Here is a 57,671-nt window from a genome sequence, read left to right as displayed (position 1 = left end):
AGCGATGTGTGCTGGTTGGTATGACACTGCGTTCGTTCGAACTCCTTTTTGGATTGCAGGTTTGTTTAGTGTGTCGAAGCTATGGCTTTTTCATCGGTACCCCTTCCATGATATTGGTGTTTTTTATTGCCGGCCCCCAAAGGAGGAATTGGATGAGTAGTTTAGGAGAAATAAACAAAATATTAGTAGCAAACCGCGGGGAAATCGCTATAAGAATTTTCCGTGCGTGCACAGAGTTACATATTCGAACAGTGGCTGTGTACTCGAAAGAGGATACAGGTGCTTTCCACCGCTATAAGGCGGATGAAGCATATTTAATTGGGGAAGGAAAAAAGCCTATAGATGCATATCTTGATATTGAGAGCATCATTGACACAGCAAAAGCAAATGATGTAGATGCTATCCATCCTGGGTATGGCTTTTTGTCAGAAAATCTCGAATTTGCGAAACGCTGTGAAGAAGAAGGCATTATCTTTATAGGTCCTAGAACAGAGCATTTGCACATGTTTGGAGATAAAGTGCGAGCAAGAGAAACGGCAATTCAAGCAGGTCTTCCAGTTATACCGGGAAGCGATGGTCCCGTATCAGAACTTGCTGAGATTCAAGAATTTGCTGATGAAAATGGTTTCCCTTTTATTATAAAAGCATCTCTTGGCGGGGGCGGACGCGGCATGCGGATTGTCCGCAGCCAGGAAGCATTGGAAGAAGCTTACAACCGCGCTCGTTCTGAGGCAAAGTCTTCTTTCGGAAGTGATGAAGTATATGTAGAAAAATTTATTGAAAATCCAAAACATATAGAAGTACAGATACTTGGTGATATGGAAGGTAACATTGTTCATCTTTATGATAGGGATTGTTCCGTACAGCGCCGTCACCAAAAAGTAGTGGAAATTGCACCAAGTGTAGCTTTGAGCAAAGAATTGCGCGAAGATATGTGTGCAGCTGCGCTTAAGCTGGCGGAGAATATTAAATATTTAAATGCTGGTACTGTTGAATTTCTTGTTAACCCAGACGGTGAGTTTTACTTTATTGAAGTGAACCCACGTGTTCAAGTTGAACATACAATCACTGAAATGGTAACTGGGGTGGATATTGTCCAAACTCAGCTCTATATCGCATCAGGAAAGTCCCTTCACGGTAATGAAATAGGCATTCCATCTCAAGAAGAAATCACAACAAGCGGTTTTGCTATTCAATCCCGTATTACAACAGAAGACCCGGCAAATAATTTCTTGCCTGATACCGGTAAGATTATGGCTTATCGCTCCAGTGGTGGATTTGGAGTTCGCCTAGATGCAGGAAACGGTTTCCAAGGGGCAGTTATTACACCTCACTATGATTCCTTGCTTGTAAAAGTGTCTACCTGGTCCCTTACGTTTGAAGGAGCATCGGCAAAAATGCTTCGTAATTTACGAGAATTCCGTATCCGTGGTATTAAAACAAATATTAGCTTCCTAGAGAACGTTGTGCAGCATGAGGAGTTCCTTTCCGGCGAATACGACACCTCCTTTATAGAAAGTACACCTGAGTTGTTTGTGTTTGCGAAGCGGAAAGACCGTGGCACGAAGATGCTTAACTTTATTGGAGAGACGATTGTCAACGGATATCCTGAATTGGAAAACAAGAGAAAGCCGATTTTTGAGCAGCCAGAACTTCCATCCATTAAACAAAGTGAAGCTTTTCCAAGTAGTTCCAAGCAAATTCTGGATGAAAAAGGACCAGAAGGACTCGCAGATTGGGTGAAAAAGCAACAAGAAGTATTGTTAACAGATACGACGTTCCGCGATGCCCATCAGTCACTTCTTGCGACACGTGTACGTACCCATGACTTGAAGAAAATTGCTGAGCCGACAGCACGTCTTTTGCCGAATCTATTCTCTTCTGAAATGTGGGGAGGAGCAACATTTGATGTGACAATGCGTTTCTTGCATGAAGATCCTTGGGAGCGTCTCTTAACATTGCGTGAAAAAATGCCAAATACTCTCTTCCAAATGCTTCTGCGAGCTTCTAATGCTGTAGGTTACAAAAGTTATCCGGACAACGTTATAAAAGAGTTTGTTGAAAAGTCTGCAAACGCCGGTATTGATGTGTTCCGTATTTTCGACTCTCTTAACTGGATTGAAAGCATGAAACTTACAATTGATGAAGTTAGAACTCAGGAGAAAATTGCGGAAGCTGCGATTTGTTATACAGGAGATATCCTTGACTCAACACGTGATAAGTATGATTTAACGTACTATAAGAACATAGCTAAAGAGTTAGAAAACGCTGGAGCCCATATATTGGGTATTAAAGACATGGCAGGTCTATTAAAGCCGGAAGCTGCTTATCAATTAATTTCTGAATTGAAGTCAACGATTGATATCCCTATTCATCTTCATACACATGACACAAGCGGAAATGGAATTTTGTCCTATGCCCGTGCAGTGGAAGCGGGAGTAGATATCGTAGATGTAGCCTCGGCTTCAATGGCAGGACTCACTTCTCAGCCAAGCGCAAATAGCCTATACTACGCATTAGATGGAAACGAAAGACAGCCGAACATTGATATTAAGGCGCTTGAAAAGCTTAACGAATACTGGGATTATACGAGAAAGTATTATCAAGGGTTTGAAAGCGGTATGAACGCTCCACATACTGAAGTGTACGAGCATGAAATGCCTGGCGGTCAATATAGTAACCTCCAACAGCAGGCAAAAGCAGTAGGCCTTAAAGGTCGCTGGAATGACGTGAAGAAAATGTACCGTCGTGTTAATGACATGTTTGGTGATGTCGTGAAAGTAACGCCTTCATCTAAGGTGGTTGGGGATATGGCTTTATATATGGTACAAAACGACTTAACCGAAGATGATTTATATGAAAATGGAGAAAATCTTGATTTCCCTGACTCTGTCGTTGAGTTCTTCCAAGGTTATTTAGGGCAACCATATCAAGGATTTCCTAAAGAGCTGCAAAACATTATTCTTAAGGGCAGAGAAGCCATTACGAACCGTCCAGGAGAAAATCTGGAGCCTATACGCTTTCAAGAATTAAAAGAAGATCTATATAACATACTAGACCGTCAAGTAACAGACCATGACATTCTTTCCTATGCATTATATCCAAAAGTATTCATGGAATTCGAGAAGTTCCGTGAGCAATTTGGAGACGTCTCTGTTCTTGATACACCTACTTTCTTCTATGGACTTCGACTAGGTGAAGAGATTGAAGTGGAGATTGAACAAGGGAAAACTCTTATCGTCAAGCTTGTCTCTGTATCAAAACCACAGGATGACGGTAATAGAATTGTATACTTTGAATTGAATGGCCAGCCACGTGAAGTAATGATCAAAGATCAAAACGTAAAAACGAATGTTACAAGCCGTCCAAAAGTTGATAAAAGTAACCCGAATCAAATCGGAGCTTCTATGCCAGGAACAGTCATCAAAAAACTGGTGGAAAAAGGAGAATCTGTGAAAAAAGGTGATCACTTAATGATCACTGAAGCCATGAAAATGGAAACAACCGTACAGGCCCCTTTCGATGGAAAAGTAAAAGATATCCATGCTTCAGATGGAGATACAGTTGAATCTGGTGATTTATTGATTGAATTGGAAAAATAATAAATAAACAGTTTGTCTTTCTTTAGTGATATGCTCACCGAAAGGTAGACAGATAAAAATAAATGGCCAAATGAAATTTTTCCCATCACACCGAGGAATGGAGAAGTAGAAAAATGCAGACTCAAAGATGGGTAGGTTCGAAATCGTATAATTCTTACAGGTCAAACAAGCTCTCTTGTCGGAAATAAATAGATAAAGGGAGTTCCCACAATCTCGTGAATTTTGTGTGGTAACAATTTTTTCGAGGTTTGGGGAGGTACTCCCTTTTTTATGCTTTAAAATCCTTCAGTCCGTCGGGCTTATAAATAATGAAATTTATTCTCATAAGAATTGCTTAAGGGTATTGGATTAAGATCGTCAGAAAATGTATGTATTAGTGAAGAATATGGGAATTTCTGATTCAAACGTGTTACAAGTTAGTCAGAAAATAAACAAGAAAACTTTTAAACTTCAAAAGTTGAGGGAATCATCTTAAGATATATAGCAATTGGAAGAAGATGTTTCACAATTGATGGGCAAGCAAAAACCCGGTGAAGTAGGGAAGAAGTTTCTTAGGCGAAAAAGAAAATATTGTAAGAATTAGAAAAAATTATTTGGAAGCTATCAGACAAGAGAGTATGACAGAGCTCGCAGAATTTTTTGGATTTAGTAAGACAACATTATGGAAAAATTTAGATACCAAGCTTAAGTAAAATATGTCTTTACTCATACATCACTATTATTTATCTAACATGAAGGTGGAGTTCTAAATGAACAGCATATTGAGAGGAAATGGATGGGAACGTTTTATAGAAAAAGGAATAGGAACGATTATACATTCCCTTATATCAGGCCAAAAGGTGTGCCTGGTAGAGGCAGATACTGATCTAGGGGAAAGAATACTAGAAAAGATACGGGATGAGTTATTAATAGACTTACGTAACGGTACGATTACTGATGCAGAATTTGAAGATTGTCTATCCCTATTATACTTGCATCAAGGAAGTAAGGTTCCTCATTCCTTTTCCAATCATTTGATTATTAATCTATCATTCACCTGGACTGTTGAAAAAGAATAAGGAAGATGTGAAGTGATCTGATTTTTCAAAAAGCCCTGCCCCATGGACCGTTGGCGTGGACTGCGGGAAGATGCCACTATTCCTACTGTGAAGGAATTGAAAAAACAAGTGGTTGGGTTCTAGCTTTTACCTTGTCTCCAAACATATCTAAATGTGCCGATTTAAAATAATGTCCTCTTCCTCACATTTTATGGAAAATTCAATATTTTATGATAAAAATCCGTATCCTGTATGGATAGCGTCTACCTCCGCTTGCTTCTCGATTCGAATAATATCTTGAATATCTAAATAAGCATCAATCGGCTTCTTTCATGCACAAAATACATGAATGGCAAATTCTCCTCGGTTTGCCACCAATACCTTGTTAATTTTTCTCAACCTTCTCCCTCCAATTGATAAAAAAATAGAACTGGCTGGCCCGAAGCGAAGCAACCGATCAAACCGTTCAATTAACGAAAGCGCTTACTAACCTGTTCCGTATCAGCATAAGCAAAGGGCGTGACATTATAACGATTGAGGAGGAGCTCCGTCATGTCGAAAGCTATTTTGTGATTCAAAAAATCCGTTACCAGGATCAATTTGACTATTCGATCCACTGCAGTCCTGGTTTATTCCAATACCAAACGATAAAGCTCTTATTGCAGCCTTTAGTTAAAAATGCAATCTGCCACGGCTTCAACCTAAAAAAAGAGCCCGGATTTATTTCCGTTGACATTTCTGAAACGGAGGACACGCTATTCTTTCCGTACATGATACCGGTCGGCATGACGCAGCAATTGCCGGAGCATTTCACTCAATGCTGAACAATAAAAAGGTATCCGCCAATCCCTCGAGGGGCTATGTATTGATAATATCCGCGACCGGATTCAAATTTTCTTCGGTCCCTCTTATGGGTTGGATTTTATAAGTGAATATAACATTGGATCCACTTGTTGGATTACGATTCTAAAAATACAAGGAGAAGATGGCTATGTTAAAAGTAATTTTAGTAGATGACGAAACCACGATCCTTGAAGGATTAACCAATTCCATCGATTGGGCGGCATTCGATATGCAAGTGGTTGGCAGAGCAAAGGATGGCGTTTTAGCGCTTGAACTTATAAAAAATCTAAAACCTGACGTTTTTTATTAACAGATATCCAGATGTCGTTTATGGACGGTTTAGAGCTCATCCTGAAAGCGAAGGAGTTCCATCCCCAGCTTTATACCATTGTGATTAGCGGTTATGACGATTTTAAATATGCCAATCCCGTCTTGCTCCCCATGTTCACGGGTGTTCTTGAGAAAATTAAAATGGACTTTATTCAAACGAAAAGGGACCGGATGTATGTATTGCAATTGGAAGAAGCACACCAAATTTATCAGTCCATGACTTTTAAGGCTTTTATCCGCGACATTATGTATAAATACATTACAGAAGACACAGTGAATCTGGAAAAATCAAAGTTTCAATATCAGGACGATTCGTTGAACTATGTGGTAATGGTCGCACAATTGGCGGATGTTGAAAATGAAATGACCGATTTACAAAAATTGAAGATAAAAGTATTCCATGAGACCTTAAATCAAGTGATACACGATCAGAATCTTATCGGGTTCCCCAACGACAATTGTGAATATGTGATCTGCCTACCGGACAAAAACCCTCAACGGTTAGAAAGAAAAGTTACCGATTTCATAAACGAGTATCACGCCAGGAGCAAAGGAAAAAGTCCCATAACGTTCTCGGTTGGGCGAATGTATTCCGATTTTGTATTTGGCAAGAGTAAAATGGCTCTCCCTCCGTTTTGGTGAAAAATCACGCTCTATCTCATGGAAGTTATTTAGGGCTTAAACAAGTCACTTACAGAGCTTGATATAAAACTTGTTTCTTAATCAAATCAAAATTAACCCTGCCATACATCAACCGTTTAATGGTTTTCAAACGGTTGATTTGGCCTTCCAGCACACCATTGTTCCATTCATAACTTAAAGCATTCTGGACCGCCTTATAATCGGTCCAGATTCCTTTTACAAAGCGTTTCATCTCTACGAAGGGGCTTTGTTCTGCTTTAGACAACCAGACAAGAAGATAATCAGACATCCGATGTTGAATCATCGCTTGAAACGTTTGAATGTGTTCATATAGCTGGGAGAGGTCGGGATGTCTATGACATCAATCATCCAGAAAAAGCCATTTGGTTCGTTTCTTGATTTCCTGAGAGGGTTTCCACAGCCATTGATGCAGTTTCTTTCTAGAGAGATAAAGTTTATTTGAATGACCTTTTCTTTTTTGTTTTCGAATGTCTGCTATATAGTGAGAGACAAGTGAAAAAGATCCTCTGTAGCCTTTAGAAACAAGGTCATCATAGATTTCTTTTGCTGTTACACCTGGCTGGACAGCCTCATGAATTCTATCTCTATAAGAATCCAACATGCTTTGACGTTGATTTTCCCCCTGCATTGGTGGCTCTGTTGTATGGATATACTTTTTAGCTGTGCGCTGGTCCATGGTCCATTTTCAATAATTTAGCGATCGATGCGTAGGAATAGCCCTGACTGCCTCATTCTTTTACTTGATCCATTAACTGTTCCTTTTGCTTCCCTTTGTCCGTCTGGGAGGAGTGAGGTTGATGCTCTTCGCTGGGTTGGGAATCATCTCTGGGTATCGGGATTCGAGAACCAACAACTTGCGGAAGAATGCGTTCAGTTCGTTCGTTAAAATTGTGGACCAGATGCCAGCGATCCGTCACTTGTGTAATGTTTTGATCTGATTCCTGGATGGCTTGTTTGAATTTGAGCGAACCATCCCGACTTACAACCCTGACGTTTTTATGTTCCGACATCCACTGCCTCACGGCATCCGCGCTAAATTCTTCTAACAAGGCAATGGGGCGTCGGGTGTAAAGATCACATATAAGCACGCCATATCGGTGACGCTTAAGATAGGCCCATTCATCTATTCCCACCGCATCGGATGGAGAAGGAGAATGCAACGAAGTTTTCCGTATCAATCTAAGAAGTGCAGCCGCACTGACAGGGACGTCTAACTGTTTAGATAACCTGCTCCCTTGTTCGGCACTTGTAGAAAAAGCTATAGACCGCAAGGTCTTATCCATACGGGCAGTTCTACGTCCATAAGATTCTAAAAGATTTAAACCACGTTCCGTAAAAATCTGCTGCTTACAGGAGGTTGCATTACAGAAGAATTTCCGCACAATGATTTGGAGTTCTACCTTATAGTCGATAAAAGGCAGGTCTTTAACATGACGACAGTAACGGCTATGTTTGCGGGAGAACAGTTGACCGCAATTGGGGCACTGAGAGCTGGCCTTTTTGGACTGTAGAATACAATGTAACTTTCTCTCCTCTTTATCCTGGTTTACATCAAGTAATTCCAATGTGTCTTCTTCGTAGAAAGGTTGGAGTGGCAACATAAAATCTCTCCCTTAAAACTTGATGGAATGTTATAAAGGAAAATTCCCTATTATGCATTCACCAAAACGGAGGGAGAGCCATTTTTAGTCTGCCATAAACATGTGAAGAGCTGTACTCTGAAGTGGTTTATTGCACGAGTGAGCGGAGTTTGAAATGATTGATGCACAGGTAATAACGGTCTCTCAATTGTAAGCTGTCTGGCTTCCATTAATGATATACAAATGATTTTTTGTAATAAAAACTATGTTTTTGGAAAAAAATCAAGATTGCGAAGAGGTTTTAAGACAAGCATTGAACTATTATTTTATAAAGGTTATAATTCATTACGTTGATATAATTGAACTGAATTTACTGAATTTTGAGAATTGCACCTATTGACATTAGACTTATGTAAGGGAGTTTTATTTGTACAAAAGTGAAAATCTTTTGAAGTGCGCTGTATTCATGAACGTTATTGCAATGTAAACGGCTGCCTGACACCTCTCGATTTTGGGCTCTTTTAAGATATTGTAGTAGTGGTAATAGAGGGCATTTTCTTAGAAAAGAGGTTATAAAATATGATCGCAAAGGGGCGTTCGTATGGCAATAAATCGGGAAGTAATTTTAAGTGATCTATTACACATTACCCAAGATGATGGTTTTCTCTATACCAACAATGAACGAGCTGTGATAACATCGACAAGTGCATTCAGCACATTACAGCATGACTTAATTGAGAATATCGGAATCGAACGGCTCCAAACCTTTTTCTTCAAATTCGGCTATCATTTAGGAGAAGAAGATGCAAAAAAAGTGGCTGCAAATGAAGCGCTTTCTATGGTAGAAAAGATAGCACGAGGTCCTGTCATTCATTCACTAAAAGGGTATGCGAAATCCGAGATTACTGAAACGGATTTGGAAACACAAGGTAATAAAACGATTTCGCTTTGCTGTAAAGGCATGTGGCAGCATTCATTTGAAGCGGAACAATATGTTAAAAAGTTTGGTTTTAGTGAAAGGCCGGTTTGTCATAGTCTGTCGGGCTATGCTAGTGGTTTTGTTTCCTTTTTGCTAGGTGAAAAAGTGTTCTTTAAAGAGCTGCAATGTGAAGGTCAAGGAGCACCTTGTTGTAAATGGGAGGGGCGCCTGGTCTCAGATTGGCAGGAAGAATCGAAAGAATATTTTTCATACAGCAAAGAGCTGCCGGTGCTGAAAGAATTAGAACAAACGAATGAGCAGCTTTTGCACGAAAAGAACAATTTATCAATCGTAACGAGAATTCACCAAGACTTAACCGATGAGCTCATCAAAGGCAGTACATTGGCGACGATTGTAAAGAAGGTAAATGAACAAATACATTTGCCAATTATCGTAGAAGATAAGCGCCGGCAACTATTAGCAAGCAGCGGGATCGCACTAGAAGACTACCATCTGATCAAAAGTCACTTTGATGAGTTTTTGAAGAGCGGTCAAACGATTATGAAAACGCGGCTTCTGCATTGTGGAAACGGGACAAGATTAGTTGCACCAATCTTTCTTTTAGGGAAAATTGTCGGCTACTGTTCCTTTTTATATGACGGGGAAGAAGCAATGAATCAAGATATCGATTCCATGCTTATTGGAAAATTGGCTTCCGTTTGTTCACTCACATTTTTAAAGGAAAAAATCGAACTGGATTCTATGGAAAGAGCCAAAAGTTATTTCTTTGAAGAAATTATCAGCGGAAAGTACGCTTCGAAACAAGAGATCATAAGGAAAGCTGATTATTTTCAGTTGGATCTTGCAGATAGATATTATGTTATAAATATGAAATATAAGTTCGCAAAGAAGTGCGAAGAAAAGGAATTGACGATTCATAAAAATATTTATGAAAGCGTTTCCGATTTTTTTAATCGAAAAAGTATTAATATTTTGATTGACCAGGAAACGGATAGTTTGTTCCTGCTTATTACTGAAAAACAACTGAACAACCAAAATATTGTGAAGCTGGCGAGGTCACTTGTTTCCTGTGTAAAAAAGGAAATCAAACATGCGTTATTTTTAGTCGGAATCAGTTCTTTAAATAGCGATATTATGGAAGCAAATGTTGCCCTTAATGAGGCACGTGCAGCAGTACGGCTTTCTTCAAGGGATAAATGCATAACAAACTTCAGCGAGCTCGGAATGATTGGTGTTTTGATTAATGAAAAAAATGAAAAAGCGATTCGGAAAATTATTAAGGATACCCTCGGCATACTGTATGAGGATTTAGATAGCAATAAAATTACTTTAATGGAAACCTTGTATCATTTTCTTGTCAATGGCGGCAACTTGGAACAAACAGCGGATGATCTCGCTTTGTCGGTCAGTGGTCTCCGCTATCGTTTAAATAAAATTACGGAACTCCTTGGTCACGACCTCCGCGATCCACAATTACAGTTTCAGTTACTTCTCGCTTTAAAAGCAGTAAGAATTATTGATTATGAATTGATCGTTAATCAAGTGGAAAGGTGAAGCACAGATTTGTCTGTGTCTTCACCTTTTTTGGTATTTAAGGGAGAATGTCACGATTACTTGCGATTGTGTAGGAGCGGAGGTGGTGTAATGCCGGCCGGGAAATAGCTGCTTTTTGCGGGAAATCTTTAAATAGGCTTCAGTTGAAAATAGAATGTAATTATTTTCTAACGAAATCACACTAACAGCCGCTGTTAGTTTTTCGTCAGCTTTCTAGCAAGTGCTGCCATTGTATTGAATATTCAGATAATTTAACGTTAAAGTAAGCTAATGAAATGAATAACTATCACAGGAAATGGAGCTGATAAACATGTACACAGGAAAAGAATATTTAGAAAGTCTAAACGACGGCAGAGTTGTTTACCTAAATGGCGAGAAAATCGATGATGTTACAAAGCACCCTGCTTATCGAAATTCAGCACGTTCATATGCAAGAATGTATGATGCTCTTCATGAACCAGAAACTCGTGATATTTTAACGGCTACGAATGAATATGGAGACAGAACCCATAAATTCTTTATCACACCGAAAAGTTCAGAAGATTTGCTGGGGGCGCGAAATGCGATTGCAGAATGGTCAAAATTAAGCTTCGGCTTTATGGGACGCACTCCTGATTACAAAGCATCGTTTATTGGTCATTTAGAGGGACTTGCAAGTTATTATGAAGGATTTGAAGATAACGCGAAAGCATGGTACAAGAAAGCAGCGAAAGAAGTGCCTTTTGTGAACCATACGATTATTAATCCACAAGTCGATCGCTCGAAACCGCTCCATGAAAATAAAGACGTCTATGTTCGTGCCGTTGCTGAAAAAGACGATGGAATAATTGTAAGCGGTGCCAAAATGGTCGGGACAGCTGCAGCTTTAACACATTATAACTTTGTCGCTAATTATGGCCCCATGGATTTAGGAGACGGAGACCACAGCCATGCCCTTATCTTCTTTGTCCCAATGAATGCTCCAGGGGTAAAAATGATTAGCCGCCAGTCTTTCGAACTGCAGGCAGCGACCAATGGAACACCATTTGATTATCCGCTTTCCAGTCGTTTTGATGAAAATGACGCGGTCATCGTATTGGATAACGTTCTTATCCCTTGGGAAGATGTTATTTGCTATAAAAATGTTAGAATCGCAAACAACTTCGTACCAGAAAGTGGATTTGTGAACCGCTTTACATTCCACGGCTGTACTCGCCTGGCGGTGAAGTTGGATTTTATGACAGGGCTGTTGCTTAAAGCGACAGAATCTGCTGGAACAAATAAATTCAGAGGTGTTCAAGCTCAGATAGGGGAAGTTGTGGCTCTTCGTAATATGTTCTGGGGACTTTCAACAGCGATGGCAGCGGATCCTGATCAAGGACCAAATGGTTTAGCTATTCCAAACGGAGCTTCCAGTGCAGCTTACCGGGCACTAGCACCGCAAAGCTGGGTAAAAGTGAAAAACATCTTTGAACAAGTGGTTGCAGGAGGATTAATTCAGCTGCCATCAAGTGCAAATGACTTCCTTAACTCCGAACTAAAACCTTATTTAGACCAATATTACCGCGGTACAGGCATCGGAGCTGAAGAAAAAGTGAAATTGTTAAAAATGGTGTGGGATACAATTGGCACTGAATTTGGCGGCCGCCATGAACTATATGAAGTGAATTATGCAGGAAACCATGAAAACATCCGCATGGAAGCATTGTTCCAAGCTGAAGCTGCTGGTGCAGCAGACCGCTATAAAGGATTTGTTGAAACGGCTATGCAAGACTATGACTTAAACGGCTGGACGAATGATACATGGGTTAATGCAGACCAAAAAGTATTAACAAAACAATAATGAAAAGAGAGGAGAGCAGCAATAGATAATCGTACATTTTGAAACGCAATGAGGAAGTTTTTGCTGCTGCTGGCGGTAGCATTATAGTTTTCTAGTTTAGGAGGGAGTTTTTTGGAAACCATTCAGATTTCAAACAGCAGCCGCCACGTGAAGCTTGCTCAGGCAAAGCCTTGTGTGATGGCGCTAGGGTTTTTCGATGGGGTTCATATAGGGCATCAACAGGTCATCGAAGAAGCAAAAAGAGTAGCGGATGAAAAAAAGCTCCCTTTATGTATTATGAGTTTTTTTCCACACCCGAAGGAAGTTCTTTCAAATGGAAGAAAAACTGTTCCTTACCTCATGCCTTTATCAGATAAACAGAGGATATTTACTCAGATGGGGGCTGATACTTTTTACATCATTCAGTTTGATTCTAAATTTGCATCGCTGTCACCCAAGGAGTTTGTCCAACATTATCTGCTTGATTTTAAAGTGGAACTGGCGGTTGCAGGTTTTGACTTTACGTATGGCTGCCGAGGAGAAGGCAATATGGACCGAATGAAGGATGACTCCGGTGGAAAAATTACTGGAATCAAAGTTACTAAAATGGAGTGCAATGGTGAAAAAATCAGCTCCACTCTCATTAGAAGTTTACTATTTTCTGGAGAGGTAGAGAGAATTTCCGATTATCTGGGGGGAAGTTATCAAATCGAAGGGAAGGTGACTGTCAATCAAGCCTGTGGAGATTTTTATGTACATCCCTATTACTTGTTGCCACAATCAGGTGTTTACGATGTAACAGTGTCTGGCAAACAAATGAATACAAATCTGGCAGCAATAGTGGACGATGGGGATGTCAAACTGATTGATACCAAGGGAAAGAAGCTTCCATTTAACAATGACGAAGTGGTGAGAATTCATTGGAATAAGCGGCTGCCGGACAGCTTATACAGCCAATCAGATCGTGCTTTTCATTATCAAAATCATTCTGTATCAAATAGAGTCGTCGTTTAATGGTTCTCGTATTGGTGTTAGATGATGCTGCAGCAGATGAATGCGACCGTTGTCCCAAGACAGTTAGTAAGAGTTAGTTGTTATTTGTATAAAAGGGAAGCTGTTATGAAGAAAGGTTTATAGAGGCCGAGCAGGTGCAGAAGAGTGAGAGTGGCAGCATCGGGGCTGGGGCCTGTCTAATCAGGGGGGTGCACATAGGGTAAAGCTTTAACTATTAATATAAAAAGATAGAATATTTTAAATTTATTAAATATAAGTACTGGGAGGTATTTCGTTTATGACATATGGTAAAGAACCAATTATGGATATTGCTCAACTTGCGCATGTTGAATTATTTTCTCCAAAACCAGAAAAAACTGTAGACTTCTTTAAAAAGTTTCTAGGGATGACGGAAACGGCGCGCTCCGGTCAATCAGTTTATTTACGAGCTTATGAAGAGATGTATCATAACTCATTAAAAATTACCGAATCAAAAGAGGCAGGTCTTGGCCATGCGGGTTGGCGCACTACTTCACCGCAAGCACTCCAGCGCCGTGTCGAAGAAGTAAAGGCAGCAGGTCTGGGAAAAGGCTGGATTGACGGTGATATCGGGCATGGTGAAGCATTCCAGTTTACAACGCCTGACGGTCATAATATGGAATTATTCTTTGATGTAGATTACTACAAACCACAAGATCATGAAAAAACAAAATTATTAAATCGAGCAACGAAACGCCCAAGCCAAGGTGTTCCCGTTCGTCGGTTAGATCACTTAAATCTAATGTCATCTAATCCTGGCAAAGACAATCAATTTATGACAGATGCTTTAGGGTTTAGAGTAAGAGAGCAAATTCAGGATAACGGAAACGTGGTTGCAAGTTGGATCAGTGTTTCGAACCTCGTTCATGAAGTCGCTTTCATGCAAGAGCCTCAACAAGAAAAAGGCAAGCTCCACCACTTATGCTACTGGTATGGCATTCCGCAAAACTTATACGAACTTGCTGATCTGTTAAAAGATCATGATCATTTTATTGAAGTCCCGCCAAATAAACACGGAATCAGCCAAGCGTTTTGTATGTATGTGCATGAGCCAGGCGGAAACCGTATCGAGCTGTTTGGAGACAGCGGTTACCTTATTTTAGACCCAACGTTTGAGCCTGTTATTTGGGAAATGGAAGATGTACCAGGAAACGGAGATACATGGATTGGAAGTGAGTTCCCTGAATCATGGTGGACGCAAGGAACTCCAATCACTTCTCCGAAAATTGTCAACAGGTAAATAAAAATGGTTGAGAGGGAAGGTGCAGCGAATATGTCCAAGATTAAAGTTGCGATCTTAGGAACAGGAAATATCGGAACGGATTTAATGTACAAAATTTTAAAACATGAGGAAAACATGGAGCTTGCGATGATGGCAGGGATTGATCCGGAGTCTGAAGGATTAATTCGCGCGCGGGAACTAGGAATTCATGCAAGTGATGAAGGGGCAAAGGCGATTTTAGAAGATCCAGACATTAAGATTGTTTTTGATGCAACAAGTGCTAAAGCACATATTGCGATTGCAGAAGAGTTCCGCAGTGCAGGGAAAATGATGATTGATTTAACGCCGGCTGCAGTTGGCCCTTACGTAGTGCCTCCAGTCAATCTCGAAGAACATATTGAAGCGATGAACGTTAATATGGTTTCATGCGGCGGTCAAGCAACAACACCACTTGTTCATGCGGTTAAACGAATTGTCCCTGTTCACTATGCGGAAGTCATTGCGACAGTGGCAAGTAAAGCGATTGGACCAGGGACAAGACAAAATGTCGATGAATTCACACGCACAACTGCGAATGCGATAAAAGAAGTTGGCGGGGCTCACATGGCTCGTGCTATTCCAGTTTTCAACTCAGCTGTACCAGAAATCAAAATGACAAATACTGTTTATGCAGTCATTAAAGAAAATGATTTTGATGAAGAGGCGGTAAAAACATCGGTGAAAAATATCGTCGAAGAGGTGTCCAGCTATGTACCTGGATATCGTTTAAAAGGTGAACCGTTTGTTGATTATCGTGATACACCTTGGGGACGCTGCCCAGTCTTCGTTATTATGAACGAAGTTGAAAGCACTGGTGACTTTTTCCCGACGTACGCTGGTAATTTAGATATCATGACAGCTTCTGCACGCAAGGTTGGAGAATTATACGCTCAACATTTCCTAGGAAATAAGGAGGTATCTCGATGAAACCAAGAATAACGGATACGACATTAAGAGATGGATCACATGCAGTTAGTCACAGCTTCTCTCCTGAACAAGTTAGAGAGATTGTTGGCCGCTTAGATGAAGCAGGCGTACCAGTGATTGAAGTGAGTCATGGAGCTGGTTTATTCGGATCAACTATTCAACAAGGGTTTTCTGTTCACCCGGAGCTTGACTTAATCAAGGCTGCGGTTGAAACCGCGAAAAATTCAAAGATTGCTTCACTCTTCGTTCCTGGGATTGGAACTAGTGAAGAACTTCGCAAAGCAGCAGAAATAGGGATCAGTGCCATTCGTATCGCTGTCCATTGTACAGAAGCGGACTTAACGGAGCAGTATTTCCGCTTAGCGAAAGAACTAGGCCTTGAAGCAGTTGGTTTCTTGATGATGTCTCATATGCAGCCGGCAAGTGTTCTTGCTGAACAGGCGAAATTAATGGAATCGTATGGTGCGGACTGTGTATATGTTGTTGACTCGGCTGGTGCACTTGTGCCTACAGGAGTTCGAGAAAGAGTTTCAGCATTAAAAGAGGCAGTTTCAATCGAAATCGGCTTTCATGCACATAACAATCTTGGGTTAGCAATCGGAAATTCCATCACTGCTCTTGAAGCAGGAGCTGATCAGATCGATGGAACGTTACGCGGTCTGGGGGCTGGCGCAGGGAATGCACCAACTGAAACGTTGGTTGCTGCATTAAATAAAATGGAAGTCGATACGGGAATTAATTTAGCCGTGTTGATGGATGTGGCAGAAGATGTTGTGGCGCCAATCATGCCTGGTCCAATCGTTATCGACCGCGATAACTTATTAAGTGGATATGCTGGTGTTTACAACAGTTTCCTGTTACATGTCCGCCATGGAGCAGAGAAGTTTGGCGTAAGTCCGGCAGAAATTATGGAGGAATTAGGAAAACGTCAAGCGACCGCTGGACAGGAAGACTGGATTTTAGATGTGGCTGTTGAACTAGCAGAGAAAAAAGGATTAAAAGTGTAGAAAATCGATAGATAAAAGGATCAATAAAAATAAAGGAGTGACAAGCTTGGTCATTCAAGAGTCGGCAAGCCGCTTATTAGAAGCCGAAAAAACGAAAAGTGTCATTGAACCGTTAACAACAAAATTTCCTGCAATTACTGTAGATGAAGCGTATCACACTCAACTAGAGATTATCCGTCAAAAAGTTGAAAATGGTTCAGTTATTGTCGGCAAGAAAATCGGAGCAACGAGTAAGGCGATCCAAAACATGTTTGGCGTGAAAGTACCTGATTATGGTCATCTTCTAGATGACATGATGTTTGTAGACGGAGAAACGATTTCGCTTTCTCAATATATTCAGCCAAAAGTCGAGTTTGAAATTGCATTTATTTTAAAAAAGGATGTAAAAGGTCCTGCAGTGACAACATTAGATGTCATGGAAGCAACGGATTATATTGTCCCTGCGATTGAAATTATCGATAGTCGTATTGCAGATTGGAAGATTAAATTTGAGGATACCGTAGCAGACAATGGTTCTTCGGCAAGTGCGATTATTGGTGGAAAGCCGACAAACATCGATGGAATTGATCTTACGAATATTGGCATGGTCGCTTATAAAAACGGTGAAATGCTTGATTGTGCTGCAGGTGCAGCTGTATTAGGGAACCCACTGCGTTCGGTAGCGTGGCTGGCAAACTCATTAGCAAAGTATGATGTTTCGTTAAAAGCTGGTGAGATCGTTTTATCTGGTGCGCTCACCAGTGCGGTCTTAATCGAAGCAAATGATACGTTTACAGCGGAATTTGGCCATATCGGTTCAGTATCTGTTTCATTTAATGAATAAGAAGAAACTAGGTGATAAAAAATGGCAAGTACAAATGTCGTTAACGTAATTGATCAAATCGCAAGTGAATTGTTTGAAGCTGAAAAAAATAAAACGTCGGTCAATAAGTTTGTCGATCGCTTCCCTGAGTTAAATGAAGCTTTAGCTTATCAGGTTCAAGAAAAATTAGTTGAGCTGAAATGTGAGGCAGAAAACACAGTGAAAATCGGACGAAAGCTCGGTTTAACAAGTAAAAGCAAACAAGAAATGATGGGTGTTCACGAGCCATCTTACGGAGTTCTATTAGAAAGCATGCAGTTATATGAAAGCGAGAAAATCTCCACTGCTCCATTTATCCATGCCAAATTAGAACCGGAAATTGCTTTTGTACTTAATAAAGAGGTGAAAGGGCCTCATGCAACAGTTGCTGATGTGTTAGCGGCCACAGAGTATATTGCACCAGCTGTTGAAGTTATTGACAGCCGTTTCCAAGGCTTTCGTTTTACATTACCTGACGTTGTCGCTGATAACTCTTCATCTTCTAAGTTTATTATTGGTGACCGTTTTTACTCACCAGAGAAATTTGATTTGAAATTAATGGGAATGGTCTTTAAAAAGAACGGTGAAATTATTTCAACAAGTGCAGGGGCTGCAGTTATGGGACATCCAGCAAGAGCGATTGCTTGGCTTGCGAATAAACTTTATAAAGTTGGTCAAAGTGTTCAACCTGGTGAAGTGGTATTAAGCGGTTCACTATCAGGTGCTGAGAAGATTGAACCTGGTGACCATTTCTCAGCAAGCTTTGACGGAATCGGGACGGTAGAAGCGGTTTTTTCGGAATAGAACAAACTGGACTCATTGATGGAAAGAACAGAATGAATAGAAAGGGGAAAGTCATGCCTTTTATCCAAGTAAATATTTTAAAAGGGAGATCGCCTGAACAAAAGGAAAAGTTAATCCGTGAGATGACCAATGTAGCAATGGACGTACTTGATGCTCCAGAACAGTCGGTCCGTGTCATGATCCAGGAGATGGAACCCGAACATTGGGGCATTGCCGGGGAGTCAATTAAAAAAAGAAAAGAGGGATCGAAATGACTAAACTGCAGACTGGAGTTAAAGAAGTAGATTTATATATTAATGGTGAATACGTTAAATCTAGTAATCAAGCAACTTTTGAAGTCAAAAACCCAGCCACACAAGAGGTTATTGCCTATGCGAGTGAAGCAACGAAAGAAGATGTTGACAAAGCTTGTCAAGCAGCTCGTGAGGCATTTGAACATGGACCGTGGAGGACAATGACAGTCGCAGAGCGTTGCAATAAGCTGCGGCGCATGGCAGAAATTATGTTAGAAAGAAAAAAAGAACTTGCAAGCTTAGATGCAGCAGACGTCGGTAAACCATATGAAATGGCACTTGGGATGATCCCTCGTGCAGCGAAAAATATTAGCTTTTTCGCCGATTTCTTTGAACAACAAGGTGGAGAAGCTTACCCGATGGATGATGAGTATCTCAACTATACAAGATATGAACCTGTAGGGGTAGCGTCTTTAATTACTCCATGGAATGTACCTTTTATGTTGACGAATTGGAAGTTAGGACCGTGTTTAGCAGCGGGAAATACAGCGGTGATTAAACCAGCAGAAACGACACCGCTGTCGGTAGCACTACTTGGTGAAATCGCTAAAGAAGCTGGAATTCCAGATGGCGTCGTCAATGTTGTACATGGCTTAGGAAACGTAGTGGGGACAGCACTTACGGAACATCCTGAAGTGGATTTGGTTTCTTTCACAGGCTCAACAGCTACAGCAAAAAAAATCATGGAAAATGGAGCAGCCTCATTAAAGAAAGTATCATTCGAGCTTGGTGGAAAAGCAGCTAATATCGTATTTGAAGACGCCAGCCTTGAAAAAGCGATTCCAGAATCGATTCGTGCTGCATTTATGAATTCGGGGCAAGTTTGTCTGGCAGGATCGAGAATTTTAGTTCAACGTTCAATTTTGGATGAGTTTATTGAGAAGTTCAAGGAAGCTGCGATGGACCTAAAAGTTGGCGATCCACAAGAAGAAGGTACGAAAATGGGGCCTGTTGTAAGTGAGGAACATTACAAAAAGGTCACTAGCTATCTTGACATTGCGAAAGAAGAAAATGCAACCTTGATTTGCGGCGGGAAACGACCAGAGCTTCCCGAACACCTGCAAACGGGTTTTTATCTAGAGCCAACAGTCTATGTTCAAGAAGATCATACGACTCGTTTATGCCAAGAAGAGATTTTTGGTCCAGTTGTAACGATCATTCCATTTGATACTGAGGAAGAAGCGCTTCATATCGCAAATGATACGGATTATGGGTTAAATGGTGTTGTTTGGACAGAAAACCTGCAGCGTGCACATCGTATTTCCCATAACGTACGAGCGGGAACGATTTGGGTTAACTGCTGGTTTGTCCGTGATCTGCGTGCACCATTTGGCGGATTTAAGAAAAGCGGAATTGGTCGCGAAGGCGGACACCACAGCATTGAGTTCTTTACAGAAGCAAAGAATATTTGTATTGCTTTAAAATAAATCCGTTTTTCATCAACGAAATGGATAGAGGAAAAAGCCGCCTTGTTCTATGTAAAAAGGCGTACATCTCATCCGGCAGTTACGGCCAAAAAGCGATGCATGTATATCATTTTTGATGAAATGCATTACTTGCTCACACCTGACGATAGCAGACGTAAAGCTGGCAGATATTTTTCCATCATCAGGCGCAGTCACGAAGTAATAAAAGCCTAATTTCTCCTTTAACATGATGAGAAGTTAGGCTTTGTCGTATTTAGTGACGCTTAAATTTTCCATTCGCCTGATGCTGCCACTTAGAGCAAAAGAATTACTTGTTCCTGCACTCCATCATTTTCTCTCGGTAACAGTTTAGCTGTAGACAGATAAATAATGCGTCATTTATGTCTGAAATTCACAGATTCAGCGCATTGTCCGATGTTTCAGTAACGTCTAGCGGAGAAATGTCTCTGTCATTAGCTTTTCTTGTTAGCCAAAAAATAAGCATATTCGATGGGACGTTGATAAACAAGATCATTTTCTTGAAAAGCTTCTCTTACTTTATGGTAAAGGTTTTTTTGCAGTTTGCCATTCACCTCTATAATCTTCAGCTTTTTATTTTTATCAAGAACCATATCCACTCCGATTTCTCCTAATAACCCTACGTGTTTTTCTATTATTTTTGCAGTTTTTATACTCGTTTTGATCATTTCTTCATAAACAGCGGAGCTTTCGCTGGTATCACTAACGATGAACGGCAGTACTTCTTCTGCTTTACAAATGCGATTACTGCAATTGGTGACATAGTAGTCTTTTTGAGCAATCCGGCTAATACCATTTGTGACCGTCCATTTCCCACTGCTGTTTTTTTGGACCAGCATTCTAATATCTGCTATTCTGCCTGCTGCTCTGGATGTATTGATGTGTTCTTGAATGATCAATTTTTTTCTGTTCATTAATTCATCTATTTTTGTATAAAAGGAAGCAGCGTCTTCAAAGCTGTATTTGGGTCGTTTTAATGTGTCCTGATAGATGTTATAGACTTGGTCTTCTGATTTTGCTTCAACCAAATACACACGTCTTCCTAAATATCCATAACAAGGTTTTAAAATCAATTGGTTGCGGCCTTCTAGCAACGTTTTAAAACGTTTCTGCTGATATAACCATGTTTTTGGCAGATATACGTGCAATTCAGTTTGGGATAAAATCTTGTAGACTTTCCATTTGTTAAAAAAAGTAATTGTATTAAAGCATTTATTTTTTCCAATATATTTCTCTAAACGTTTAAGAGTCTTTCCCTTTTTTTGATAGCAGCGGTTATACACAGCATAGGGGAAAGGAGATATGGCGGTTTCCCACTTTTGATTGCGGAAACAGCACCCTTTTATGCGTTTTGTTTTCCAATTTATATCCTTTGGGGTAAAAGAAAAAAGTTTTACCGGCATATTTTCGTTGTATTTTTGATACCGTCTTAGCATGCTCTTTCGCTGGCTTCGTTTATTTACCATGATCCCAATTACCAGTTTGCGACTCATTTATCCTCACTTCATATGAAAAATTGATTTTAATTTCTCTATAAGTTCTTCTTTGCTAATGTCTCCATTGTTCCTTTGCTTTAAGGCTTCAATGACTTTTTTATTGTCACTCTCATTAATCTTGTTCACAGCAAAATGTTCCTCCCTCTTTGTAATTAAATTGTCTTTCCTTTGCTGAAGATGAGGTATTTAAAGCTATGGTCATCAAAGGTCCAAGCTGTTTGTTTGTTTTTGGCGATATCAACGACAATGCTAAGCGTATCAGAGATCATTTACGTGCGTTTTTCATTCACTCATGGTGAGTCTTTCTTGGTTTTCCTCATGAAGTGTCCAATCATTGATCATCGGACACGTTGTGCCTGTATGAAGAAGCTCTTTTTTAAAAGATTACTGTTGGTTGGTTTGAAAAGCTATTGCATTCAGACCTCGTGCATTAACAGTAATAAAATTTTCTGGCGCTAAGGCCATAATTGTGAAAGTATACGTTTTCGTTCCAGGTGTTGTAGGTTCTACAATCCAGCTGATATTAAGAGAAGCATCCCATGTACTTAATTGGGCTGCTGGAGGAATAAACACTCTTTCCACTACCAACGGAGGTGTACCTATATCAGGACCAAACAGCATCCCCAAAAAAATAGCGTTGCTTACTACTTGAGTAAACGCCCTAATTTCTGTACTGGCAAACATATCAAGCTTCACTGCTTCTCCTTCTTCTACATCCAGCTCAACCTCTAAATCTTGAGAAAATAAACTAATACCTGTGTCAAAGGTTGTTCTTTGGTCATAATCCGTTTTAATAAAGCTTCGTCTTGTTCCCATATATGCCACCCTATTTTATTGTTTTCTTCTTAACAGTTAATGAAAAAATATAGAGGCAGACACGGCATCCGTCATTCACGAGGAGAGCTTTGGACACGTCCCTAAAATAAAAAAAGAGTTCGAAAAACGGGGCTGGACTGTTTTTATCCCCCGTATTGGACGCATCATGAAAGGGCAAGGGTGCGTCTCTAAATATACTGTGGGACACTATAAACCATCTAAAACGACCTGTAACGAATCCAACATTGGAAATACATTAAGAAGAGCAAGTGTTCAACTGTTTATGTGGTGATGTTCGTGCACGTGGTGAGTATCCTGCTTTCATTAATCGATTCTTTAAAGTTAACATCACCTTGGAGGCCCAGAAGGGGATCTCGAGTTATTGAAGGAACGTACAGTAGACTACATCGCTTTAAACTGATATTTGTCAAATACTCAGAAAAAAGATAAAACCGATCCAGAAATTACGCCGGGGAGCCTGTTTGAAGGAGTGAAAAATCTATTTTTAAAACCAATAATAATTGTAAAAATGCTGCTTTTGGATGTTAGCTCTGTTTATAGGAACGTTGACGAATACTAAAGCAAATGCGAAAAAATGAATACTCTATCCAATATGTCTGCATAATATTTAGGAAATAATATTCCATAATGGAGGCTAGAAAGTAATGGGAACCGAAAAGGACGCAAGACTAACCTCAGCCGAACTTTCCCAACTTTGGGCTACTTATCAAAATGATAGTGGTTCTTTATGCATACTAAAGTATTTTTTAAAGACTGTTGAAGATGCTGAAATTCGTCCAATTTTAGAACACGCTTTGCAGCTCTCTCAAGCTCATATCCAAATACTGACGGATATTTTTACTAAAGAAAATTACCCATTGCCAAAAGGGTTTTCAGAGGATCAAGACTTGAACATAAACGCTCCACGTTTGTTTACCGATAATTATATGCTGCAATTCTTAAGTCAAATGAGCAATATATCTCTCAGTGCGTATAGTGTCTCCAAGTCTTTAGCTGTTCGCTCAGATATTGATCAATTTTTTGGACAATGTCTGACAGAAGTAAATCAAATGAATACAATGGTGAAAGAAATTCTTTTAGAGAAAGGACTTTATATAAGATCCCCGTATATCCCCTATCCTCAGAATATAGACTTTGTTAAGAAACAAAATTTTCTTACAGGATGGTTTGGGCGAAGAAGGCCATTACTATCAATGGAGATAACTAACCTTTATGCCAATTTCCAGCGTAATGATTTAGGGGTTGCTACGTTGATTGGTTTCAGTCAAGTAGCGAAATCACAAAAGATTGGACAATTCTTTGTGCGGGGAAAGGAAATTGCTTCAAAGCATAACGAGATATTCGATTCAATATTACGGGAAAATGATCTTCCTGTTCCAATGGCTTCAGACACTTATGTGACAGAATCCAAAGTCTCGCCGTTTTCTGACAGGTTGATGACGTTTGTCGTTACTAGTTTGATTGCGTTGGGAATGGGATATTACGGTACAAGTATATCTACTAGTTTAAGGCGTGATTTAACGGTACACTATGATCGTCTTATACATGAAATTCTGAAATACTCAGAAGATGGTGCGAACATTCTTATTGATAATGGTTGGATGGAAGAACCTCCACGTGCAAGTGATCGTGATGAATTAGCGAAGAAAAAATGAATGGAAAAATGAAAATGAATGACACAAAAATGAATGATGTTTGTTTTATCATGATTTATCTAAGGAAGCACGGATTGTTTACAGTTCAACGCCGATAAAATTTGTTGAATCGTAATGGATTTAAATATGAATATGAGAAAATAAGAGGGGAGATTCCCTCTTATTTTTATTTGAAAAAATCAAAAAAACAAGCCAGTTGTTTTTGCAGCATACAACTGACTTTGTTCTCATTCATTATTTTTTTAGACATGGGAGTGTTTTTTACTCTACAACTTGAAACGCAGCCCCTGCTTTATATGGCTTTCCATGGCTATTTACTTGTTTAACAATCTTATAAAAGCCAGGCTTTATTTTTTCTTTAAAAAGATTCAAGTCAACCGTTGTTTTGTAAGTCTCTCCTGGTGAAAGTGTGATAGTTTGCTGTGTGAACATTAAGTCATCGGTTAGCGACGTTCTCATCCATTTGCCATCCTTGAACACTTCAATAGCATAAGGAGTCCCGAAAGAAATAGCGTTAGAGGTGTTGTTTTTCAGGGAAAGCGAAATGACTTCGTCAGCAGTATATGTTTCCTTGTTCGTTTCCCAAGAAATGTCGTCTTTGCTCGTAGAAGGCACATCTTGACTGACTCCTCCAGCAGCGTTAGCGGCAAATGCTGTGAACAAAAGGATACTGAATAAAACAGGAATTGTTCTTTTCCACATCTGCTATCTATCCTCCTTTCATTTAAATCGTACTGTTTTTTCTAAAAAATGTAAATCCAACATTTCTCACTCGTTCATAGTTAATTTATTGTTCAAACCTGTCTCAAGTGATGTTACATAGGCAGTATCACTAGCGATGCAGTTCTGTTAAAAGGATGTGAAATAATTTGGGTTTTTTAAACGTTATAGGCACGGCCAATGTTGCGCTGGGCATTTTTATTGCAATAATTACTTCTATTATATGGTGGATTGTAAAAGCAGGAAAAAAAACAAAGATAAATCAATAGAAATAACTCCCTGCATCACAACAGGCCATGCGTTTTAATCCGCAGAAACTGTTTCTATGATAACTAAGAGGGCTTTAATGAAAATCAATCTTGTGAACATCTCATACAGAGAGGAAATTGAAAATAAACGGTGTACATCAAACCGTTAATGATGCAGCATCTTCTGGTTATGCTGCAATGATGAAGTACAGGCAATTTCGTCTGAGGGTTTTTCGGCTGTATATTTTTCCTGCCTTTGATGTCACGACACTTTCTCATCAATTTTTAATCTGGGGTTAATAGCACGTTCATTTGCAAAGGGTACGATGAGGCTGTAAACCATAAAGGAGGAATGTTAAGATGAAAAAATTAGTTATGGCAACAGCTTGTATTGGAACTCTTGGTCTAGGAGTAACTGGTGCTGCATTAGCAAGCGGTGGTGTTTCTTCTCATCAACAAGGTGATACTCTTAGCATCGAAGAAGCAAAGGAAGCGGCACAAAAGCAATACCCGGGCACGGTGACTGAAGTGGAACGGGAAACAGATGATGGCTCTCTATTCTATGAAATAGAAATGGTCGGAGATGAATATGAGTATGAATTAGAAATTCATGCTAATACAGGTGAGGTTCATCTCGATGAAAAAGAAAAGAGAGAATCATCTGATGATTATTCGAATGGATTTACCGTCAGCATGGAAGAAGCAAAGCAGATTGCTGTAGACGAGGTTGGAGGGGTCATTGAAGAAATTGAGCGTGACAAAGACGATGGCCTTACTTATTATGAAATCGAATTGAACACAGACAAAGGAGAGGCAGAAGTAGAAGTGGATGGACACACCGGGGACGTCATTGAGGTTTCGTATGATGATTAAATTTGTATTGCAGATGGATTATTGAGTTCGCCATTAGGCGGACTCTTTTTCTGTGGGATCATTTTGCAAACATATAAAAACGTCGAAAATAGCTTCCGTTGTATTCTATCATGGCTGCGGACTTGTATAGTAAATTTTATTAATTTTAGTCATGAAAAGCTTTATATTGCTGTAGCAGGAAATTTACATCCGTTTGGTATTCTCTACTTGTAAAAAATGTAAAAGGAGGAATAGTATGAAAGCGGCAGTGAGATCTTTTGTTCTTTGGTCTTTTTCTATCTTACTAATGGGAAGCTTATTTCTTTCTCCTAAAGAGACATTGGCTTCAGAAAAACCTTCAACGAAGAGTGACTTGACGGTAATGACGTTTAACTTAAGGTACTTGAATACTTCTGATCCATCCCCGCATACGTGGGAAGAGAGACGCTCTACGGTTCGTCAGGTTATTCGTAAAGAGCAGCCTGATATTTTTGGAACACAAGAAGCTGTTTATCAACAAGTAAAAGATGTGGACAATGATTTACCTAATTATGATTGGATTGGTTTAGGTCGAGAGGGAGGAGATAAAGGAGAATTTATGGCAGTTTACTATAATGACACTCGTTTTACTCCTTTACAATATGACCATTATTGGTTATCTGATACTCCTGATGTTATTGGATCCACGTCATGGGGAAATACAATCCCGCGGATGGTGACGTGGGTTAAATTTCTCGATATGAAAACGGACAAGCCTTTCTATTTTGTAAACACTCATTTCGATCATATCTCCACAGAAGCTAGAGAGAAAAGTGCTGAGCTTATCGCTGAAAAAATAGAAGAATTTACTCCCGAAGTGCCAATCATTGTAACGGGTGATTTCAATGCAGGACCTGACAGCGAACCCCACTCTATTCTCACAGAACAAGGACCTTTCGTTGATACGTGGGATGCTGCACAAACACGAATAAACGAACACCTTGGTACGTTTAATGGTTTTGACGATCCTTCTGGAGGAGGAGCGGACAATAGAATCGACTGGATTCTCTCCAGTGAGGATGTGACGACAGAGACGACTGCTATCGTAGACTACCAGAAAAATGGCCAATATCCCAGTGATCACTATCCTGTTATGGCAGATATTAATCTCCCATAACGTGTAAGTAAAGGGGAAAGGAGATGAAAAATGAAGCTGCGATATGTATCTTTAACGAGCTTGGTGATGGCAGCAGCTATTGTTTCAAGTACAGCAGCACCTCAGCCAATCAGTGCTGAGGCAAAAAACAAACAGCACGTGAAAGAGAACATGTCTTTTGAAGAGATTCATACACAACTGCTAAATCATAAGCCTAATGCTCCTTTAATGATTACAGCGCACCGAGGTCAGTGGCGGGAATATCCAGAGAATTCAATTGCTGCTATTAATGAGGCGATCCGTGATGGGGCAGAAATTGTTGAAATAGACGTTCGGTTAACCGCTGACGGTGTGCCAGTGTTGATGCATGATGATACTGTAGACCGTACCACCGATGGAGAAGGGAAAGTGAGCGATTATACGTTGGAAGAAATCAAGGAGCTTCGTCTCAAGGAGAACCTTGGCGGTGAAGATGCGGCGTTAACAGAATACAAAGTTCCGACTCTTCGGGAAGCCATGCTCGCAGCTAAGGGACATGCAATTGTTAATCTTGACAAAGGGTGGAACATACGTGAGGAAATGTACGATGTACTTGTGGATACGGATACGGTAGATCACGGATTATTTAAGGGGAGCCCGAATGTGGAAGAAGCTGCAAAATTTATGGCTGAAGACCCTGATATTCTCTACATGCATATTATTAATGACGACAGCGCCGATACGGTTGACGCATTCCCAGGACGTCAGCCGGTTGCTTATGAAGTTGTTTTTGATGAGCTGACAGATCCACAAGTTCAGCCGGAGAAAGTGCGCCAGATTCAAGAGAACAGCAGAGTTTTTATGAATGTGATGTGGGATGGGCTTGCTTATACGTATACAGATGAGGCCTCTCTCCGTGATGATAAGCTTGGCTGGAAGGCTGTAGAGAAGCTTGGCGCAACCATTATGCAAACGGATAACGTCGAGGCTCTGAATTATTGGAGAAATGGCGGTAACATGAAGTTCTGGAATGTTCAACAAGGAAATCGAACCATAAAGGTTCAAGCGGAAGATTATGTAACATATTCTGATGCAGATTCCAATAGCTGTGATGAGTCAGCGAAAGATGGCATAGATGTTTGTAACATAGATGGGGCCATCGTGGTAAGTGACAACAAAGAAGGGGAATGGGCCAAATACAAAGTGAACGTCCAAAAATCAGGAATGTATCAAGTATCTGGACGATTATCGGCTGCCGGCGCCCCGGAAGGTACTGTCTCCCTGTATTGGGGAGATGGGGAGTCTATCGAGAATATTGATATTAAAAATACTACACATAACCGAGCGTTTGAAATGCAGGACTGGGGAAGTCGCTATTTCGAAAAAGGCACCCATACCATCATGGTAGATGTGACAGACTCTGGCTCTTATCACCTTGACTATATTCAATTTGATCTCGAGCGGTAAATAGTATACGCATGCCCGAGGATGCAGCAGCTGATACTGCCAGGTTGTTTTAGGAGATGATGGCAGATAGATTCTATTAGATATGTTTCTAAATACTGCAAGTAAAGTAAATACTTTCCACCAATCACAGATGGAATCATGACATACAAATACAGCCTCACCGAGGGATATTTTGAAAAACAAGGAGCACGACAGGAAGTGAACGGTTGAATGTACGAAGTGCAACAGATCATGTTGTATGTATTAGTCTGAAAGAATAGGAAGATAAATAAAGAGGGAGAAAAATCCCTCTTTATTTACTGCTCTACTTTGTCCTGTGAAAACGAAAAGCGGCTTTACGAAACAAGCTTTAATCCTATCGTTGCGCTTATAATCATCGCAACAAAAAGAATTCTTTTCCAGTCCTTTGGCTCATTGTATAAAATCATTCCTAAAACAGCCCCGCCAGATGCACCAATTCCTGTCCAAACGGCATAGGCCGTTCCCATAGGTATCGTTCTCATAGCATAAGCAAGCAGTATAAAACTCATTCCAAAGCCAATGGTGAGCAGGATAAAGGAACTCCAGTCCCGTTTGTGGTGCAGTCTATTAATCATTAACACACCAAACATCTCGCATAATCCAGCAAAAATTAATGATGTCCACGCCATTAGGAATCGGCTCCTTCCTCCACCTTGTCTTCTGTCACTAACTTTAAGCCAATGACACCTGCAAGGAGTAGTAAGATAAGAAGTATTTTGCTTAACTGAAATGCTTCACCAAAGAAAATGATTTCTGAAACAACCGTTCCTGCTGTACCTATTCCCACAAAGACTGCATAGACGGTTCCGACAGGAAGGGTTTTTCCTGCCATAATCAACAAATAAAAGCTGATAACAATCGCCAGTACAGTACCGGCCCACGTCCACACATCATAGGCGTGTGTTAAGCCAATCACCCACAAAATCTCAAACAAAGCAGCAACAAATACTTTGATCCAGTGTACATTCATAACAGCTACCTCCAAATTCATCGACCAAACAAAAAACCTGAGAGTACTGTTCATCAGTTTCTCCCAGGCTTTTGTCCTTCCGTGTCACAGCTGAAGCTGTGTGTTTTCTCTCGGACCAGGCCAACAAGCATGTTGCGGAACCCTAGAAAACATTGACGTTATGTGGTTACTTTTTATTATACGAAAACTCCATTTTCTTAGCAATCCTCAAGAAGGAAGTATAGAACAGATGCGGAAGTGTACAGACATGCTATCCGCTGCTTCCAGGCATAGCAGCATATATTTTGCAGCTGCATCCATTCGTTCAAAAGAAAATCTATGGGAATGAAGCCAATTATCGATGAAAAAGGCAGCTATTTATCTATTTTTGACAAAATTTAAACATCTTCTCAGATGGATTAAGTACGTGACGGGGGTATGGTAAACTGGAAACGTACTAAATAAATGGTTTATCTGGAAAGATTAGGGCGTAAAAAACGTGGATGCACAAACAGAAAGGAGTGAAAGAGAACGTGAAAAAAAGCTTCCTTGTGATTATTGGGTTGTTGCTTGCCTTGGCCACAGCAGCATGTAACGAAAGCAGCTCAAATGAAGATGAAACACAAGACATCAAGGAAATGGTGCATACCTATAGTGTTGGTCATGTCGATGATATGTCTGCCTCGATTACATCAGATGAACTGATCGTGACCGACAGGGAGAACAAGAAGACCACCTATGAATTGCCGGAAGGGGAATTTTTTGTTTCCATTGCACCGTTTATTGACACAACACATGAATGTTCTATCCACAGCTTAACCGGCTGCCAGGGGGAATTGGTGGAAGAAGAATTTGATGTGTATATTGAGGATGAAGCAGGTAATGCAGTGGTTAATGAAACCATGACGTCTTTAGAAAATGGATTTATCGATTTGTGGCTGCCGCGGGATGAGACGTTTCAAGTAAAAATAGAACATAACGGAGGAACAGCAGAATCTGAGATTTCCACGTTTGAAGGTGATGATACTTGCATTACGACCATGCAGTTAATATAAAAAAACAGCCTTTTTACATTGCCTGTTGATTTGGTGATTCATCTCTGCAGAAAATGTTGGCACCAATTCTAAAGTATCATTATTTTGCACGGTGCCATTGTCAAATAAAAACATAGGCTTGATGGGGGGACAAAATGATGGATAATATATTGAAGATGAGTTTTGCCGCATTATTTTCAGCTGTTGTATTAGCAGCTTGCGGCGGAAATGACGAAACAACGCCTGATAGTAATGCGAATACGGAAAATGACGCAGCCGAGAACACAGAAACGAATGAAGAAGCTCCGTCTGAAGAAGAATCGGATTCCATGGAAGAGATGGATCATTCGCGTATGGATCATTCAAGTTCGGGTGAAGTTCCCGAAGAATTAGCAGATGCACAGAATCCAACGTATCCGGTTGGAAGTGAAGCTGTCATGAGTGCAAATCACATGAGAGGCATGGATGGAGCTGTTGCAGCCATTGAAGGTGCTTATGACACAACTGTTTATATGGTCACGTACACACCGGCAGCTGGCGAAGAAAAGGTAGAAGATCATAAATGGGTTATCCATGAAGAAATTGAAAATGCAGGTGAACAACCATATGAGCAAGGCGATGAAGTGATTCTGGAGGCAGATCACATGGAAGGAATGGATGGAGCGGCAGCTGTAATTGATGCTGCAGAAGACACCACTGTCTATATGGTCAGTTATACAGATATGGAAACGGGAGAAGAAGTTGAAAACCATAAATGGGTTACAGAAGATGAACTTTCACCCGTTGAATAATCAGGCATGTTTTAAATCAAACCCGAGCGCTCAGTCGCTCGGGAATTTTTATTGCAGCGGCGCTTACTTTTTACATCCGCATGATTTTGCTGCTTAGAGTAAACAATACCCTGTATGCTGCGAGTCTTCCCAGGTTAGTACTTCTTTGCTGCATTCATTTGACTTGTTATAAACAAAAGTTTATTATATAAACAAAAGTTAATTAAATGTGTGTTAGGGCGATGCCTTATGAATGAAAAAGAAAAATTATTATTAGAATTGGTAAGAAAAAATCCATATATTTCTCAAAATGAATTAGCAGATGCACTTCAACTGTCACGATCGGCCGTGGCAGGATATATTTCCTCTTTAACCAAGAAGGGAAAGATTATTGGAAGGGCCTATGTACTGCCAGACAATGGGCGTATTACCTGCATTGGCGGAGCAAATGTTGATCGTAAGTCGCAATTAAAAAGTTCTCTTCAATACGGTACGTCGAATCCAGTAACTGTTTCGCAGACCTGCGGCGGTGTCGCAAGAAATATTGCTGAAAACCTTGGGCGCCTTGACGCTGCTGCTTCCCTATTAACGGTCGTAGGAAATGACCAGGAAGGTGAGTGGCTTCTTGAGATGACCCAGCCTTATGCAAATACAAGCCAAACGATGAGAATACCGCAAATGAACACTGGCACGTACACGGCTGTATTGAATGATAAAGGAGAGATGCTGCTTGCATTATCAGATATGGAAATATGTGAAGCAGCAGATCAAGCATTTATTGATAAGCATTGGAATCACATCGCTTCCTCATCGATTGTTTTACTCGATACCAACTTTCCCGATGATGTACTAAAGATGGTGATAGAACGTTGTAATCAAGAGAACATTCCGCTTTGTATCGCTCCGGTTTCTGCACCGAAGATTAAAAAGCTGCCCGCAGACCTAAGCGGAATAACATGGTTTATCGTTAATGTAGATGAGGCGATGGCGCTGACAGGAGCAGCGTCTGGTAATTTGCGGGAAGCCAGTGGCCGAATAATTGACCGTGGTGTGAAAAACGTAATTATTACACGCGGAGAAAAAGGGATTTTTTATAAAACAGAACGCGGGGAAGAAGGAGCCATTCCCGCACCGAAAACGAATGTAGTAGATGTGACTGGGGCTGGTGATTCGTTTATTTCAGGGTTTTTATACGGAATGAACAAAGGAGCTTCATTTAAAGAAGCATGCAAGACAGGAATGGCTTGCTCCATGATTACGCTGCAAACAAAAGAAACCGTTCATACCAAACTGCATGTAGATGTGCTGGATGACACATATAACCGATTTTTTGCCGAGGAGGAAACGGAAAAATGAACGTAAAAGATGATATGCTTGTACTCTCAGAAGAAGTAAGAGACGCTGTGCAAAAAAATAAGCCTGTTGTAGCGCTGGAATCGACTATTATTTCACATGGTATGCCTTACCCGCAAAATGTGGAGACGGCATTGGAAGTAGAAGAGCTTATCCGTAACAACGGCGCGGTCCCTGCAACGATTGCCGTAATACATGGAAAAATTAAAATAGGGTTAACAGAAGAGGAGATTGCGTTTTTAGGCCAAAGTGATGCAGTAGAAAAGGTGAGCCGAAGAGATTTACCATACGTTATTTCAACAAAAAAACATGGAGCAACCACCGTTGCAGGAACCATGATTTGTGCGAGCATGGCGGGCATTAAAGTTTTCGCAACAGGAGGAATTGGCGGTGTTCACCGCGGAGCCGAGAAAACAATGGACATTTCGGCTGATCTTGAAGAGCTTGCGAAAACAGATGTAGCTGTCGTTTGTGCAGGGGTGAAATCTATTTTAGATTTAGGCTTGACGCTGGAATATTTAGAAACAAACGGGGTGCCGGTTATTGGCCATAACACGGATGCATTGCCAGCTTTCTATACACGAACGAGCCCTTTCCAGGTGGATTACCGTCTGAATTCGCCTGAAGAAATCGCAAATTTTATTGATACGAAACAAGACATCGGTTTAAGCGGCGGTGTCGTAGTTGCCAACCCAATCCCGGAAAAAGATGCGCTGGATGAAGCGTATATCAGCTCGATTATTGATCATGCAGTGAAAGAAGCAGAGGACAAGAACATCGCAGGAAAAGAGGCAACACCCTTTATCTTGGATAAAGTCAAAACACTAACAGAAGGAAAAAGCCTGAAGGCAAACATCGGACTTGTCAAACATAATGCAGTGGTTGGCGCTCAAATTGCCGCTCATTGCAAGCACGGAGATGAATGAGACAAGAGAAGATAACGTTTTTTCAGCGGAGGAACGGCCGGGTGCTTGCGAGTAGGGCCGCACTTGCCCCTCCGCATCCTTTTCATGATCATTGCCTTGGCAGTAAAAGAATGGTGAGCAGCGTTTGCATGTAAGCTCATTAACTAGCTAATTTTTCTGATAGTCGTTCATAGTTGTATTAGTAGATATATTCTTCCATTCGCCTTTTTCATTCTTCACAGCCTACTAATACTTCCTCATAATACATTTCTCTTTCTTTAAAACGCCAAAGAAATTCTCCATCGAAGCATTGTCTGCTCAGATTGCTTTACGTGACATGGTTTGGAATACTTTATTTTCTTTTAATGTCTTTATCCATTGGTTGTGCTGGTAATGCCAGCCTTAATTGGACTGGAGGATGGTGTGATAAGTTGCACGACTTTTTATTATCTCTATCATTTCTTTTAAAGGTTCCATGACAAGATTTAACGTGGGAAGTTTCTTGATATCATGAACAATCATTTCCCCGCTATAAAAGTCAAGAATCAGGTTTATATAAAATAGTGTGTGAGAGGGTGAAAAAACGATGGAACAATATATTTGCAGCAGCTGCGGGAAAATGCATGATGTGACAGCGGATATTTGGAAATGTGAATGCGGAGGATTATTCAATCTAGTGAAAGATGCAATAAAAATGGATGCAGCAGCGTGGAACACTTATCCCAACTCGTTATGGCGTTATGTGGAGACAATGCCATTTGCCGAAGGTTCCAAGATGTGGGAAGCAGTTACAATGGGGGAAGGGCAGTCTCCGCTCATTGTGTTAGATCCGCAAAAGCCACATACATATGTGAAAGTGGATTATATGATGCCAACTCTGTCTTTTAAAGATCGAGGAGCTGCTGTTCTTATGGCGAAAGCAAAAGAGTTAGGAGTACAAAAAGTGATTGCTGACAGCAGCGGCAATGCGGGAACGGCGATTGCAGCATATGCTGCACGCTGTCAAATGGCATGTGATATTTATTTAAGTGATGAAACATCTCCTAAAAAAATTGCTCAAGTTAAAGCACATGGCGCAGCGGTTAAATCCATTCACGGTACGCGGGAGGACGTTGCAGAGGCGGCCCAGCAAGCAGTCGAAGAAGAAAAAGCGTTTTACGCAAGCCATGTATATAATCCGTACTTCTATGAAGGGACAAAAACATATGCTTATGAAATTTATGAGCAACTGCAAGAAACACCAGATGCGTTAATAATCCCTGTAGGAAACGGTACGCTTTTACTTGGTGCATACAATGGATTTAGAGAGTTGAGGGAACATGGGCTGATCGAAAAAATCCCCAAAATCATTGCTGTTCAAGCAGCAAATTGTGCGCCTCTTGTGCGTGCTTATGAAAAAGGACAAGCCAAAGCAGAGCCTGTTGCGAACGAAGGCACTTTGGCAGAAGGTATTGCTATTGCAGCACCGGCACGTTCCAAACAAATTTTAGAAGCTGTTCATAACACAAATGGTATCTTTATTGCCATTGAAGAAGGTGAGGTTCTACATGCGCGAAAGAAGCTTAGCGAGAAAGGTTTCTACGTGGAAGTCACCTCAGCAGTGAACTATGCGGGGTATTTAAAATATAAGCATGCACGAGAAGAAAAAGTGGTTATTCCACTTTGTGGTGCGGGCATTAAATCACCATAATATTGTTTCAACAGAAAACAAATAAAATAATGATAATCGCACGCTGCCGCACACGATGGACAACCAGTGAAAGATTCGATAAGCGTTCTTCATGTTAAAAGAGGCCAATATCTCCTTGCGTTAACTTTTGCAGCTAATTGTTAAGTGTGAACATCCCTGCTGCAAGGGAATCGTTTCGTATGCAAGTGCTTCTCGTCGAAACTGTTCTCGTGATTCGTTATAATAGAAATGGAACATTTGTCCAATTTTTTGTTCATTCATCGAGATGCAGCGCTGTCAACCGTTCGAGGAGCATTTTGCTTTTTTTCGTTTTCAGCGTCTGTTACGTTAGGAAAACAAATATTTGTAAAAAAGATAGGAGAGATAGGCATGGACGCCAAAAAGCAGCAAATTCTTTTAGCAGAGCGGCCGACGGGTACACCGGATAAGAATACATTCAAGTTTGTAGAAACAGATGTGAAACAGCCGGAGAATGGAGAAGTGCTGATTCGAACATTATTCGTCTCTGTTGATCCGTATATGCGCGGCAGAATGGTCGATGCTCCTTCCTATATCCCTCCATTTGAATTACATGCTGTGATTGAAGGCGGAGTGATTGGAGAAGTCGTTGAATCCAAATCACATCAATTGGAAAAAGGAGATATTGTGATAGGCGGTTATGGCTGGCAGACCTATTATACGGCAAAAGCAACCGAGGTACGAAAAATAGATAAAGATTTGGCGCCGGTCTCTACACATTTAGGAATTTTAGGGATAACCGGATTAACCGCATACTTTGGACTGCTTGACATTGGAAAGCCAAAAGAAGGAGAAACCGTCGTCATTTCAGGTGCTGCCGGTGCAGTAGGTTCCGCTGCTGGACAAATTGCTAAAATCAAGGGAGCACGTGTCGTTGGCATTGCAGGTTCAGATGAAAAAAATCAATACTTAAAAGAAAAGCTGCAATTTGATGAAACCATCAATTACAAAACCACTTCCAATATGAAGGCTGCTATCGAAAAAGCTTGCCCAAATGGAGTAGACGTTTATTTTGATAACGTTGGCGGAGAAATATCTGATGCTGTACATGCGTACGTGAATAAATTCGCACGTATTGTTGTCTGTGGTGCAATCTCTAGTTATAACCTTGAAGGAGAAGACATCGGACCGCGTGTTCAAACGACACTGATTAAGAAAAGTGCTCTTATGCAAGGGTTTACGTTAGGTGATTTTTCAGATCGGTTCTCTGAAGGGTCAGCCGCTCTTGCAGCATGGCTGCAAGAAGGCAAGTTAACCTATGAAGAAACGATCAAAGAAGGTTTTGAACAAATACCGGATGCCTTTCTTGATTTATTTAAGGGAAATAATATTGGGAAACTATTAGTAAAAGTAGCAGAACAATAATGGCATGATAAGGTGGCGGAATGTGCCGTTATAGAGGGAGAAGACTTCCATTTCAAGGAGCATCAGCGAGCAAGCAGGGGATGGAACCGCTGTCAGACAAGATATGATGTCAGCTGTCTTTATTGCCCAGCAGCTCCTGCGGTCTTTTCCTTAAGAAGGAAAAGACCGCAGGAGTAGTATGTTTCTTTTTATGCGGCAGAAATGTTTAACGTTGTACCAAGAAAAACGAAGACTTTCATCATAAAAACTTGGCGGTAAGCCAAGTTTTTCTAGTCAGGGCTTAAACACTTAAGAAAATACAGGGAAATGTTTTTTGTAGTATAGTAGTTAGTGCGATGACGTCTTAAAAGGAAGGGGCGTCCTATAGAAAAAAGAGAAGAGAAAGGGGGCTCAAAGAACATGCATACAAAAACACACAAGGACTTTGCAAATAAGGTGTACAAAAATCGTGTCCGCGGTAATCTGTTTATTGCGGCTACGGATGGAAAAAGAGCAAATTTTCATTTTGGATGCTGGAGTACACAATGCTCCCATGAACCGCCCAGAATGTTAACGTGTTTTCCAAAAGAAATTGAAGGATATGAATTGGTGAAAAAAGGAGGAACCTGGACCGTATCTGTGGTGTCTGAAAATCAAGTCGATCTGCATGATGAATTCTTTTTTGAAGGGAAGCAAGATATTGCATCCCTCGGAGAAGACCGATTTATTTATCGAGAGACTGGCTGCCCTATTTTGAAAGATGCTGTGGGGTACTTCGAATGTGAACTTGTCAGCCTTATTGATAATGGAGATTTTGGAATAGCCATAGGTGATATTGTGTCAGCTGACATGCTGCATGCAGATAAGAAAAATTTAACAGTGAATGCTTTGTTAGAGCGTGATCCGGGTTTTGTAGAAAAGAAAAAAGAAGACATTGTTATGCCATTTCAAGGCTTCGATTTGAAGTAACTCACATAACCCATTTGCCATTCTATTGGGTCATATCATCAATGAAGAAAAATCAGTAACTTTTTAAAAAGGAGGAATCATAATGGTTCAAACATTAACGATCTTTTTTAATTACACATGACCTTTTTGCTACACGGAGACGGTGTCTCTAACGTCATTAAAGGAAGAAGGCGCAGATATTGATTGGAAGCCATGGAGAATGCCAAAGGGAGCGAATCCTCCAGCAAAGCCGGAAGGATATAAAAAACAAGCGAAACAATTTTTGCAGCAATTTGAGTCGGATACAGGAATAAAAATCCGTCCCCCTTCTGAAAAGCGCGATACGTATCTTGCTCATGTGGGAGCGAAGTTTGCACGCGAGAAGGGTATGTTTGACGCTTATCATCAAAGAATATTCGAAGCGGTCTGGAAACATGATGAAGATATTGCAGATACAGAAGTTCTTTGTGCTATTGCAAAAGAGGCAGGTCTTCAACCGCAAGAGTTTGAACAAGCCATACATGCAGAAACCTACAAAGCTATGGTTGATGCGGACTTTCAACTAGCAGAAGATTGGAACATTTGGACGATTCCATCTTATATCGGCAGCAACGGGGAGATTCAAGTCCATCACTTTGAAGATGCCCCCTCTATTGAAGAATTAAAAAAAATTTTATAGTCTGCTTCAGCGATGTTGTGAACCTCCGTTTATCCTTTCAATGGCTGCGGAGGTTTTCTGTGTAATACGTAATGGGCTCAGTGGCAGATTACTTATGTTTTGAAAAGTTATACGAATCTTTCGTTGAAGTTTTCTGCCTGTTTGCCACTAGCCGAAAAAGATAATGGGCCAGCATGAATGATTAACGTAATAAAAGGCTGGATTCGTTAGTATACGTGCAGCGAAGGCAGTACTTGCACCGCCAAAAGCCTGTCGCGAGCCAAATTTTCTATACACTATCAAAGTATTGAACATGTTGTTTTAAGGAATGTGGTGCAGGTAAAACAGCGGCTTCCGCCATAAGGATTGGGCGGTAAGCCGCGTTTTTCTAATAGAAGGTATTTAGAGCTCATGTTTTTAGTTTTCAGTTAGCTCCCGACGCTCTTCAGTATAAACAACGTGGTTCCGCTGCGGCCAAAAGCATGCCGCTCTGGCTGACGAACGGATGTCTGCAAGTAACAGAAATTCCTTTCACTTTAACCGATATATGAATAAAGCTTAGAAGGCCGTCCTTTAGTGGAGTAATCTAAATCTAGCTTAATCTCATGGTTTTCTGAGAGATATTCCAGATATTTACGCATTGTAATTTTGGAGACGCGTGTTTGACTTGCTAACTCCTGTATCGTACAGGAGGTTTTATTTGTCTTTAACTGATAACGTACCTTTTCAAGCGTAATGGCGTCAATTCCCTTTGGAAGCACCTCTTTTTTCTTTTTTTCATGATTATTTAATTGATCTATAGCTTGTTGGTTGATAGAAGTTGCTCTGCGGAAAACGGAAGCCCTTTTTTTATAATGAGAAAGAGCTTTTTCAAAACGTTCGAAATCAAATGGCTTTAAAATACAATCCACCACTCCCAAACGCATGAGTTCTTCTATGGTTTCAGGGGAGTCCGCTGCAGTGATCATAATGACATCTACTTTTTCACTAGTTCGGCGAATTTCACGCAGCAGCTCAAGGCCATCCATTTTTGACATAAAAATATCAAGCAGGAGGAGATCAATATTTTTTAACTTTATTTTATTTAATGCATCACGTCCATTAGTTACAGTACCTGCATGAATAAAACCTGCAACACTTGTCAGATACTCTTCATTGATACTTGAAACCATAGGATCATCTTCTACGATTAAAGTTCTTACTGTCATTACGCTTCCTCCTTTACCGGTAAGTAATTCCTTTTAGGAAGAGTCAGGTAAAATGCTGTACCTTCCCCTACCGAGCTGTCTACCATAATGCTGCCTTTTAACAATTGATCTACATGGTATTTTACGAGGGATAACCCTATACCGCGTCCTTGGCCATTAGAGGTGAATCCCCTTTTAAAGACATTTTCCAGATTCTCTTCCTCGATACCCGGACCGTTATCCTCAATAATGACGTGAATGTTTTCCGTTTCATCAAGCAGGGTAATGATAATTTCGCCTTTGTCGTTTTCACGCAAAATCTCGATTGCATTTTGTACTAGGTTGCCGATAATTAAGACGAGACTGTTGACTGGATAGGATGCTGGGAGCTTGCCAATAGAGCTGCCCGGGGTGAAATGTATCAACGTATTTGTTTCTTCGGCTTGCTGGCATTTGCCAAGAAGAAGACCAGTCAACTTAGGTTCTTGTATATGCTTTTTAAAGAAATGAATCTTTTTTTGCTGTTGATGAGTTGTTTGAATAATATAATCTTTCACTTCTTGGTAGCGTTTTAACTCAACCAATCCTGAAAGCGTTTGCAATTTATTCATAAATTCATGAGTCTTGGCACGAAGAGCATCCACGTATTGCTGTACGCCAGTTAATTCCTCAGCCATCTCTTCGACTGCAGTAATATCACGAAAGGAAATAATTGTTCCATGTACCACTTGATGCTCTAACACAATGGATTGGTAACGAGCCATGATAATGACGTTATTTACTCTTATTTCAATATCTTTATTGCAAACGGTGCGGTCATTAATAGAATGGGCAAAAGGTTGTAACTGCGGGAAACGTTCCAGCTTTTGGCCAATCAGCTGATCGTCAATATTTAAAATGGTTTTGGCTGCCCGATTTAAAAGAGTCACTCGGTTTTGATTATCGATGGCCAAAATTCCTTCGCTCATTGACTCCAGCATGGCCTCTTTTTCCCGAAAGAGAGCGGCTATTTCACGTGGTTCAAACCCGTGTAATATTTTCTTTATTCTGCGGGCCATCCATACGGCAACAACAGCTCCAAAAATGATCGTAAAAATTAACCAAGCATTAAGAGATTGTAAGTATTTAAGAAGCATATCAGAAATGCTTTGTTGTAAAACGCCTACGGAGAATACCCCTATTTGTTCACCAGTTTCTGAGTCATTTACTGGAACAAACGCGCGAATAGTAGGTCCAGATATGCCATCAGCACTTGAAATATATGTTTGTCCATTAAACGCTTGCTTCACATCATTTCCTGTTATTTTCTCTCCTATGAGGGCGGAATTGGGATGAGTGTATCTTGTTCCTTCTTGATCAATTAACACGATAAATATACTATCTTCGTTCCCTTCTTCTTTTAAAAATTCTTCGTAGGATGCTTGAAGATTATTGGCAGGAACCTGGTTTTGAAGTGTATCTTCTACAATGTCTAATTTAGACAAAATGTCTGCAGCTTTTACCAGATAATAGTACGTGGATTCTTCTGCTGCTTGATGAAGGGTCCGATAAGAAAAAACACCCATGATTAGTACAGAAATAACAATGATACTGGTAATATAAATCATCATTTTTGTTTGAAGAGAAAGATTTTTAGAAACGTTTCTTAATAACAAGCACCTAACCCCTCCTTTTTAATAAATCTGCTTTTTAGTAACTAAATTATAATTAAGAATAGTTTTTTTAACAACAAAATTTATTGAATTTTATTAAAATTAAAATATATTATACGGACAAAAATGTTGGTTTTTGCAGGCGCTTACTTGGAAGGGAAGGGGCACTCTACTTTAAGGAGGATTAGGAATGAAAGCCAATATTAGTCTAGCAGTTATCGTCATTGTATTTTCAGGATTTTTTTTGATTCAGGCTGTTCGTTTGCCAATGGGTAGTGTAGAAAGAATAGGACCTGGAGCTTGGCCATTGGTCATTCTTTGTTTAATGCTGATACTGGGGGTGGTTTTATTAATCAAAGAATTGATAAAGCATAAAAAACATTCAGGTTTGCAAATGGATAAAACAGCTGAAGCACAGACGGAAGAAACCCCCATAGAGATGGAAGTGGTATACCCATATAAACATTGGATAGTACTAGCAGTCGCAGCTGGTTATGTGCTGGTTTTACCAGTAATAGGCTTCATTGTCGCCACACCGCTGCTTATGCTGGCTGCTGCATTTGTCTTAGGGTTAAAGCATATCGGCAAACTAATCACTCTGTCTCTTACAAGCAGCCTCGTGTTTAACTATATCTTTATTGTATTACTCAGTGTTCCACTTCCGCGAGGGGCAGGCATATTTCGCTCATTGAGTATTTTTGTTTATTGATTGATAGGAGGTGAGAGAAGTTAGTGCTCTGTTAGATGGTTTTATACAGCTGCTTCACCCGTTTCATTTCATGATGCTTCTCTTAGCTGTTGCGATAGGTTTTATCGGAGGAGCAATGCCTGGCATTAGTGGAGCGATGCTTGTAGTGATTCTTCTCCCAATAACTTACGGCATGGAAACAACGCCTGTATTCCTTCTTCTAACGGGAATTTATGCAGCATCGGTATTTTCCGGGATGATTAGTGCTGTACTTTTTCGGACACCAGGAACACCTGAAGCGATAGCTACCACGTTTGATGGCTACCCTATGGCGAAAAAAGGCCACCCTGAAAAGGCACTTGGACTAGCTATTGTCAGTTCAGTGATTGGAGGAATTGTCGGAACTGTATTTCTTATTGGCCTCACACCGATATTAGCAGATTTTGCTCTGCGTTTCTCATCGCCTGAATATTTTGCTTTAGCTGTATTAGGGCTAACCGTTGTAGCATCTTTAAGCGGCGGAGACCTTGTAAAAGGCCTCATAGGAGTACTATTTGGCTTATTTGTTGCTACGATAGGAATCGATGTGATGACTGGTGCCAATCGCTTTACATTTCATTCGACTACGCTGATGTCAGGTATTGATTTTGTCCCTATTTTAATAGGATTGTTTGCCATTTCTGAAGTGCTTAGAAAATCAAGGGAAGAATCAAAAGCGAAAGGAAAAATGAAAAAACTCAGCAAAAGTCTTTTGGATTTACCAATGTTAAGAAAGGTTTCCACAACTCTGGGAAGGTCCTCCATTATTGGAGTGTTTGTCGGTATACTTCCGGGTGTGGGTGCTACAACTGCCTCTTTGCTCAGTTATAGTGAAGCGGTTCGCTGGTCGAAACATCCAGAAACATTCGGAACAGGTACACCAGAAGGTATTGCTGCTCCTGAATCTGCTAATAATTCAGCAGCAATGGGAGCTATGGTACCGCTTTTGGCATTAGGTATTCCAGGAAGTGCAACGACAGCAGTGATTTTAGGAGCCTTTGTTTTGCACGGGCTTCAACCTGGTCCCATGCTTTTTGACAATGAAATGGAAATGGTTTACTCCATTTTTGCTGGCTTGATTGTTGTTAACCTGCTAATACTTTTTTTAGCAAAACCATTTATCAAGCTATTTTCTTATACCGTTAAAATTCCATATTCTGTACTCGGTCCATATATTGTTGTTTTATGTGTGATAGGCACCTTTGCTGTAAGAAATTCCATGTTTGATGTGATGATCATGCTGATATTCGGGCTGTTAGGATTTGGACTCGAAAAAATCCGATTCCCGATTGCAACTATTATTCTAGGAGTTGTGCTAGGAGGGATGGTGGAAGAACAATTCCGGCGTTCTCTTGTTGCCGCAAATGGAGATATCAGCATCTTTTTTACAAGGCCAATCAGTGCGGTATTGTTGGCATTAGCGTTATTGGCTCTCGTATTCCCTATCGTGAAAAAAGCTTTTAATAGAAAAGACCAAAAAACAATAACAAACAATAATGGGAGGCATTCTTTATGAGAACGAAACAGTGGATGGCAGTCATGGTGTTAGTATTCATAGTTTTATTGGCAGCATGCACAGAGGGAGAAAAGGAAGAAGAGGATAATAACAAAGAGACAGGAACCGCCGAAGAAACATCTGCTGAAGCTGCTGACTATCCAAAGAGAGATATTGAAATTATTGCAGGAGGCGGGGCAGGCGGTGGCACAGATGTATATTCCCGGGCTGTAGCTAGGGAATTATCTGACATTCTAGGTACAAATGTAAATGTAGTGAACAAGCCCGGCGGCGGCGGATCAGTGGCTGCTCAGGAAGTAGCCACTGCTCCAGCTGATGGTTATACATTGCTTCCTACAAATTCAGATACGCAAGTAAATATGGCAACTGGTAAATCTCCAAATTATATCGAGGACAATGTGTTTAGTGGTCTGGCTCGTATGCATGATGACACCTATGCCCTTATGGTCAAAAGCGGCACATTTGCAAATATTGAGGAATTCATTGAGCATGTCCAGGAAAACCCCGGAGAAGTGTCTATTGGTGGTACAGCTTCTATGGGGACAGATGAATTAACTGTAGCAAAATTTGAAAAAGCAGCTGGCATTGATTTAAATTACGTAGCGTATGAAGATGCTGGCCAGATGCATGCGGACCTTGCCGGCGGACACGTAGATGTTTTACTTGAAGAGCCTGGACCTGCGTTGTCTTTATTAGAAGAAGGCGAGTTTGAAATGTTGGTTATTTTTGCAGAAGAGCGTGTGGAAGAATATCCTGACGTCCCTACTTCTGTAGAATCCGGCTGGGATATAGTAAGTGGAATGTCACGTGGATTTATTGTTCACGCTGATGTGCCCGGTGATATTAAAAAAATATTAGAAGACGCACTTGAACAAACACTCGAGACGGAACGGTACCAGGAATTTGTAGAGAGCCAATACCTTCATTTGAAGGATGGATGGATGAATAGTGAAGATTATCAATCTTTCTTAGAGGAAGAGATAAATGTCTACAAAGATTTATCAGAAGAACTGAATCAGCAGTGATTATATTTTTCATATTCGAACGATTGGTTATAGGAAGCTTGTTTACTAATTTTCGAATTCTGTCTGACATATCTGCATTCTTGTTATGAAAGAGCTGATATTTGCTTCGATATGAGTGGAAAATGATGAGTGTATGAAGAACTGCCTAATTATTATTTGCGCTTTTAGAAAGTAAAGGAAGGTAAAGGAAAGATAGTAACAGGTGTATGAGTATGTGACTTTTGTACAATGATGGTTGAAATAATCTCAAAGATTGAGAAGGGAGGAAGCACAGTATTTTTCCTGTGCACACTATATGCAAATAACTGATATGAAAGTTGAAAGATATGTCCAGCGTGGAAAGTCGGATATGGGATTTAGCGGTCATGAAATCGTGGTTGTTTATGTAGAAACAGATGAAAATATAACAGGTACCGGCTTTTTGAGCACTCCAATTTTTCCTCACGGAGAAACAAGTGACGTTGCTGTTACTCTTTTACGTCGGAATTTTCGGAATATAGTTCTTCGAGAGGATCCTCTTCAAACGGAACGATTATGGAAAAAAATGTTTGATGCACCGTGGCGGCTTGGTATGCGAGGGATGATTCGCGACTGCATTGCTGCTATCGATTTTGCCCTTTGGGATATCAAAGGGAAACTCATGAACGTACCGGTAGCTGATTTATTTGGCTATAAGCGGGAGCGGGTACTAACGTATGCCAATGTCGGGCAGCAGCTCCCCCCGGATGAATTAGCTCAAAAGGCGGCAGCTTATGTAGAAAAAGGCCATTCAGCTATTAAAATTCGAGGTGGGTTATCAGCAGTAAGTTTGGATGAAGCAACAAAGCGTGTAGCTGCTACTCGAGAAGCGATTGGTCCAGATGTGAAATTGATGGTAGACATTAATGGTTCCTGGGATGTAGAAACTTCTATTCAAATGTTAAAAAAATGGGCGCCTTACGATCTTTACTGGTTAGAAGAACCTGTACCGCCTGAAGATGTAGCTGGTTATAAACGTATAAGAGAATACGCTGGTACGACGTATATCGCCGGTGGAGAACAAAACTGCGGTTTAACGGAGTTCCGCCATTTTATTGATCAGGAAGCTATCGATATCATACAACCTAATGCAATGGCAACTGGGGGCATCACTGATTGGCTGAAGGTGTACAATTATGCTTCCGCTCGTCGTATTCCAGTTTCTCCTTGGAACCTTCAGCAGATTCATCTTCATCTTGCTTGTGGTTTAGAAGATGTAAAATGGATTGAGTATTTCACCGGGGACAGATCTTATTTTCAGGATGCGCTTATTAAGGGTCCAGCGTTAATAGAAGAAAGAGGAGAAGATGGTGTATATTTAGCAGCACCTACAAAACCGGGTTTAGGCATTGAACTCAATCAAACTCTTGCAGAAGAAACGATGGTTAAGGAGTGACGGGAACAGAAAGAGCAGCCAGCTCTGGACTTTGCACCAAAAGCGTATCATTTTACGTGTATAAGGAAGACTCCCTTTAGGATACGGATGATTTATCCTGTTTTCTACAGTCTCTCTCACTCTTAGCCGGCCCGTTTTGGGTCGGCAGGAGTTTGGTGAAAAAGAAGTTCTGGTGTCTAGTTGTTTCATCAGTTTAGCTGTCCCCAAATATTCAGATCGGAACTTCAATTATGTCACTTGTCACATTTTAGTATCGGTCAATGATGTTATTTCATAACGGAAAAAATTGAAAAGAAAGTATACACAGGGAAAAAGAGGTGATACGCGTGAGGAAAATATCAATTATAGGATCTGCTGGAACATTGGGGTCTGCATGTGCAATGACGATTTCCTTGACAAATGCGGCCGATGAACTTTGTCTTATTGACGTGAATGAAGCCTTACTGAATAACCATATCATGGATTTGGAGAATGCTTTTCCTGGAAAAAATATTTACCGGGGGGAGTATGAGGATTTAATCGGTTCAAGTGTTGTAATTATTACCGCGGGGGTGCCAAATCGTAATGATGAAACCTCTAGAGATGCCTATTTAGCAGATAACCTCCGAATATTTCAAACGATTGGTGAAAAGGCAGCTTCCTATGCTCCGGATGCCATTATCATTACAGCATCAAATCCTGTAGATATACTGAACTATTATCTTTATAAGAAATTTGGATTTTCCAGAAACCAATTAATTGGATACAATTTAAATGATTCTTACCGATTCGAGTGGGCCATTCGAAAAGTATTGCCGGCTGAACCTTTTAGCAGTAATTTCTATACTCCAGTTATCGGAGAACACGGTGAAACCCAAGTACCACTTTTCTCTAAAGTGCAAAAAAATGGAACACCGTATACATTTACAGCCAAACAAAAAGATGAGATCAATAAAGAGATAAATACATGGTTCGTTCGGTTCAATAGTCTGAATGTTCCAAGGACAACTGGATGGACAACGGGGGTAGGCATTCTTCGAGTAGTTCGCGCTGTGCTGGACGAAGAAGAGACATCTTTTATCGGATCTAGTGTGTTGGATGGTGAGTATCAACAACACGATATCAGTATTGGTGTGCCTATTACTGTAAACAAAAAAGGAATATTAAAAGTACAGGAATGGGAGTTGGATAGTGACGAACAAAGTGCTTTTGAAAAATCTGCCGCTAAGATTCGAACAACTCTGTTAACACATATGGCTCACTCATAAAATAATGTCGCCATGTTTTGTAAAATTCAACGTAATACTGATTTGTCTTTTTTGATCAGATAAACAGGGTTTTGTCGTTTCATTTCATTCAAAAGTGAATATCTGCTGTTAGATTCTTCAACAAGAGATTTTCCCCAGCGATGTATATTACTGCACAGAAATCGGCTGCTGTGCAATATATCCATGTTGTAAGATCAGCTTATTGATTTTCTTGCCACTAGTTCTTATCTTTTGGTTCCTTTTTACTGAATGTATGTTTTTTACTTCACCATATTTGCTGTCTCTTTTTCATCTTGTAACGTATGAAGTGTAAAAAGGAAGGGAGTGAAATGCAGCAAATGTCCTACAAACTGATAGGGTCATGTTTAGCCGCTTCATTAAGCTTCTTTGCGGCTGGCTGTCAAGAAAGTACAAAAGAAACAAATGCTCCAAATGAAGAAGAGAGGCTTGGAGAAGAACAAGAGTGGTCTTACGGCGGAGAGACCGGACCTGAGCATTGGGGTAATTTAGATCCGGCGTATGCGGACTGTGTCAATGGTAATGAACAATCACCTGTTAATATTGAGTTTTCCCAAGTGGCAGAGGGGGAGGATAACGCAGGGAACATGGAAATTAATTATCAGCCTGCTGTCTTTACCTTTGTTCATAATGGACATACCATTCAAGCGGAAAATCCATCAGAAGTCAACCGCCTCACCATTGATGAAAAAGAATACGAACTCGCGCAGTTTCACTTTCACACACCAAGTGAACACGAATTTAATGGGGAAAAGTATGAAATGGAACTTCACCTCGTTCATGAAGGTGAAAATGGCCAACTAGCGGTGCTTGGAGTAATGCTGCAGGAAGGAGAGGAAAATGAAGAGCTTTCGAAGGCGTGGGAGAACCTTCCAGAAACAGAAAGGGAAGAAGATATAACAGTAGATGATCCCATTGACGTACAGGCTCTTCTCCCAGAGAACCAAGAGTCATTCTATTATGATGGTTCACTTACTACTCCGCCGTGTACAGAAGAAGTGAAATGGAGCATTTTTGAACAGCCAATGGAAATGTCCAAAGAGCAAATAGAAGATTTTCAGCGTATTTTTCCTGATAACCACCGGCCTGTTCAAGAGCAGAATGACCGCGGCATAATGAAAAGTCTCAATTAACCTTAGAGAAACGTTTACTCACTGCCGTTTTCTTCTTTTTGACTTGCAGAAGGCGTAACAGCACTCTGCATGTTTGATATGTCAATGATACGCCTGTTGTGTGTACCATGGAAAAACATAATTTATTGTTTTAGTGCTCGAATCAATAAGGACAGGGGAGGAGTAATCATCCTCGCACCTGTCCTTGTTCTCTACTGACAGAAAAAGATAACATGTTAGCATAGTTCAGTCATTGAGTCGTCAGCGTGCTGAAAAAATTCGTGTGCGCGCAAAGGACAAGGGGAACATGACATTCTCCTTATGAATACACTTTTGGATTTTTGGAAATAACGGCGTTGACTACATATTTATGAAAGAACCATTCGCCAAGTCCAATAAGAACAGCAGTTAATAAGGCCAGTATAAAGGAGACAGGTTCATTTAAGATAAACGGGCCGATCAGCCAGATGACGAGTGTACACAGTCCAATATCGGCAATTGTCGATACGGTATTGTTAGTGGCGTCTAAAATAAATAAATCACCAATGATATAAGCAGTCCCAACAACAATCAAACTTAATCCCAGAGTGTTTAAGAACGGATAACCGTTCATCAGCGATAAAACAATAACAAGAATAAACATCACAAGAATCGTTTTTACGACTAACGCAATAACGTGATTCATGGACTCCTCCTTTCTTTATCTCATAAGCATCAATCATCCGCTAATTTTAAGGCTGCTTTAGATGCTTTTACTTCTACTTTTAATTGTTCATCCAAATCGCTTGGATAGTAATAGCCTTTTTTCATCATATATTGGCTGATTTGTTCATGAGTGTCGATGGCATCATGCAGTTGGGCACGCAGGATCTCTCTTACCTCTGGTGTCGCAGATTCTGTTATCGCAAACGTTATATTTCGTACAGCAGATTTGGCAGAAATGAGAAAATCTGTTGCGATAACTTGGTCCGTCATGCCAGCCATCCCTGCTGCTTTTTGAAGCATATTCGTCATGACGATACCTCTCTCTCTTTTAAAAGTTCCGCTAATTGTTCGACGTGCTGCTTTCCTTTGTTCGTTTCGGCAGCCAGGATGCTTTTCAGCTCTTTACAACCTGCTAAGCCTTGCATAGTAGATGCTTTTGTTAATGTGATATTTTTCAAAGTTAAAATCTCTTGAAGCTCCAAGCGTTCATGCAGAGCTAATTTTGCAGCCATGTTTTCACTCCTCTTTCCTTCCACTTTGTTTTTAGGTTGCGTCATTCCCGGCATCTTATTCTCTGATATGCATAGACAAACATTTATCGTGAAAAATACATAGTAGTCCTTAAAACGCGAGGAGGTATGGACATGGGGAGAGAAGATTTGTCATTTCATGAAACCATGGATTGTCATGAGTTATTAAATGCTAAAACGGTGGCATTATTAAAGTCAAAAATGATGCAAGGCATTGTGTTTGATGAAGACCTGCGCGCGTTGATAGAAAAAAACGTACAACTCTCCATTAATGACATCAAAGAGCTGCAGCGCCTTTATGCCTATACAAACACACAGTAGGAGGGAGTACTTATGGAAGATTATTTAGATCCGGTTAACTCAGTCGGAATGCCGGAACAAGTTGATTCAGCGATTGCGCTGGATTTGTTAATTTCCGTCAAAGAAGCAGTACGGAACTACGCAATTGCCCTCACAGAATCGGCCAGTCCAGAAGTAAGAACAACGATTCGAAATCAAATGGAAGCGGCGATGGATTATCAAGCGGAAGTGGTGGATTTGATGGTGAAGAAAAAATGGTTTTATCCCAATGATACAGGCACACAGCAAGCACTCGATATGCAGGCGGCGCAAACAGCGGTGGAGATCGCCGGGCTCAAGCTGTTTCCTGACAATCACAACCGTAAAGGATTATTTCCAACCCCTCCGCAATAAAAGCAGGAAACATAGAGGAGAGATAGACGATGAAAGCAGTCACGTATCAGGGGGTTAAAAACGTTGCAGTGAAAGACGTGGACGCTCCCAGCATTCAAAAAGCGGATGATATCATTGTGAAATTAACCAATACCGCCATTTGCGGATCTGACTTACATTTAATTCACGGCATGATTCCAAACATTCAAGAAAATTATATTATCGGTCACGAACCAATGGGCGTTGTAGAAGAAACAGGTCCTGACGTAACAGCAATAAAAAAAGGAGACCGCGTTGTCATTCCGTTTAACGTAAGCTGCGGAAAATGCTGGTTTTGTGAAAATGAATTAGAAAGCCAGTGTGACAATGCAAATGATAACGGAGAGATGGGGGCATATTTCGGGTATTCGGGGACCACCGGCGGATACCCCGGCGGACAAGCTGAATACATGCGTGTTCCATATGGGAATTTTACCCCTTATAAGATTCCTGAAAGCAGTGAAGTGGACGACAGCAATTTAGTGCTTATTGCCGATGCTGGTGTTACAGCTTATTGGAGTATAGATAACTCCGGCATGAAAAAAGGAGATACGGTTATCATTTTAGGCTGCGGTCCGGTTGGACTGCTGGCACAGAAATTTGCCTGGTTAAAAGGGGCAGGGCGGGTTATTGCCGTCGATTACGTTGGGTATCGTCTTGAGCATGCGAAGCGTACGAATAATGTAGAAGTCATTAATTTTGAAGAGTACGATAACGCAGGAGAATATTTGCATGATATGACAAAAGGCGGGGCGGACGTCGTTGTTGATTGTGTCGGAATGGACGGGAAGATGACAGACCTGGAGTTTCTTGCGACGGGGCTTAAGCTTCACGGAGGATCGATGGGGGCATTAACAATGGCGAGCCAAGCGGTGCGAAAAGGCGGGAACATTCAAGTGACCGGCGTGTATGCCTCGCGGTATAACGCTTTTCCGTTTGGCGATATTTTTCAGCGCAACGTAAATATTAGAACCGGACAAGCACCAGTGATTCACTACATGCCATTTGTACACGACCTTATTTCACAAGGGAAGGTCGATTTAAGTGACATTATTACGCACACCCTGCCGTTAGAAGAAGCCAAATATGGATACGAAATATTTGATACAAAAATGGAAGACTGTATCAAAGTAGTATTAAAACCGTAGCCGGAGGTATAATTCCATAGAGTCATTGAAGCTTTCGCATCTAAAAGGAGTTGGATAACGATAATCCAATTCCTTTTTTTTGTTTAAAATGCCTGAGCCCCGTTTGTTTACTTTTCTCCGCTGGTACATATTAACATATATGAAAAACAAGATTTCGATAAATAACTATAAAAAAGAAGTGATGATATACAATATGTTGACGTATTTGCTGGAAAGAGATACAATAGTCAAACGCTCTCCTGCCCTTTCCAATAAATAAAAGGGAGGTTATGTTATGGCGAAAAAAGCTTTAATGGAAAAGAAGCCAAAATACAAGGTACAAGAATATACCCGTTGTGAACGTTGCGGAAGACCTCACTCCGTTCTTCGTAAATTTAAATTGTGCCGGATCTGTTTCCGCGAGCTTGCCTATAAAGGCCAAATTCCAGGCGTGAAAAAAGCAAGCTGGTAGGAAGTCCTGCGTTAGAAGCTGCACACAGGGAAAGAATAAACGAAATCACATGGGATGGTGCATCGCACTCCCGTGTGATTTTTTTATAAGATGAGAAAGTATAAAAGATTGGTGTTTTCATAGTCCAGCGCAAACGCCTGAGCAGCTGGGCGCTTGCGCTTTTCTTTGGAAGACAGGAAGTATATGTGTTGATTGTTATTTTAAAGAGTTTTCATCTATACGCTATCCGAAGCAGAGCGGAATACGGGCGACTCCTGCGGGAATAGCATGAGACGAAGATCCCGCAAACGGGGCATGCACTTCAGCACCGTTCGAGGAGGATGGGGCCATACGCGCGGAAAGCGTCCCGTCTGCAGCAGATGCGTTCTAAAGCAGCAGCGTCTGCGGTGACAAGGACGGTGGCTGAGCGGGTTTTTCAACCACCGTTTTTCTTATATGGGAGTGCTGAGCAAAAAATTTTTCGAAAAAGAATTAGTGGAAGGTTATATAATGGACAGCAGGGGAAAAGTGATGCACTAGGAAGGTTTATTCCATGCGAAATATATTGGTTTTTGTTGAAGAATTGGAATAATTGAGATTTTATTATGCAATTTGTCCTTATATCATTTATAATGAGGATGGAATGCATCCACTATCAATAATCTTAGGAGGTTCTTTGTAATGGCAACAGCAGCTATGAATGAAAACATTAAAGTATTTAAACAGGGTATTTCTGATATCGTTGAAGTTCTAAACAAGACAGATGAATCCGTTCTCTATGTGAAACCTTCTGAAAAAGAATGGTCTGCCATGCAAATTGCTGCCCACGTTGTAGAAGCTGTGGACTTTTGGGTCGATGACCTAGAAGCATTATTAATTGTGCCTGATGGAAAATGGGGACGCAATCATGAACATGTACACCGTTTAGTGGCGGTAAAAGAAAGCGTTGTAGATCAATTGAAAAGAGAAGACGTGATAGAAGATCTGCAAAACTTAGTACCAAAAGTAGAAGCAGCACTGTCAAAAGTGAAAGAAGAAGATCTTGACATTAAAGCACCAAGCTATAATCCAAATTTTGATGGGAAGCCATTATCATTCTTAATTGATCACTTAATTGTGCAGCACGTTGTTGGCCATCATGACCAAATCTTGCGCCACTTGGCAAAAGTGCAATAACATATTACAGCATTCGTGCAGTCCATCTGGAGCCTTTTTCACAGGCTTCGGATGGACTTTTTTGTATTAATAGAACAGGACAGCGGCGTTTCTTATACAGTGATCATGAGGTAAGCGGGGATGAAGATATGAACGAAAGACGGCACAGCTGTCTTTTCAACGGTTGAAACAAGGATGTCAGATGGTTTAAAAGAGAAATGTGTAGCTTTATCATCGTAAAAGGAATAATATTTTTGAGGAACAGGCGCATCCCTTGAGTGCCCCTCTGCTTTTAGACTATGATATGGGTATTATTCACTGTCGTGGTGAAAGGGAAAGAGGAATGAACAGGATGAAACAGTTTTACAGTGATGTTTTCCAATACAGGGGCACCCATTATGACTTTGGTTATTGGCAAGGGAAGCTTCTAAAGGATTCGCCGATTCTCTTGAATCGCGAAAAACAATGGGGACCAAGGCAGCATCGCCACTTTTTGATTGATCCAGTAACATATAAAGATATAATGCTAACATTTGCACCAGCCATACTAGATGAAATTCGCGGTCTTGCTGATGCGCTTCATATGAACATGGACAAGGCGTTTCGTCTGTTTGGCGGATATTATTTAGAGTATACGAGAAGCGGCTGTTCCATTTTTACTGACTCTCGTTTTATGATTCGCAATTATGACAGTCACCCGAGAGGTTATGAAGGGCGTTATGTGTTGTACGAACCGTCCGATCAAGGATTTGCGGTGATTGGACCATCAATGCAAATAACAGGACGAATCGATGGAATGAACGAAAAAGGATTAGTGATGGGGTACAACTTCACCAACAGAACAAAATCAGGAGACGGATTTCTGTGCAATATGATTGGCCGCCTTATTTTGGAGACGTGTGCCAATGTAAAAGAAGCCATCTCCTTGTTGAAAGCTGTTCCGCATAGACATTCGTTTAGTTATGTTTTGTTAGACCCCGATGGAGCGTCTTATGTTGTGGAAGCATCTCCTAGGCAAGTCGCTGTACGAAAGTCGAGCGTATGCACGAACCATTTTCATGTGCTAAGTAAAGAAAACCGTTACCGCCAAGAGGAAACACGCCGCCGGGAGGCTGTCATACATAACCAGCAGCAGGATGCACAAAGTGCTTATCAAGCTTTCAAAGTAATGAATGACCCTGCTCATGGCGTGTTTTCAAAAAAATATGATGCAGCAGCAGGCACCATTCACACGTCGATGTACTTTCCGAAAGAGAAAAAAGCATGGTTTGTGATTGGTCCCGATCGAAAACCAGTTATTTTCGATTTTTCTAAGTGGCTTAAAGGAGACAATGTAAACATCAAACGAATCAAAGGAGAACTTGATTATTCTCACCCGTTTGTCAATATGGGATAAAAAAAGTGCTTAAATGAAAGACTCAAGAACATTGGTCCATCCAACATTCTTGAGTCTTTTTTTAATCCAGATAATCCGTTTCAAATGGATTGTCGCGCTTTTCGTTTTGTACAGATATCCATTGCACAGTAGTGAATTCTTCTAAGGACCATTCTCCTCCAAAGCGGCCAAGTCCAGAGTCTTTTTCTCCGCCGAACGCAATCAGCGGTTCATCGTTGACGCTTTGGTCATTGACATGTACCATGCCTGTGTGAAGCTGCTTGGCAACTTCTACACCTCTTTCCACAGAACCTGCATGGACAGCACCGCTGAGACCGTACTGGGTATCATTGGCGATGTGAACAGCTTCTTCGTCACTGTCAGCAGGTATGATTGTAGCCACTGGCCCAAACATTTCATTTTTCGCGGTTGCCACATCGTTGGTTCCGGTCAGCACATAAGGGTGAAGGATATTTCCTTCTGCTTTTCCTTCTAGAACGATTTCCGCTCCTTGGCTTTTTGCTTTTTCGATGTTTTCTAAAATACCGTCTACTGATTTTCTATTAATCAGCGGACCAATCAGATTTTCTTTATTCTTTGGATCTCCCACCTTTATTTTTTTCACGCTATCCACAAACTTTTGAACGAACTCTTCATATTTATCACGGTGTACGATAATGCGGTTAATGGCCATACAAACCTGGCCGTTGTGCATAAATTTGCCAAAAAGAGCGGACCCTGCTGCACGATCTATATCTGCATCATGCAGGACGATTAATGCGTTGTTACCGCCTAGCTCGAGCACCGCTTTTTTGATGTGTTTGCCGCAAAGTTCTCCAATATGCCGGCCGACCGGGGTAGATCCTGTAAAAGAAATCAACCGAGGGATAGGGTGTTCTACAAAAGCGTCCCCTGTTTCTTTTCGGTCAGGTACAAGAACATTTAACAATCCTTTCGGAATGCCGGCTTCTTCAAAGACTTTGGCAATCAAGAAGCCGCCAGTGACAGCTGTTTGTCTGTCCGGCTTTACGACCACGCCGTTGCCGGCAGCTAGAGCCGGAGCGACCGAGCGCATCGCTAAATACATTGGGAAATTGAATGGGCCGATTACCCCGACCACGCCCAATGGTTTGCGGTAAATTCTGTTTTCTTTTCCTGCTATCAGGGAAGGGACGATTTGGCCATCCATCCGAAGTGGAAAAGAGGAAGCTTCACGGGTAATCGCAATAACAAAGTCGATTTCCACATTTGCTTTTAGATGAGACGATCCGCCTTCCTCGATTAAATGTTCTACGATTTCCTCTCGTCGTTCCTCCAAAATGTGAACTGCTTTTTCGATAATAGAGGAACGTTCAAAAGGATTTCGTTTGGCCCACTCTGTTTGAGCGTTTCGTGCAGATGTATAAGCTTCATCAATATCGTCAGCAGTGGCCATTTTAATTTTCCCAAGCACTTCACCGCTATATGGGTTTGTCACTTCATTGATTGACGATCCGCCTCCATCTCTCCATTTCCCTGCAATGTAGTGTTGATGAAGATTTTGATATGTTTCCATAAGCATCCCTGCCTTTTTTCGTTTATCGCTTCACGAGTTATGACACCAATGATAGGGTTTCCAATATGGCGTGTGCTATTCGAAAAGAGTTTGTTTTGCAAAAAAAATAGAAAGCAGGGGTAAGGACGGACCGCTGTTGTGCCGGGGAGACAGAACAAATGTACATCATGGACAATGAATAATAAGCCAGCAAAAAATTGTACATTATTGTATATTGTCACTTGGACGTCCTCCCAGACATACATTGGTAAAGTGTATCAGCCTAGAAAAACGTTAGGAGGATCATCATATGGAAGAAGAATTCATGAATCAAAAGGGACAGTCAGACAGCAGAGAAGAAGAGCATTTTCCGATGACACCAGATTATTACCCTGGTACTCAACAAACACCGTTTTATAGTCCTGCACCGTCGTTTGCGTTTTACCCTGTACACGTTCAGCCAGATTATCGCGGGTATAGCCCAGCCTATCATTTTTATGCACAGCAGCCCCATGCAGGTACTTATCCGAATTATCCAGCAGAGCAGCAGGGAGAACGCTCAGCAGCTGAGCAGCGCAATATGCCTGAGTTGTGCAGAAGGTATCAATATCACTTGGTACAAATGGAAGGAACAGACGGCCAGATATATGATGGCATTATTGAAGATGTTGACAATGACAACGTCTATTTGTTAGAACCTGCAGGAGATGACAATGATATGGACCGCCAGCCGCCATATGGTTTTGGCTTCGGTTACGGGGGATATCCTCCGTATGGATACGGATACCCAAGAAGATTTCGTCGTTTCCGGCGCAGACGTTATCCATACTTTTTCTTTAGACGACTCTTTTTCCCGTTTTTTTACTAAATGTTTGAATGAATGATATGTTTTGGAATAGGTATAAAAAGATGGAAAAGTTTTGATGAGGCCGGGATACAAGTATAGGAACCATATAATAATCCGAACTGATTTATGAAAAATCAGTTCGGATTATTTGTTTATCACAAGAATTTCTATCGCTGCTCCCAACATACGTCGCTTTCCGCAGGAGTCTCTGTATGTGGACGACGTTTGCTTAAAATATGCTTTTATATCTTATTGTTCGGCTTTTGAGCAACCTGTTCTGGACTTGTCCCAGTCTCATTTTACACGGATAGAAAAGCATAAAAGTTGGCGTTTTTTTAATCTTATTCAAGCGCCCAGCTGATTAAGCCCACACAACGTGACGCTCTTAGCCGAACTTTCTTCTTTCAAGGTGCTTGCGCTTTTCTTATCAAGAGAGAAATTTATGGTAATGTCTTATAAAGGTGCTTTATTCAGCGATAAAGAATCTTTAATCCCCTCTTTTAGAACTTCAAAATATTCTGGAGTGAATCGCTCCCTGTGATGAACAGCATACACTCGGTTTTCAACATTAGTAAGTATATTTTGAAGAGGAAAGATTCCCAACTCGTCTCTTTCTGAGATTTCAATTCCACTTAGAGGAATGATACTTATCCCCCATTCTTTCTTAACCATAGACTTGATCATTTCAATATTGCCAATTTCCATTTCATCAATATAGTTGATGCCAATCATTTCTTTCCTTATATCATCAAATAGTGGTGATTTCACTTTGTATGGAATAAGTACTTCTCCATTTAAATCAGCTGTGGTAATTTCTGTTTTCTTATCCCATTTTTCATTACGTGGATAAATGAGAACAAGATTATCCTCTGTTAAATAATCAGCTTGTAACTCTTTGTATAAATTTTTTATACTTCGTACGATACAAATATCTAGCTCTTTGTTCAGTGTTTTAGCCAAAAGGTCTGCAGAATCATCACCTTCAATTAAATGGATAGAGACATCAAACCTGTCTTTTAATATTTCAATGGTTGAAAGAATCACTGATTGACAAAATCCAGGAGCAAACCCAATCTTCATCGTTGGTTCTCGTAAAACATGAACAGCAGATTTTGCTTGATTCATCAAATTTAAAATCTGATCAGCATATTCAGCTAGAAGTTCACCTTCGTCTGTAATAGCTAGTTTATAGCCTTCTCGATTAAACAATTTACAATCAAGCTCTATTTCCAAATTTTTGACTCTTGCGGTAACGGTGGGCTGGGTAACTAATAGTTCTTCAGCAGCACGTGAAAAGTT

General features: G+C 40.7%; 53 protein-coding genes, 4 pseudogenes and 1 riboswitch (1 of these 58 only partly in view). Of the genes and pseudogenes, 42 read left to right on the top strand and 15 right to left on the bottom strand.

From position 1 onward, the window contains the following. Positions 1–152: 152 nt before the first annotated feature. The 3 genes from pyc (at position 153) to BLT18_RS09200 (ending at position 4,660) form a co-directional block, all read left to right on the top strand. Positions 153–3,602: a pyruvate carboxylase gene (gene pyc / locus BLT18_RS09205; RefSeq protein WP_091273274.1), complete on the top strand. Its 3,450-nt coding sequence runs from the start codon at positions 153–155 to the stop codon at positions 3,600–3,602. Positions 3,603–3,966: 364 nt separating this feature from the next. Next, positions 3,967–4,077: a hypothetical protein gene (locus BLT18_RS18770; RefSeq protein WP_139184724.1), complete on the top strand. Its 111-nt coding sequence runs from the start codon at positions 3,967–3,969 to the stop codon at positions 4,075–4,077. Positions 4,078–4,351: 274 nt separating this feature from the next. Continuing rightward, entirely contained in the window at positions 4,352–4,660 is a 309-nt protein-coding gene (locus tag BLT18_RS09200) for a hypothetical protein (protein ID WP_091273272.1), read from the top strand. Between the two features lie 91 nt (positions 4,661–4,751). Here BLT18_RS09200 and BLT18_RS09195 read toward each other — a convergent pair. Further along, positions 4,752–4,969 (bottom strand): annotated as a pseudogene (locus BLT18_RS09195) (biotin carboxylase N-terminal domain-containing protein); the annotation flags it as partial. Positions 4,970–5,073: 104 nt separating this feature from the next. On the opposite strand from BLT18_RS09195, the gene BLT18_RS18765 reads away from it, so the two are divergent. The 3 genes from BLT18_RS18765 to BLT18_RS09180 all read left to right on the top strand — a co-directional run bounded on the left by BLT18_RS18765 (position 5,074) and on the right by BLT18_RS09180 (position 6,454). Next, positions 5,074–5,463, top strand: coding sequence for a sensor histidine kinase (locus tag BLT18_RS18765; protein WP_091273270.1), 390 nt, complete (start codon positions 5,074–5,076; stop codon positions 5,461–5,463). A 167-nt stretch (positions 5,464–5,630) separates the two neighbouring features. Further along, on the top strand, positions 5,631–5,792 hold the full coding sequence (locus BLT18_RS09185) for a response regulator (protein ID WP_175487446.1): 162 nt from the start codon (positions 5,631–5,633) through the stop codon (positions 5,790–5,792). Positions 5,793–5,812: 20 nt separating this feature from the next. Continuing rightward, on the top strand, positions 5,813–6,454 hold the full coding sequence (locus tag BLT18_RS09180) for a response regulator (protein WP_091273266.1): 642 nt from the start codon (positions 5,813–5,815) through the stop codon (positions 6,452–6,454). 49 nt (positions 6,455–6,503) lie between these two features. Here the strand turns inward: BLT18_RS09180 and BLT18_RS09175 are convergent. Beyond that, positions 6,504–6,797: pseudogene (locus BLT18_RS09175) on the bottom strand (transposase); the annotation flags it as partial. A 406-nt stretch (positions 6,798–7,203) separates the two neighbouring features. Further along, positions 7,204–8,076 (bottom strand): transposase, encoded by an 873-nt coding sequence (locus BLT18_RS09165; RefSeq protein WP_091273259.1) that lies wholly within the window; start codon positions 8,074–8,076, stop codon positions 7,204–7,206. A 580-nt stretch (positions 8,077–8,656) separates the two neighbouring features. Here BLT18_RS09165 and BLT18_RS09160 point away from each other — a divergent pair. From BLT18_RS09160 to BLT18_RS09115, 10 genes are all read left to right on the top strand, one after another. Next, positions 8,657–10,549: a helix-turn-helix domain-containing protein gene (locus BLT18_RS09160; RefSeq protein WP_091273258.1), complete on the top strand. Its 1,893-nt coding sequence runs from the start codon at positions 8,657–8,659 to the stop codon at positions 10,547–10,549. A 310-nt stretch (positions 10,550–10,859) separates the two neighbouring features. Beyond that, positions 10,860–12,371, top strand: coding sequence for a 4-hydroxyphenylacetate 3-hydroxylase family protein (locus BLT18_RS09155; protein ID WP_091273256.1), 1,512 nt, complete (start codon positions 10,860–10,862; stop codon positions 12,369–12,371). 111 nt (positions 12,372–12,482) lie between these two features. Then, positions 12,483–13,364, top strand: a complete 882-nt coding sequence (locus BLT18_RS09150; RefSeq protein ID WP_091273254.1) for an FAD synthetase family protein — start codon at positions 12,483–12,485, stop codon at positions 13,362–13,364. 277 nt (positions 13,365–13,641) lie between these two features. Then, positions 13,642–14,622: a catechol 2,3-dioxygenase gene (locus tag BLT18_RS09145; RefSeq protein ID WP_091273253.1), complete on the top strand. Its 981-nt coding sequence runs from the start codon at positions 13,642–13,644 to the stop codon at positions 14,620–14,622. Between the two features lie 33 nt (positions 14,623–14,655). Continuing rightward, entirely contained in the window at positions 14,656–15,570 is a 915-nt protein-coding gene (locus BLT18_RS09140; protein WP_091273312.1) for an acetaldehyde dehydrogenase (acetylating), read from the top strand. Continuing rightward, positions 15,567–16,577, top strand: a complete 1,011-nt coding sequence (dmpG, locus tag BLT18_RS09135; protein WP_091273251.1) for a 4-hydroxy-2-oxovalerate aldolase — start codon at positions 15,567–15,569, stop codon at positions 16,575–16,577. The genes BLT18_RS09140 and dmpG overlap by 4 nt, the downstream gene beginning before the upstream one ends. Before the next feature lie 46 nt (positions 16,578–16,623). Continuing rightward, on the top strand, positions 16,624–17,400 hold the full coding sequence (locus BLT18_RS09130) for a 2-keto-4-pentenoate hydratase (protein WP_091273250.1): 777 nt from the start codon (positions 16,624–16,626) through the stop codon (positions 17,398–17,400). A gap of 21 nt (positions 17,401–17,421) precedes the next feature. Continuing rightward, entirely contained in the window at positions 17,422–18,222 is an 801-nt protein-coding gene (locus tag BLT18_RS09125) for a 2-keto-4-pentenoate hydratase (protein WP_091273248.1), read from the top strand. Between the two features lie 32 nt (positions 18,223–18,254). Beyond that, positions 18,255–18,476 (top strand): 2-hydroxymuconate tautomerase, encoded by a 222-nt coding sequence (locus BLT18_RS09120; RefSeq protein WP_175487445.1) that lies wholly within the window; start codon positions 18,255–18,257, stop codon positions 18,474–18,476. Continuing rightward, positions 18,473–19,942 carry an aldehyde dehydrogenase gene (locus BLT18_RS09115; RefSeq protein WP_091273245.1) on the top strand — a complete coding sequence of 490 codons (1,470 nt, stop codon included), beginning with the start codon at positions 18,473–18,475 and terminating at the stop codon, positions 19,940–19,942. The genes BLT18_RS09120 and BLT18_RS09115 overlap by 4 nt, the downstream gene beginning before the upstream one ends. 452 nt (positions 19,943–20,394) lie before the next feature. Here BLT18_RS09115 and BLT18_RS09110 read toward each other — a convergent pair whose 3' ends face one another. Then, entirely contained in the window at positions 20,395–21,363 is a 969-nt protein-coding gene (locus BLT18_RS09110) for a YheC/YheD family endospore coat-associated protein (protein ID WP_245705231.1), read from the bottom strand. Positions 21,364–21,840: 477 nt separating this feature from the next. Further along, positions 21,841–22,272, bottom strand: a complete 432-nt coding sequence (locus BLT18_RS09105; RefSeq protein WP_091273242.1) for a hypothetical protein — start codon at positions 22,270–22,272, stop codon at positions 21,841–21,843. 103 nt (positions 22,273–22,375) lie between these two features. Here BLT18_RS09105 and BLT18_RS18540 point away from each other — a divergent pair. Together BLT18_RS18540 and BLT18_RS09100 are read left to right on the top strand one after the other, a co-directional pair. Next, positions 22,376–22,537, top strand: a pseudogene (locus BLT18_RS18540) (IS3-like element IS655 family transposase); the annotation flags it as partial. Between the two features lie 400 nt (positions 22,538–22,937). Next, positions 22,938–23,948 (top strand): DUF3231 family protein, encoded by a 1,011-nt coding sequence (locus BLT18_RS09100; protein ID WP_091273240.1) that lies wholly within the window; start codon positions 22,938–22,940, stop codon positions 23,946–23,948. A gap of 261 nt (positions 23,949–24,209) precedes the next feature. Here BLT18_RS09100 and BLT18_RS09095 read toward each other — a convergent pair whose 3' ends face one another. Continuing rightward, a complete protein-coding gene (locus BLT18_RS09095; protein ID WP_091273238.1) occupies positions 24,210–24,650 on the bottom strand; it encodes an immunoglobulin-like domain-containing protein in 441 nt (146 codons plus the stop codon). Positions 24,651–25,276: 626 nt separating this feature from the next. On the opposite strand from BLT18_RS09095, the gene BLT18_RS09090 reads away from it, so the two are divergent. The 3 genes from BLT18_RS09090 to BLT18_RS09080 all read left to right on the top strand — a co-directional run bounded on the left by BLT18_RS09090 (position 25,277) and on the right by BLT18_RS09080 (position 28,349). Next, on the top strand, positions 25,277–25,789 hold the full coding sequence (locus BLT18_RS09090; RefSeq protein ID WP_091273235.1) for a PepSY domain-containing protein: 513 nt from the start codon (positions 25,277–25,279) through the stop codon (positions 25,787–25,789). Positions 25,790–26,024: 235 nt separating this feature from the next. Beyond that, positions 26,025–26,924, top strand: coding sequence for an endonuclease/exonuclease/phosphatase family protein (locus tag BLT18_RS09085; RefSeq protein WP_245705226.1), 900 nt, complete (start codon positions 26,025–26,027; stop codon positions 26,922–26,924). A gap of 30 nt (positions 26,925–26,954) precedes the next feature. Then, positions 26,955–28,349 (top strand): glycerophosphodiester phosphodiesterase family protein, encoded by a 1,395-nt coding sequence (locus tag BLT18_RS09080; RefSeq protein WP_091273233.1) that lies wholly within the window; start codon positions 26,955–26,957, stop codon positions 28,347–28,349. Between the two features lie 335 nt (positions 28,350–28,684). Here BLT18_RS09080 and BLT18_RS09075 read toward each other — a convergent pair whose 3' ends face one another. Continuing rightward, on the bottom strand, positions 28,685–28,999 hold the full coding sequence (locus BLT18_RS09075; RefSeq protein WP_091273231.1) for a DMT family transporter: 315 nt from the start codon (positions 28,997–28,999) through the stop codon (positions 28,685–28,687). Continuing rightward, positions 28,999–29,340: a DMT family transporter gene (locus BLT18_RS09070; RefSeq protein ID WP_091273230.1), complete on the bottom strand. Its 342-nt coding sequence runs from the start codon at positions 29,338–29,340 to the stop codon at positions 28,999–29,001. The genes BLT18_RS09075 and BLT18_RS09070 overlap by 1 nt, the downstream gene beginning before the upstream one ends. Positions 29,341–29,398: 58 nt before the next feature. Then, positions 29,399–29,497: riboswitch (guanidine-I (ykkC/yxkD leader) on the bottom strand. Positions 29,498–29,852: 355 nt separating this feature from the next. Here BLT18_RS09070 and BLT18_RS09065 point away from each other — a divergent pair. The 8 genes and pseudogenes from BLT18_RS09065 to BLT18_RS09030 all read left to right on the top strand — a co-directional run. Next, entirely contained in the window at positions 29,853–30,374 is a 522-nt protein-coding gene (locus BLT18_RS09065) for a CueP family metal-binding protein (protein WP_091273309.1), read from the top strand. A gap of 134 nt (positions 30,375–30,508) precedes the next feature. Continuing rightward, positions 30,509–31,144, top strand: a complete 636-nt coding sequence (locus BLT18_RS09060; RefSeq protein WP_091273228.1) for a YdhK family protein — start codon at positions 30,509–30,511, stop codon at positions 31,142–31,144. A 228-nt stretch (positions 31,145–31,372) separates the two neighbouring features. Further along, on the top strand, positions 31,373–32,479 hold the full coding sequence (locus BLT18_RS09055) for a carbohydrate kinase (protein WP_091273227.1): 1,107 nt from the start codon (positions 31,373–31,375) through the stop codon (positions 32,477–32,479). Continuing rightward, a complete protein-coding gene (locus BLT18_RS09050; protein ID WP_091273225.1) occupies positions 32,476–33,402 on the top strand; it encodes a pseudouridine-5'-phosphate glycosidase in 927 nt (308 codons plus the stop codon). Before BLT18_RS09055 ends, BLT18_RS09050 begins: the two co-directional genes overlap by 4 nt. 565 nt (positions 33,403–33,967) lie before the next feature. After that, on the top strand, positions 33,968–35,071 hold the full coding sequence (locus BLT18_RS09045; RefSeq protein ID WP_091273223.1) for a threonine synthase: 1,104 nt from the start codon (positions 33,968–33,970) through the stop codon (positions 35,069–35,071). Positions 35,072–35,440: 369 nt separating this feature from the next. Then, the gene (locus tag BLT18_RS09040) at positions 35,441–36,454 is read left to right on the top strand and encodes an NADP-dependent oxidoreductase (RefSeq protein ID WP_091273222.1); all 1,014 of its coding nucleotides are present in this window, start codon (positions 35,441–35,443) and stop codon (positions 36,452–36,454) included. 399 nt (positions 36,455–36,853) lie between these two features. Further along, positions 36,854–37,402 carry a flavin reductase family protein gene (locus tag BLT18_RS09035; protein ID WP_091273220.1) on the top strand — a complete coding sequence of 183 codons (549 nt, stop codon included), beginning with the start codon at positions 36,854–36,856 and terminating at the stop codon, positions 37,400–37,402. Positions 37,403–37,535: 133 nt separating this feature from the next. Next, a pseudogene (locus BLT18_RS09030) lies at positions 37,536–38,060 on the top strand (DsbA family oxidoreductase); the annotation flags it as partial. Positions 38,061–38,575: 515 nt separating this feature from the next. Here the strand turns inward: BLT18_RS09030 and BLT18_RS09025 are convergent. Beyond that, entirely contained in the window at positions 38,576–39,247 is a 672-nt protein-coding gene (locus BLT18_RS09025; protein ID WP_091273217.1) for a response regulator, read from the bottom strand. Next, positions 39,247–40,881: an ATP-binding protein gene (locus BLT18_RS09020; protein WP_091273210.1), complete on the bottom strand. Its 1,635-nt coding sequence runs from the start codon at positions 40,879–40,881 to the stop codon at positions 39,247–39,249. The genes BLT18_RS09025 and BLT18_RS09020 overlap by 1 nt, the downstream gene beginning before the upstream one ends. 187 nt (positions 40,882–41,068) lie before the next feature. Between BLT18_RS09020 and BLT18_RS09015 the strand changes: the two genes are divergently transcribed. From BLT18_RS09015 to BLT18_RS08990, 6 genes are all read left to right on the top strand, one after another. After that, on the top strand, positions 41,069–41,587 hold the full coding sequence (locus tag BLT18_RS09015) for a tripartite tricarboxylate transporter TctB family protein (RefSeq protein WP_091273209.1): 519 nt from the start codon (positions 41,069–41,071) through the stop codon (positions 41,585–41,587). A 10-nt stretch (positions 41,588–41,597) separates the two neighbouring features. Continuing rightward, positions 41,598–43,121, top strand: a complete 1,524-nt coding sequence (locus BLT18_RS09010) for a tripartite tricarboxylate transporter permease (RefSeq protein WP_245705225.1) — start codon at positions 41,598–41,600, stop codon at positions 43,119–43,121. Continuing rightward, positions 43,118–44,146: a tripartite tricarboxylate transporter substrate binding protein gene (locus tag BLT18_RS09005; protein WP_091273207.1), complete on the top strand. Its 1,029-nt coding sequence runs from the start codon at positions 43,118–43,120 to the stop codon at positions 44,144–44,146. The genes BLT18_RS09010 and BLT18_RS09005 overlap by 4 nt, the downstream gene beginning before the upstream one ends. A 310-nt stretch (positions 44,147–44,456) precedes the next feature. Next, positions 44,457–45,560, top strand: coding sequence for a mandelate racemase/muconate lactonizing enzyme family protein (locus tag BLT18_RS09000; protein ID WP_175487443.1), 1,104 nt, complete (start codon positions 44,457–44,459; stop codon positions 45,558–45,560). A gap of 326 nt (positions 45,561–45,886) precedes the next feature. Beyond that, positions 45,887–46,807 carry a malate dehydrogenase gene (locus tag BLT18_RS08995; RefSeq protein ID WP_139184723.1) on the top strand — a complete coding sequence of 307 codons (921 nt, stop codon included), beginning with the start codon at positions 45,887–45,889 and terminating at the stop codon, positions 46,805–46,807. 329 nt (positions 46,808–47,136) lie between these two features. Further along, positions 47,137–47,958, top strand: coding sequence for a carbonic anhydrase (locus BLT18_RS08990; RefSeq protein ID WP_245705224.1), 822 nt, complete (start codon positions 47,137–47,139; stop codon positions 47,956–47,958). A 298-nt stretch (positions 47,959–48,256) separates the two neighbouring features. Here BLT18_RS08990 and BLT18_RS08985 read toward each other — a convergent pair whose 3' ends face one another. The 3 genes from BLT18_RS08985 to BLT18_RS08975 are packed head-to-tail and all read right to left on the bottom strand — an operon-like array spanning position 48,257 to position 49,154. Further along, positions 48,257–48,622 (bottom strand): DUF2512 family protein, encoded by a 366-nt coding sequence (locus tag BLT18_RS08985; RefSeq protein WP_091273203.1) that lies wholly within the window; start codon positions 48,620–48,622, stop codon positions 48,257–48,259. Positions 48,623–48,651: 29 nt separating this feature from the next. Next, positions 48,652–48,951 carry a spore coat protein gene (locus BLT18_RS08980; RefSeq protein ID WP_091273201.1) on the bottom strand — a complete coding sequence of 100 codons (300 nt, stop codon included), beginning with the start codon at positions 48,949–48,951 and terminating at the stop codon, positions 48,652–48,654. Next, on the bottom strand, positions 48,948–49,154 hold the full coding sequence (locus tag BLT18_RS08975; RefSeq protein WP_091273199.1) for a hypothetical protein: 207 nt from the start codon (positions 49,152–49,154) through the stop codon (positions 48,948–48,950). Before BLT18_RS08975 ends, BLT18_RS08980 begins: the two co-directional genes overlap by 4 nt. 132 nt (positions 49,155–49,286) lie before the next feature. Between BLT18_RS08975 and BLT18_RS08970 the strand changes: the two genes are divergently transcribed. From BLT18_RS08970 to BLT18_RS08940, 6 genes are all read left to right on the top strand, one after another. Further along, entirely contained in the window at positions 49,287–49,493 is a 207-nt protein-coding gene (locus BLT18_RS08970; protein WP_091273170.1) for a spore coat protein, read from the top strand. 12 nt (positions 49,494–49,505) lie between these two features. Further along, positions 49,506–49,865 (top strand): spore coat protein, encoded by a 360-nt coding sequence (locus tag BLT18_RS08965; protein WP_091273168.1) that lies wholly within the window; start codon positions 49,506–49,508, stop codon positions 49,863–49,865. A 29-nt stretch (positions 49,866–49,894) separates the two neighbouring features. Beyond that, entirely contained in the window at positions 49,895–51,031 is a 1,137-nt protein-coding gene (locus BLT18_RS08960) for a zinc-dependent alcohol dehydrogenase (RefSeq protein ID WP_091273167.1), read from the top strand. 274 nt (positions 51,032–51,305) lie between these two features. Continuing rightward, positions 51,306–51,482 (top strand): type Z 30S ribosomal protein S14, encoded by a 177-nt coding sequence (locus BLT18_RS08955; protein WP_091273165.1) that lies wholly within the window; start codon positions 51,306–51,308, stop codon positions 51,480–51,482. A 660-nt stretch (positions 51,483–52,142) separates the two neighbouring features. Continuing rightward, positions 52,143–52,637 (top strand): DinB family protein, encoded by a 495-nt coding sequence (locus tag BLT18_RS08945; RefSeq protein ID WP_091273162.1) that lies wholly within the window; start codon positions 52,143–52,145, stop codon positions 52,635–52,637. A 331-nt stretch (positions 52,638–52,968) separates the two neighbouring features. Beyond that, entirely contained in the window at positions 52,969–54,012 is a 1,044-nt protein-coding gene (locus BLT18_RS08940; protein WP_091273161.1) for a C45 family autoproteolytic acyltransferase/hydolase, read from the top strand. 61 nt (positions 54,013–54,073) lie between these two features. Here BLT18_RS08940 and BLT18_RS08935 read toward each other — a convergent pair whose 3' ends face one another. Beyond that, a complete protein-coding gene (locus BLT18_RS08935) occupies positions 54,074–55,546 on the bottom strand; it encodes an aldehyde dehydrogenase family protein (RefSeq protein ID WP_091273159.1) in 1,473 nt (490 codons plus the stop codon). Between the two features lie 289 nt (positions 55,547–55,835). Between BLT18_RS08935 and BLT18_RS08930 the strand changes: the two genes are divergently transcribed. Next, positions 55,836–56,393, top strand: coding sequence for a hypothetical protein (locus BLT18_RS08930; RefSeq protein WP_091273158.1), 558 nt, complete (start codon positions 55,836–55,838; stop codon positions 56,391–56,393). Positions 56,394–56,825: 432 nt separating this feature from the next. Here the strand turns inward: BLT18_RS08930 and BLT18_RS08925 are convergent, their stop codons facing one another. Continuing rightward, a protein-coding gene (locus BLT18_RS08925) for a LysR family transcriptional regulator (RefSeq protein ID WP_091273156.1) crosses the window boundary here: on the bottom strand, positions 56,826–57,671 show its 3' portion. 48 nt of this gene lie beyond the right edge of the window; only the last 846 of its 894 coding nucleotides appear in the window; its start codon lies beyond the right edge, outside the window — the gene reads right to left on this strand; the stop codon is at positions 56,826–56,828.

It is taken from the genome of Alteribacillus persepolensis (genome assembly GCF_900099605.1).
Classification (GTDB): domain Bacteria; phylum Bacillota; class Bacilli; order Bacillales; family Marinococcaceae; genus Alteribacillus; species Alteribacillus persepolensis.
This window is presented reverse-complemented; position numbering and strand designations above follow the sequence as displayed.

Coding starts and splice junctions, on each gene's coding strand:
- BLT18_RS09055 (WP_091273227.1), top strand. CDS start 31,373: ATGAATGAAAAAGAAAAATTATTATTAGAATTGGTAAGAAAAAATCCA.
- dmpG (WP_091273251.1), top strand. CDS start 15,567: ATGAAACCAAGAATAACGGATACGACATTAAGAGATGGATCACATGCA.
- BLT18_RS09160 (WP_091273258.1), top strand. CDS start 8,657: ATGGCAATAAATCGGGAAGTAATTTTAAGTGATCTATTACACATTACC.
- BLT18_RS18770 (WP_139184724.1), top strand. CDS start 3,967: ATGTATGTATTAGTGAAGAATATGGGAATTTCTGATTCAAACGTGTTA.
- BLT18_RS08940 (WP_091273161.1), top strand. CDS start 52,969: ATGAAACAGTTTTACAGTGATGTTTTCCAATACAGGGGCACCCATTAT.
- BLT18_RS09185 (WP_175487446.1), top strand. CDS start 5,631: ATGTTAAAAGTAATTTTAGTAGATGACGAAACCACGATCCTTGAAGGA.
- BLT18_RS09015 (WP_091273209.1), top strand. CDS start 41,069: ATGAAAGCCAATATTAGTCTAGCAGTTATCGTCATTGTATTTTCAGGA.
- pyc (WP_091273274.1), top strand. CDS start 153: ATGAGTAGTTTAGGAGAAATAAACAAAATATTAGTAGCAAACCGCGGG.
- BLT18_RS09060 (WP_091273228.1), top strand. CDS start 30,509: ATGATGGATAATATATTGAAGATGAGTTTTGCCGCATTATTTTCAGCT.
- BLT18_RS09050 (WP_091273225.1), top strand. CDS start 32,476: ATGAACGTAAAAGATGATATGCTTGTACTCTCAGAAGAAGTAAGAGAC.
- BLT18_RS09095 (WP_091273238.1), bottom strand. CDS start 24,650: ATGTGGAAAAGAACAATTCCTGTTTTATTCAGTATCCTTTTGTTCACA.
- BLT18_RS09090 (WP_091273235.1), top strand. CDS start 25,277: ATGAAAAAATTAGTTATGGCAACAGCTTGTATTGGAACTCTTGGTCTA.
- BLT18_RS08945 (WP_091273162.1), top strand. CDS start 52,143: ATGGCAACAGCAGCTATGAATGAAAACATTAAAGTATTTAAACAGGGT.
- BLT18_RS08955 (WP_091273165.1), top strand. CDS start 51,306: ATGGCGAAAAAAGCTTTAATGGAAAAGAAGCCAAAATACAAGGTACAA.
- BLT18_RS08985 (WP_091273203.1), bottom strand. CDS start 48,622: ATGAATCACGTTATTGCGTTAGTCGTAAAAACGATTCTTGTGATGTTT.
- BLT18_RS08980 (WP_091273201.1), bottom strand. CDS start 48,951: ATGACGAATATGCTTCAAAAAGCAGCAGGGATGGCTGGCATGACGGAC.
- BLT18_RS09070 (WP_091273230.1), bottom strand. CDS start 29,340: ATGAATGTACACTGGATCAAAGTATTTGTTGCTGCTTTGTTTGAGATT.
- BLT18_RS09125 (WP_091273248.1), top strand. CDS start 17,422: ATGGCAAGTACAAATGTCGTTAACGTAATTGATCAAATCGCAAGTGAA.
- BLT18_RS09005 (WP_091273207.1), top strand. CDS start 43,118: ATGAGAACGAAACAGTGGATGGCAGTCATGGTGTTAGTATTCATAGTT.
- BLT18_RS09000 (WP_175487443.1), top strand. CDS start 44,457: ATGAAAGTTGAAAGATATGTCCAGCGTGGAAAGTCGGATATGGGATTT.
- BLT18_RS09035 (WP_091273220.1), top strand. CDS start 36,854: ATGCATACAAAAACACACAAGGACTTTGCAAATAAGGTGTACAAAAAT.
- BLT18_RS09085 (WP_245705226.1), top strand. CDS start 26,025: ATGAAAGCGGCAGTGAGATCTTTTGTTCTTTGGTCTTTTTCTATCTTA.
- BLT18_RS08960 (WP_091273167.1), top strand. CDS start 49,895: ATGAAAGCAGTCACGTATCAGGGGGTTAAAAACGTTGCAGTGAAAGAC.
- BLT18_RS09145 (WP_091273253.1), top strand. CDS start 13,642: ATGACATATGGTAAAGAACCAATTATGGATATTGCTCAACTTGCGCAT.
- BLT18_RS08930 (WP_091273158.1), top strand. CDS start 55,836: ATGGAAGAAGAATTCATGAATCAAAAGGGACAGTCAGACAGCAGAGAA.
- BLT18_RS09155 (WP_091273256.1), top strand. CDS start 10,860: ATGTACACAGGAAAAGAATATTTAGAAAGTCTAAACGACGGCAGAGTT.
- BLT18_RS09075 (WP_091273231.1), bottom strand. CDS start 28,999: ATGGCGTGGACATCATTAATTTTTGCTGGATTATGCGAGATGTTTGGT.
- BLT18_RS09080 (WP_091273233.1), top strand. CDS start 26,955: ATGAAGCTGCGATATGTATCTTTAACGAGCTTGGTGATGGCAGCAGCT.
- BLT18_RS09025 (WP_091273217.1), bottom strand. CDS start 39,247: ATGACAGTAAGAACTTTAATCGTAGAAGATGATCCTATGGTTTCAAGT.
- BLT18_RS08975 (WP_091273199.1), bottom strand. CDS start 49,154: ATGGCTGCAAAATTAGCTCTGCATGAACGCTTGGAGCTTCAAGAGATT.
- BLT18_RS09180 (WP_091273266.1), top strand. CDS start 5,813: ATGGACGGTTTAGAGCTCATCCTGAAAGCGAAGGAGTTCCATCCCCAG.
- BLT18_RS09110 (WP_245705231.1), bottom strand. CDS start 21,363: ATGCCGGTAAAACTTTTTTCTTTTACCCCAAAGGATATAAATTGGAAA.
- BLT18_RS09115 (WP_091273245.1), top strand. CDS start 18,473: ATGACTAAACTGCAGACTGGAGTTAAAGAAGTAGATTTATATATTAAT.
- BLT18_RS09140 (WP_091273312.1), top strand. CDS start 14,656: ATGTCCAAGATTAAAGTTGCGATCTTAGGAACAGGAAATATCGGAACG.
- BLT18_RS09120 (WP_175487445.1), top strand. CDS start 18,255: ATGAATAGAAAGGGGAAAGTCATGCCTTTTATCCAAGTAAATATTTTA.
- BLT18_RS09045 (WP_091273223.1), top strand. CDS start 33,968: ATGGAACAATATATTTGCAGCAGCTGCGGGAAAATGCATGATGTGACA.
- BLT18_RS09165 (WP_091273259.1), bottom strand. CDS start 8,076: ATGTTGCCACTCCAACCTTTCTACGAAGAAGACACATTGGAATTACTT.
- BLT18_RS09100 (WP_091273240.1), top strand. CDS start 22,938: ATGGGAACCGAAAAGGACGCAAGACTAACCTCAGCCGAACTTTCCCAA.
- BLT18_RS08990 (WP_245705224.1), top strand. CDS start 47,137: ATGCAGCAAATGTCCTACAAACTGATAGGGTCATGTTTAGCCGCTTCA.
- BLT18_RS08965 (WP_091273168.1), top strand. CDS start 49,506: ATGGAAGATTATTTAGATCCGGTTAACTCAGTCGGAATGCCGGAACAA.
- BLT18_RS09200 (WP_091273272.1), top strand. CDS start 4,352: ATGAACAGCATATTGAGAGGAAATGGATGGGAACGTTTTATAGAAAAA.
- BLT18_RS08935 (WP_091273159.1), bottom strand. CDS start 55,546: ATGGAAACATATCAAAATCTTCATCAACACTACATTGCAGGGAAATGG.
- BLT18_RS09105 (WP_091273242.1), bottom strand. CDS start 22,272: ATGGGAACAAGACGAAGCTTTATTAAAACGGATTATGACCAAAGAACA.
- BLT18_RS08970 (WP_091273170.1), top strand. CDS start 49,287: ATGGGGAGAGAAGATTTGTCATTTCATGAAACCATGGATTGTCATGAG.
- BLT18_RS09040 (WP_091273222.1), top strand. CDS start 35,441: ATGGACGCCAAAAAGCAGCAAATTCTTTTAGCAGAGCGGCCGACGGGT.